The organism is Pseudoalteromonas piscicida (assembly GCF_002744175.1).
Lineage (GTDB): Bacteria > Pseudomonadota > Gammaproteobacteria > Enterobacterales > Alteromonadaceae > Pseudoalteromonas > Pseudoalteromonas piscicida_B.
Genome location: NZ_NKHF01000028.1, coordinates 1 through 57,671 on the forward strand (window position 1 = coordinate 1; position 57,671 = coordinate 57,671).

At 44.2% G+C, this 57,671-nt stretch carries 48 protein-coding genes, 3 tRNA genes and 2 pseudogenes (1 of these 53 running past the window's edge); 21 read left to right on the forward strand and 32 right to left on the reverse strand.

Annotation, left to right across the window (positions count from 1 at the left end):
• Positions 1–10: 10 nt before the first annotated feature.
• From CEX98_RS06405 to CEX98_RS06415, 3 genes are all read right to left on the reverse strand, one after another.
• Positions 11–86: transfer RNA gene (locus CEX98_RS06405), tRNA-His, on the reverse strand.
• Positions 87–110: 24 nt separating this feature from the next.
• Positions 111–187, reverse strand: a tRNA-Arg gene (locus CEX98_RS06410).
• A gap of 43 nt (positions 188–230) precedes the next feature.
• A tRNA-Pro gene (locus tag CEX98_RS06415) sits at positions 231–307 on the reverse strand.
• 422 nt (positions 308–729) lie between these two features.
• Here CEX98_RS06415 and folD point away from each other — a divergent pair.
• Positions 730–1,584: a bifunctional methylenetetrahydrofolate dehydrogenase/methenyltetrahydrofolate cyclohydrolase FolD gene (folD, locus tag CEX98_RS06420; protein ID WP_099641282.1), complete on the forward strand. Its 855-nt coding sequence runs from the start codon at positions 730–732 to the stop codon at positions 1,582–1,584.
• Positions 1,585–1,675: 91 nt separating this feature from the next.
• On the opposite strand, the gene CEX98_RS06425 is transcribed toward folD, so the two are convergent.
• The 3 genes from CEX98_RS06425 to prmB are packed head-to-tail and all read right to left on the reverse strand — an operon-like array spanning position 1,676 to position 4,242.
• Entirely contained in the window at positions 1,676–2,107 is a 432-nt protein-coding gene (locus tag CEX98_RS06425) for a hypothetical protein (RefSeq protein WP_099641283.1), read from the reverse strand.
• A gap of 54 nt (positions 2,108–2,161) precedes the next feature.
• The gene (gene aroC, locus CEX98_RS06430) at positions 2,162–3,259 is read right to left on the reverse strand and encodes a chorismate synthase (RefSeq protein WP_099641284.1); all 1,098 of its coding nucleotides are present in this window, start codon (positions 3,257–3,259) and stop codon (positions 2,162–2,164) included.
• A gap of 47 nt (positions 3,260–3,306) precedes the next feature.
• Positions 3,307–4,242: a 50S ribosomal protein L3 N(5)-glutamine methyltransferase gene (prmB, locus tag CEX98_RS06435; RefSeq protein WP_143484328.1), complete on the reverse strand. Its 936-nt coding sequence runs from the start codon at positions 4,240–4,242 to the stop codon at positions 3,307–3,309.
• Between the two features lie 95 nt (positions 4,243–4,337).
• Between prmB and smrB the strand changes: the two genes are divergently transcribed.
• Together smrB and CEX98_RS06445 are read left to right on the forward strand one after the other, a co-directional pair.
• Complete coding sequence (smrB, locus tag CEX98_RS06440) at positions 4,338–4,889, forward strand: endonuclease SmrB (RefSeq protein WP_099641286.1); 552 nt, start codon at positions 4,338–4,340, stop codon at positions 4,887–4,889.
• 236 nt (positions 4,890–5,125) lie between these two features.
• Positions 5,126–5,368 (forward strand): hypothetical protein, encoded by a 243-nt coding sequence (locus CEX98_RS06445; protein WP_099641287.1) that lies wholly within the window; start codon positions 5,126–5,128, stop codon positions 5,366–5,368.
• Positions 5,369–5,627: 259 nt separating this feature from the next.
• Here CEX98_RS06445 and CEX98_RS06450 read toward each other — a convergent pair whose 3' ends face one another.
• The 5 genes from CEX98_RS06450 to CEX98_RS06470 form a co-directional block, all read right to left on the reverse strand.
• Positions 5,628–6,233 (reverse strand): peroxiredoxin C, encoded by a 606-nt coding sequence (locus CEX98_RS06450; protein WP_099641288.1) that lies wholly within the window; start codon positions 6,231–6,233, stop codon positions 5,628–5,630.
• Positions 6,234–6,544: 311 nt separating this feature from the next.
• Complete coding sequence (gene fadR / locus CEX98_RS06455; RefSeq protein ID WP_099641289.1) at positions 6,545–7,258, reverse strand: fatty acid metabolism transcriptional regulator FadR; 714 nt, start codon at positions 7,256–7,258, stop codon at positions 6,545–6,547.
• 123 nt (positions 7,259–7,381) lie between these two features.
• Positions 7,382–8,134 (reverse strand): hypothetical protein, encoded by a 753-nt coding sequence (locus tag CEX98_RS06460; protein ID WP_242441647.1) that lies wholly within the window; start codon positions 8,132–8,134, stop codon positions 7,382–7,384.
• 166 nt (positions 8,135–8,300) lie between these two features.
• Positions 8,301–9,242, reverse strand: a complete 942-nt coding sequence (locus tag CEX98_RS06465; RefSeq protein WP_236596509.1) for a restriction endonuclease — start codon at positions 9,240–9,242, stop codon at positions 8,301–8,303.
• Positions 9,243–9,475: 233 nt separating this feature from the next.
• The gene (locus CEX98_RS06470; RefSeq protein WP_277948916.1) at positions 9,476–11,179 is read right to left on the reverse strand and encodes a tetratricopeptide repeat protein; all 1,704 of its coding nucleotides are present in this window, start codon (positions 11,177–11,179) and stop codon (positions 9,476–9,478) included.
• A gap of 198 nt (positions 11,180–11,377) precedes the next feature.
• Between CEX98_RS06470 and CEX98_RS06475 the strand changes: the two genes are divergently transcribed.
• From CEX98_RS06475 to CEX98_RS06485, 3 genes are all read left to right on the forward strand, one after another.
• Positions 11,378–12,871 carry an amidohydrolase family protein gene (locus CEX98_RS06475; RefSeq protein ID WP_099641291.1) on the forward strand — a complete coding sequence of 498 codons (1,494 nt, stop codon included), beginning with the start codon at positions 11,378–11,380 and terminating at the stop codon, positions 12,869–12,871.
• A 183-nt stretch (positions 12,872–13,054) separates the two neighbouring features.
• Positions 13,055–13,564 (forward strand): disulfide bond formation protein DsbB, encoded by a 510-nt coding sequence (dsbB, locus tag CEX98_RS06480; RefSeq protein WP_099641292.1) that lies wholly within the window; start codon positions 13,055–13,057, stop codon positions 13,562–13,564.
• A 12-nt stretch (positions 13,565–13,576) separates the two neighbouring features.
• Positions 13,577–13,885, forward strand: coding sequence for a hypothetical protein (locus CEX98_RS06485; RefSeq protein ID WP_099641293.1), 309 nt, complete (start codon positions 13,577–13,579; stop codon positions 13,883–13,885).
• 49 nt (positions 13,886–13,934) lie between these two features.
• Here CEX98_RS06485 and CEX98_RS06490 read toward each other — a convergent pair whose 3' ends face one another.
• On the reverse strand, positions 13,935–14,237 hold the full coding sequence (locus CEX98_RS06490) for a ComEA family DNA-binding protein (RefSeq protein ID WP_099641294.1): 303 nt from the start codon (positions 14,235–14,237) through the stop codon (positions 13,935–13,937).
• Between the two features lie 273 nt (positions 14,238–14,510).
• Here CEX98_RS06490 and CEX98_RS06495 point away from each other — a divergent pair, with 273 nt between their 5' ends.
• Positions 14,511–14,819, forward strand: coding sequence for a YebG family protein (locus tag CEX98_RS06495; RefSeq protein ID WP_099641295.1), 309 nt, complete (start codon positions 14,511–14,513; stop codon positions 14,817–14,819).
• Between the two features lie 173 nt (positions 14,820–14,992).
• Here the strand turns inward: CEX98_RS06495 and CEX98_RS06500 are convergent, their stop codons facing one another.
• From CEX98_RS06500 to CEX98_RS06515, 4 genes are all read right to left on the reverse strand, one after another.
• The gene (locus tag CEX98_RS06500) at positions 14,993–16,183 is read right to left on the reverse strand and encodes an amino acid aminotransferase (protein ID WP_099641296.1); all 1,191 of its coding nucleotides are present in this window, start codon (positions 16,181–16,183) and stop codon (positions 14,993–14,995) included.
• Between the two features lie 310 nt (positions 16,184–16,493).
• Positions 16,494–17,159: a GAF domain-containing protein gene (locus CEX98_RS06505; RefSeq protein WP_099641297.1), complete on the reverse strand. Its 666-nt coding sequence runs from the start codon at positions 17,157–17,159 to the stop codon at positions 16,494–16,496.
• 261 nt (positions 17,160–17,420) lie between these two features.
• Positions 17,421–19,079, reverse strand: a complete 1,659-nt coding sequence (locus CEX98_RS06510) for a fused response regulator/phosphatase (protein ID WP_099641298.1) — start codon at positions 19,077–19,079, stop codon at positions 17,421–17,423.
• Between the two features lie 18 nt (positions 19,080–19,097).
• Positions 19,098–19,403, reverse strand: coding sequence for an STAS domain-containing protein (locus tag CEX98_RS06515; RefSeq protein WP_095727406.1), 306 nt, complete (start codon positions 19,401–19,403; stop codon positions 19,098–19,100).
• A gap of 143 nt (positions 19,404–19,546) precedes the next feature.
• Here CEX98_RS06515 and CEX98_RS06520 point away from each other — a divergent pair, with 143 nt between their 5' ends.
• Positions 19,547–19,876, forward strand: coding sequence for a stress response translation initiation inhibitor YciH (locus CEX98_RS06520; RefSeq protein ID WP_099641299.1), 330 nt, complete (start codon positions 19,547–19,549; stop codon positions 19,874–19,876).
• Positions 19,877–19,998: 122 nt separating this feature from the next.
• Here the strand turns inward: CEX98_RS06520 and CEX98_RS06525 are convergent, their stop codons facing one another.
• Complete coding sequence (locus tag CEX98_RS06525) at positions 19,999–22,962, reverse strand: bifunctional diguanylate cyclase/phosphodiesterase (protein ID WP_099641300.1); 2,964 nt, start codon at positions 22,960–22,962, stop codon at positions 19,999–20,001.
• 363 nt (positions 22,963–23,325) lie between these two features.
• On the opposite strand from CEX98_RS06525, the gene CEX98_RS06530 reads away from it, so the two are divergent.
• Positions 23,326–24,480 carry a chorismate mutase gene (locus CEX98_RS06530; protein ID WP_099641301.1) on the forward strand — a complete coding sequence of 385 codons (1,155 nt, stop codon included), beginning with the start codon at positions 23,326–23,328 and terminating at the stop codon, positions 24,478–24,480.
• 136 nt (positions 24,481–24,616) lie between these two features.
• Here the strand turns inward: CEX98_RS06530 and CEX98_RS06535 are convergent, their stop codons facing one another.
• Entirely contained in the window at positions 24,617–27,457 is a 2,841-nt protein-coding gene (locus tag CEX98_RS06535) for a discoidin domain-containing protein (RefSeq protein WP_099641302.1), read from the reverse strand.
• A gap of 142 nt (positions 27,458–27,599) precedes the next feature.
• Positions 27,600–30,583 (reverse strand): annotated as a pseudogene (locus CEX98_RS06540) (TonB-dependent receptor).
• Between the two features lie 384 nt (positions 30,584–30,967).
• Between CEX98_RS06540 and CEX98_RS06545 the strand changes: the two are divergent.
• Positions 30,968–31,717, forward strand: a complete 750-nt coding sequence (locus CEX98_RS06545) for a copper homeostasis protein CutC (protein WP_099641303.1) — start codon at positions 30,968–30,970, stop codon at positions 31,715–31,717.
• Entirely contained in the window at positions 31,714–32,586 is an 873-nt protein-coding gene (locus CEX98_RS06550; protein ID WP_099641304.1) for a BadF/BadG/BcrA/BcrD ATPase family protein, read from the forward strand. Before CEX98_RS06545 ends, CEX98_RS06550 begins: the two co-directional genes overlap by 4 nt.
• Here the strand turns inward: CEX98_RS06550 and CEX98_RS06555 are convergent.
• On the reverse strand, positions 32,554–33,288 hold the full coding sequence (locus tag CEX98_RS06555; RefSeq protein ID WP_099641305.1) for an AraC family transcriptional regulator: 735 nt from the start codon (positions 33,286–33,288) through the stop codon (positions 32,554–32,556). The two genes, CEX98_RS06550 and CEX98_RS06555, sit on opposite strands and share 33 nt — an antisense overlap.
• 158 nt (positions 33,289–33,446) lie before the next feature.
• Here CEX98_RS06555 and CEX98_RS06560 point away from each other — a divergent pair, with 158 nt between their 5' ends.
• The 7 genes from CEX98_RS06560 (at position 33,447) to CEX98_RS06590 (ending at position 41,012) form a co-directional block, all read left to right on the forward strand.
• The gene (locus tag CEX98_RS06560; protein WP_099641306.1) at positions 33,447–34,607 is read left to right on the forward strand and encodes a Gfo/Idh/MocA family protein; all 1,161 of its coding nucleotides are present in this window, start codon (positions 33,447–33,449) and stop codon (positions 34,605–34,607) included.
• A 6-nt stretch (positions 34,608–34,613) separates the two neighbouring features.
• The gene (locus CEX98_RS06565) at positions 34,614–35,669 is read left to right on the forward strand and encodes a sugar phosphate isomerase/epimerase family protein (RefSeq protein ID WP_099641307.1); all 1,056 of its coding nucleotides are present in this window, start codon (positions 34,614–34,616) and stop codon (positions 35,667–35,669) included.
• Between the two features lie 13 nt (positions 35,670–35,682).
• On the forward strand, positions 35,683–36,900 hold the full coding sequence (locus CEX98_RS06570; RefSeq protein ID WP_099641308.1) for an MFS transporter: 1,218 nt from the start codon (positions 35,683–35,685) through the stop codon (positions 36,898–36,900).
• Between the two features lie 53 nt (positions 36,901–36,953).
• The gene (locus CEX98_RS06575) at positions 36,954–37,649 is read left to right on the forward strand and encodes a 3-keto-disaccharide hydrolase (RefSeq protein WP_099641309.1); all 696 of its coding nucleotides are present in this window, start codon (positions 36,954–36,956) and stop codon (positions 37,647–37,649) included.
• A 2-nt stretch (positions 37,650–37,651) separates the two neighbouring features.
• A complete protein-coding gene (locus CEX98_RS06580; protein WP_099641310.1) occupies positions 37,652–39,331 on the forward strand; it encodes a GMC family oxidoreductase in 1,680 nt (559 codons plus the stop codon).
• Entirely contained in the window at positions 39,331–40,080 is a 750-nt protein-coding gene (locus CEX98_RS06585) for a gluconate 2-dehydrogenase subunit 3 family protein (protein ID WP_099641311.1), read from the forward strand. The genes CEX98_RS06580 and CEX98_RS06585 overlap by 1 nt, the downstream gene beginning before the upstream one ends.
• A 74-nt stretch (positions 40,081–40,154) precedes the next feature.
• Complete coding sequence (locus CEX98_RS06590) at positions 40,155–41,012, forward strand: sugar phosphate isomerase/epimerase family protein (protein WP_099641312.1); 858 nt, start codon at positions 40,155–40,157, stop codon at positions 41,010–41,012.
• 424 nt (positions 41,013–41,436) lie between these two features.
• On the opposite strand, the gene CEX98_RS06595 is transcribed toward CEX98_RS06590, so the two are convergent.
• The 7 genes and pseudogenes from CEX98_RS06595 to rpsP form a co-directional block, all read right to left on the reverse strand.
• On the reverse strand, positions 41,437–42,453 hold the full coding sequence (locus CEX98_RS06595) for a hypothetical protein (RefSeq protein WP_099641313.1): 1,017 nt from the start codon (positions 42,451–42,453) through the stop codon (positions 41,437–41,439).
• Positions 42,454–42,479: 26 nt separating this feature from the next.
• Positions 42,480–42,623, reverse strand: a pseudogene (locus CEX98_RS23245) (VOC family protein); the annotation flags it as partial.
• Positions 42,624–43,068: 445 nt separating this feature from the next.
• A complete protein-coding gene (gene tyrA / locus CEX98_RS06605) occupies positions 43,069–44,217 on the reverse strand; it encodes a bifunctional chorismate mutase/prephenate dehydrogenase (RefSeq protein WP_099641314.1) in 1,149 nt (382 codons plus the stop codon).
• A 211-nt stretch (positions 44,218–44,428) separates the two neighbouring features.
• Positions 44,429–44,788 carry a 50S ribosomal protein L19 gene (gene rplS, locus CEX98_RS06610; RefSeq protein WP_017216162.1) on the reverse strand — a complete coding sequence of 120 codons (360 nt, stop codon included), beginning with the start codon at positions 44,786–44,788 and terminating at the stop codon, positions 44,429–44,431.
• Between the two features lie 33 nt (positions 44,789–44,821).
• Positions 44,822–45,589 carry a tRNA (guanosine(37)-N1)-methyltransferase TrmD gene (gene trmD / locus CEX98_RS06615; RefSeq protein WP_099641315.1) on the reverse strand — a complete coding sequence of 256 codons (768 nt, stop codon included), beginning with the start codon at positions 45,587–45,589 and terminating at the stop codon, positions 44,822–44,824.
• Positions 45,589–46,122 (reverse strand): ribosome maturation factor RimM, encoded by a 534-nt coding sequence (gene rimM, locus CEX98_RS06620; RefSeq protein WP_099641316.1) that lies wholly within the window; start codon positions 46,120–46,122, stop codon positions 45,589–45,591. The genes trmD and rimM overlap by 1 nt, the downstream gene beginning before the upstream one ends.
• A 17-nt stretch (positions 46,123–46,139) precedes the next feature.
• On the reverse strand, positions 46,140–46,388 hold the full coding sequence (gene rpsP, locus CEX98_RS06625) for a 30S ribosomal protein S16 (protein ID WP_017216164.1): 249 nt from the start codon (positions 46,386–46,388) through the stop codon (positions 46,140–46,142).
• Positions 46,389–46,641: 253 nt separating this feature from the next.
• Between rpsP and CEX98_RS06635 the strand changes: the two genes are divergently transcribed.
• Positions 46,642–48,300, forward strand: a complete 1,659-nt coding sequence (locus CEX98_RS06635; RefSeq protein ID WP_099641318.1) for a tannase/feruloyl esterase family alpha/beta hydrolase — start codon at positions 46,642–46,644, stop codon at positions 48,298–48,300.
• A 52-nt stretch (positions 48,301–48,352) separates the two neighbouring features.
• Here CEX98_RS06635 and ffh read toward each other — a convergent pair whose 3' ends face one another.
• A complete protein-coding gene (gene ffh, locus CEX98_RS06640; protein WP_099641319.1) occupies positions 48,353–49,732 on the reverse strand; it encodes a signal recognition particle protein in 1,380 nt (459 codons plus the stop codon).
• A 208-nt stretch (positions 49,733–49,940) separates the two neighbouring features.
• On the opposite strand from ffh, the gene CEX98_RS06645 reads away from it, so the two are divergent.
• Both CEX98_RS06645 and CEX98_RS06650 read left to right on the forward strand, forming a co-directional pair.
• Positions 49,941–50,747 (forward strand): cytochrome C assembly family protein, encoded by an 807-nt coding sequence (locus CEX98_RS06645; RefSeq protein ID WP_099641320.1) that lies wholly within the window; start codon positions 49,941–49,943, stop codon positions 50,745–50,747.
• Positions 50,748–50,815: 68 nt separating this feature from the next.
• Positions 50,816–52,084, forward strand: coding sequence for an HlyC/CorC family transporter (locus CEX98_RS06650; protein WP_099641321.1), 1,269 nt, complete (start codon positions 50,816–50,818; stop codon positions 52,082–52,084).
• A 69-nt stretch (positions 52,085–52,153) separates the two neighbouring features.
• Here CEX98_RS06650 and CEX98_RS06655 read toward each other — a convergent pair whose 3' ends face one another.
• From CEX98_RS06655 to clpB, 4 genes are all read right to left on the reverse strand, one after another.
• A complete protein-coding gene (locus CEX98_RS06655; RefSeq protein ID WP_099641322.1) occupies positions 52,154–52,762 on the reverse strand; it encodes a transglycosylase SLT domain-containing protein in 609 nt (202 codons plus the stop codon).
• A gap of 116 nt (positions 52,763–52,878) precedes the next feature.
• The gene (gshA, locus tag CEX98_RS06660) at positions 52,879–54,456 is read right to left on the reverse strand and encodes a glutamate--cysteine ligase (RefSeq protein WP_099641323.1); all 1,578 of its coding nucleotides are present in this window, start codon (positions 54,454–54,456) and stop codon (positions 52,879–52,881) included.
• Positions 54,457–54,572: 116 nt separating this feature from the next.
• Positions 54,573–55,508 carry a zinc-binding dehydrogenase gene (locus tag CEX98_RS06665; protein ID WP_099641324.1) on the reverse strand — a complete coding sequence of 312 codons (936 nt, stop codon included), beginning with the start codon at positions 55,506–55,508 and terminating at the stop codon, positions 54,573–54,575.
• A 139-nt stretch (positions 55,509–55,647) separates the two neighbouring features.
• Positions 55,648–57,671 carry the 3' portion of an ATP-dependent chaperone ClpB gene (gene clpB, locus CEX98_RS06670; protein ID WP_099641325.1) on the reverse strand. It continues 550 nt past the right edge of the window, so 2,024 of the gene's 2,574 nt are visible here — the last part of the coding sequence; its start codon lies beyond the right edge, outside the window; the stop codon is at positions 55,648–55,650.

A 57,671-nucleotide genomic window follows, 5' to 3' on the forward strand; every position in this document is an offset into this window, starting at 1 on the left:
GGCATGTAGATGGGGCGACTGATGGGACTTGAACCCACGACAACCGGAATCACAATCCAGGGCTCTACCAACTGAGCTACAGCCGCCACTACATGTGGATTAAAATAAGATGGCGCACCCTGAAGGATTCGAACCTTCGACCGACGCCTTAGAAGGGCGTTGCTCTATCCAGCTGAGCTAAGGGCGCAAACTCGAGTAAACATCTTCATGCTACTTTCTTATTTTAAAAATGGTCGGCGATGCAGGATTTGAACCTGCGACCCCTTGGACCCAAACCAAGTGCGCTACCAAGCTGCGCTAATCGCCGACTGTGACCTTGGAGAACTTAGAACCTTTTTATCGGTGAGTCCTCGTTGGCAACGGGGTGCATAATAGTGATTTGCCCCGAGCAGGTCAAATATTTTTTTTAGTTTTTGTTTCAACTGCCTATTTTTGCCACAAATTGTTGATAAAACAGCTGACTTAATCAAATTTTATACGCATCTGCCGAGCTAATTCGTGAAAACCTCTGCTTTTACGCAATGCTTGCTTGGCGGGCTGCCTGTTTTTTGAGAAAATAGCGGGCAAATGTCCTCCCTAGTATAAAGTAGGAAGGCATAAAAAGTAGAGCAACCCCATTTTTTTCATCTTTACCAGCGCTTTTACACTTACTAAATGAAAATGCTTGTATAGAAGAATTCAAAGGCTCTATTATCGTTCAAGTTTTTTAACCCTTAATATAGGTCAATCATGACGGCAAACATCATTGATGGCAAAGCTATCGCGAAACAAGTTCGTTCTACTGTTGCACAACGAGTTCAAGACAGGCTGGCGCAAGGTCTAAGAACACCAGGTTTGGCAGTTGTACTAGTAGGTCAGGATCCTGCGAGCCAAGTTTATGTAGGTTCAAAGCGTAAAGCCTGTGAAGAAGTTGGATTCGTTTCAAAATCTTTCGACTTACCAGGAGACACCAGCGAAGAGCAGTTACTTACACTAGTTGATGAGCTCAATGCAGATCCTGAAGTTGATGGAATTTTAGTTCAGCTGCCGCTACCTGAAGGCCTAGACGCAGAGAAAATATTAGAGCGTATTGACCCGCATAAAGATGTAGACGGCTTCCACCCTTATAATGTTGGCCGATTAGCACAAAGAATGCCTGCGCTAAGACCTTGCACACCGAAAGGGATTATCACCCTACTCGATTCAACCGGCGTTCGCTATAAGGGCATGCACGCGGTTGTGGTTGGTGCATCAAATATTGTCGGCCGTCCGATGTCATTAGAGTTGCTACTTGCAGGGTGTACCACAACGGTTTGTCATAAATTTACTCAAGACCTAGAAGCACACGTACGCCGCGCTGACCTTTTAGTGGTCGCAGTAGGTAAACCTGAGTTTATTCCTGGTAGCTGGGTAAAAGAAGGCGCTATTGTTATTGATGTAGGTATTAACCGCTTAGAATCTGGCAAACTGGTAGGTGACGTGCAATATGATGTTGCAGAGCAAAACGCAAGTTTTATCACCCCAGTTCCTGGTGGGGTTGGCCCAATGACGGTGGCAAGCTTGATTGAAAACACCCTTGAAGCGTGTGAAAAGTATCATAGCTAAAATCAGATAGAAAAAGCCTCGAACGAGGCTTTTTTTTGGGCTCTGGTAAAAGATAACTAACTTGAGCTTCGGATAACTATTTGCTCACTTGCTAGCCGATGACTGTGTCCTGACTTGCTTTATTTTCTTCTTGAGTTATCGCTTCTTCCATTGCCTTTTCAAGTGCCGCCATTCGCGCCTCTAGCTCTTTCGGAGAGATTTTACCTTGCTCCGCTAGCTTTTCTAATTCTGCCATCTTTTCTTTCAGTTCATCTATCTGCTCTTTGTTTGCCCCCAAACGGCTAAACATTACCGCCTCTCTCATTTTTTCTAAAAAGGTTTGATTGCGCTCGACCACCTGATATTTGTATGGCTCATCAACTTTATTCTCGAGCACTGGCGTATCCGATTGCGCAATACTGGCAGCGGCGACGTAGTCTTGCTCGCTGGATGAGGTAGTTGTTTGATTAGCAGAGGTGCCACTATACTGCTCCGTAGCAGTAGAGGTTGGTTTTACAGCCGAGTGTGATTGATAAGTGATCATGATGCTCTCCTTGATTTAGTCAAAGAGAGCAAGTGTTATGCCAACGTACCTAGGCTAAATGTGACCAGGAATTGGTTGGTGTACCAGAGATACATCTTGGTTTTGACCGCGATGGCGTAACAAGTGATCCATAAGTGTAATGGCCAACATTGCTTCCGCAATTGGAATGGCACGAATGCCCACACATGGGTCATGACGACCTTTTGTCACAACTTCTTGCGGCTGGTTGTGAGTATCGATGCTCTGCCCTGGCACCGAGATACTTGAAGTCGGTTTGAGCGCAATGGAGGCGATAATATCTTGCCCTGTAGAAATCCCCGCTAAAACGCCGCCTGCATGATTGGATGTAAAGCCCTGTGGCGTTAGCTCGTCTCTATGCTCAGAGCCCTTTTGCTCAACCACGTCAAAGCCATCACCAATCTCTACGCCTTTTACGGCATTAATGCTCATCAAGGAGTGAGCTATCTCAGCATCTAGGCGATCAAATACAGGCTCACCTAACCCAACAGGTACATTTTTCGCCACGACTTTTACCTTCGCACCGACTGAATCACCTTCTTTTTTCAGCATTCGCATATATTCATCGAGCGCTTCTAGTTTAGACTCATCGGGAAAGAAAAACGGATTGGTTTCAACAGTTGACCAATCATAGCTCTCAGCCTTAATAGGGCCCAACTGAGATAGACAAGCGTTAATTTCAATGCCATGGACTTGTTTCAGGTATTTTTTTGCAATGGCGCCTGCTGCAACTCGAATGGCAGTTTCACGCGCAGAAGACCGACCACCACCACGATAATCACGATGACCATATTTATGCCAATAAGTGTAATCACCGTGGCCAGGGCGGAACAAGTCTTTGATATTTGAGTAATCTTTTGAACGTTGATCGGTATTTTCAATCAACAATCCAATACTCGTGCCTGTGGTCTTGCCTTCAAACACACCCGAGAGAATTTTTATCTCATCACCTTCACGGCGCTGCGTCGTATATCGACTTTGACCCGGTTTACGCCTGTCTAAATCGACTTGTAAATCTGCTTCACAGATCTCGAGCCCCGGTGGTACACCATCCACCACGCCACCAAGCGCAGCGCCATGGCTTTCCCCAAAGGTCGACACCTTAAATAATTGGCCAATGCTATTGCCTGCCATCGTTTTTCCTCATTCCAAAATAGACGATAGAGAGCATTGGCTCCCTATCAGTTTTTAAAGTATTCCAACAATTGCTGTTTGGATACCACAAAGACCCCTAAACCACCATGTTCAAACTCTAGCCAAGTGAAAGGTGCTTCAGGAAATTGCTGTTCCATATGTACCATAGAATTGCCAACTTCGACAAATAACAAACCGTCATCGGTGAGGTGATCAGCCGCCTCAGCTAGCAAGGTGCGTGTTACGTCAAGACCATCTTCACCTGATGCCAAACCAAGTTCAGGCTCATGATGAAACTCATCAGGCAAATCCGACATATCTTCGGCATCCACGTACGGCGGATTGGCAACGATTAAATCGTATTTTTGCCCCGGCACCCCGCTAAACACATCCGACTGGATTGCAAACACCCTGTCTTGCATCATGTGCTGATTGATATTGTGATCTGCCACCTCAAGTGCTTCAAAAGAGATGTCTACGGCATCAACTTGAGCGCGTTCAAAGGCCTTTGCTAGTGCAATAGCGATACACCCTGAACCCGTACACATGTCTAAGATACGTGCCACCTTGTTTGGTGATGCAACCCAAGGAGCAAAATGTTTTGCGATTAACTCAGCAAACGGAGAGCGAGGCACAAGCACACGTTCATCAACGTAAAAAGGCATACCGGCAAACCAAGCTTGATTTGTTAAATAGGCCACAGGAATGCGCTGTTCAATGCGAGCTCTAATATATTCCATCAAGTGAACTTTTTCACTTTGAGTCATCCGAGCATGCATAATTTCTTTAGGCGCATCAATTGGCATATGGAGCACTGGTAGTACTAAACTTACCGCTTCATCCCATGGGTTATCTGTACCGTGACCAAAAAAGACCTCGTTACTGACGAACTGACTAGCAGTCCATCGTACCCAGTCTTGAATGGTATGGAGATCTTGAAACGCTTCATTTGCCATTTCGTCAGTAATTAGTGGTTGCGACATTTCCGTCATGGAGATTCTCTAAGCTCAAACTATATAGCGACATTGTAGCGGTTTTTAAGCTAGGTTTTTATGCTTTTTTTATTTAAAATGAGGCTATGAACAGAGAATCTAACAGCAATGCTGACCTTAACGATGATTTTGCGATGTTTCGCGAGTCGCTTAATGGTGTAAAGCCCATCAAGCAAGATCAAGTGCAGCTTAAACAAATCAAAAAAACTCAGAGCGTTGAGCTGAAACAGCAAGTGAAGCAACAACAGTCAGAGTTTTACTTTTCAGACGAATATATTCCTGATATTGATACGTCTGGGACGATTAATTACGTTAAGCCAGGTGCAGACCGCTACTTAGCCAAACAACTTAGACGCGGTGATTATGCGCCAGAACTGATCCTGGATTTGCATGGCTTAAATAAAGAAACAGTAAAGCAAGAGCTTGCTGCCTTAATTCATGCTTGTAAAAAACAGCATATCGCCTGTGCTTGTATTGTGCATGGTATCGGTGAGCGAGTACTTAAACATAAGGTGCCGCAGTACCTAGTTCAACACCCAGATGTATTAGCAATGCATCAAGCTCCACTGGAGTATGGCGGAAAGGGGGCAGTATTAATCCTTGTCGATTTGCCCGATGACCCAAGCTTTGGCCGTTAATTCGGCCCAACCACCGCTTTTTATCCTTTCTTACTTCGCTTAACCCAGCCTTAATATATTTCACTAAATTTTAGCTTTATTACCTATCTAGCACTGGTCAAATTCACCACCCTATTAATTCCCAGATACCTATCAATAATTAAAGTATTTAAAAATCAACAAGATAAAAATTAAATTTATTTTGGCACAACCTTTGTAATAGTTATTACGACTAACACATTACAAGGAAACTCATTATGACTACTTTAGCGAAATTAACCATGACTACACTATTGTTAACAGCAAGCATGACAACAACTGCAGCAGAGATCGATGCCTCTATATTGCAAGACGTAAAGGCTAAAGTGACGCAAGCTATCTCCGAATCCATTAAAGCAAACTTAGAAGCATTAAAGATGGAAACCAAGCAATCTTTACAAGCTGCATTTCAAGACAATAACAACAACGAGGAAGAAAAAAAGGACAAGCCTAATGATTAATGAACTCACTTTTTTGAGTCTGCTCGCCACCCCAGTGATCAGCTTATTTGCAGCTTACCTAAGCATTCAACTTATTAAGTCACTGGGCCAGTTTATTAACTTTAACTAGCATGGCACTTGCTAAAGTAGGCAAGGTAGCCGCGTAGTCAAAGTATTACCCTGAGAAAGCTATTGAGGTATCAGTAGCCATTAAAAAACCCGCCAAACTGGCGGGTTTCTTTTTAATATCTAATAAGATATCAACAAAGTAGGCACTAAATTATAGTGCGCCTTCGTTTTCAGATAGGAACTTAGCAACACCTTCAGGGCTTGCGTCCATACCTGCTTTACCTTCAGTCCAACCAGCTGGACATACTTCACCGTGCTCTTCGTGGAATGCTAGTGCATCAACCATGCGAAGCATTTCGTCGATGTTACGGCCTAGTGGTAGGTCGTTCACTACTTGGTGACGTACATTACCTTCAGCATCGATTAGGAAAGAACCACGGAAAGCAACACCAGCTTCTGGGTGCTCAACGTCGTATGCTTGACAGATTTCGTGTTTAACGTCAGCAACTAGATCGTACTTAACTGGACCAATACCACCTTCGTTTACTGGAGTGTTACGCCATGCGTTGTGTGAGAACTGAGAATCGATAGAAACACCGATCACTTCAACACCACGCTTTTGGAACTCTTCGTAACGCTTGTCAAAAGCAATTAGCTCTGAAGGACAAACAAAAGTGAAGTCTAGTGGGTAAAAGAAAACAACCGCTTTTTTACCTTTAATACGCTCGTGCAGGTTGTAGCTATCTACGATCTCACCGTTACCTAGTACTGCTGCTGCTGTAAAGTCTGGTGCCTTGCGGCCTACTAATACACCCATTTTTATCTCCAATAGTTAGGTTTATTTCCAATCTTGTTTTGCGTCTTAACTGACCCAAAACATGTTGTACTTAATATTGTGGCGCGGTTATGAAAAAACAAGTCTCGCGAGACGGATAACGAAAACGAGCTAGTTTTGTCAGCCTGCCAAAAACTGTGACTAGTTTATTTGGCAAGTGCCATAATTAACAATCGAATTAACCGATAGCACTAATCTATAAATTCGATGAAGCCCTTATGGCGGTGTAATAATAGCACCAAGATCAAAAAAGGCTTCACTAGGAAGCCTTTTTCTAATGTCACTAACCTAAGTTAGTCCATGATATTTTCTGGCATGTCGCCACGGATCTGCTGCCAAATTTCACCCGACTGATGACCGTATTTACGCATTAGCGAAATTGCGCCATCATGTTCTTGGTTTTCAGCCAGCTTCGTAAGATCTGCATAGAATTGTCTTGCCAGTGCTCGTGTTCTTGAATCTGAGAAGTAATGACACCCTATTTTTGAATACAACCCTCTAAAGCCATTTAAGATCAGAACATAGATTTTGTTTTGTCCAGCTCCCGCCAGTTCATGGTGAACTTGGTAGTCATAATCGGCGAATGCTTCTGCGGTGTCGGCTAATTCTTCATGCTTAGAGAGAATATCAATCACTCGCTGTGGATTAAACTTTATTGCTGCACGAGTATAGATAGCACTGATATTGGTGCGCGCAGACAATAATTGATCGGTGAGCTCAGGCATTTTGTCTTCATCAAGGCGTGCCAGCGTCTCTAAGATATTAAGACCCGACGTTTCCCAGAAGTTATTTACTCTTGTAGGCTTACCATGTTGAATTGTTAACCAACCATCACGGGCCAGTCGCTGCAATACTTCTCGTAGCGTTGTTCTAGTTACACCAATAAGTTCAGAAAGCTCGCGCTCAGCAGGTAGGATTGATCCCGGAGGAAATTCGCCGTTCCAAATTGACTCAACAATATATTCTTCAGCAAATCCAGCTGGGCTCTTGGCTTTGAAAATTCGCATCTCACACCACTTTGTTATTACATCAATGCCTTTATTGGCAGGTTGTGCTTGTTAATCCACTGATTGTACCAGATGAAGCTCAACTAACAAGCTACAAATCACCCAAGCTGAAAATAGCCATGTTTAATGCGGATAATATTGTAATACGGTGTGAGATCTAGGGGTCACTAAAGGCGATATAGACTTAGCCATAACGGGCTCATCTTCGCTAAACACTGAGCTGTTAATGTAAATAAACAGCTCCTCATCTGACCATCCTGCCTCTGCCTTCATTTTGTATAACTCAAATGCTTCGTAGTACGGATCAGTATCGTATTCGTTTTCTACCATTGCCCATGCTATCCAATGCGAAACGGTATAATCGCAACCAGCCAATTGGTATAGCGGCTCACTTAAAAAAAGAAGTGCTTCGTAACCTTCTCCACCACAGTGTTTCTTGATAATTTCAGACAGTGCACCATCTAAATGTATGGTGGGTGGATCAGCATTTTTAAACACTTCACGCCTTAGCGTTTCACTGCCCCGATAAACACGACATTTCTTGGTGGAAGACTTTTCTCTATTTAACTCAATAAGTGCTTGATCGCCGAATGCTTGAAGCACAATCTCTATATTTTCATTGAGTTGATTTAGCTTGTTTAAGAGTGTTTCATCATCATTACCTGTAGGTTGCGGACACATTTTTCTGACTTCATTCACTCTTTTAAGTATTCGCTTGCCATTTGGAAATATTGAAAAGCAGGCTTCGAGCTTCTCATCATCCAGTTTCCATATGTCGAAATGAAGAGCATAATCCTCCCTGATATCAGGAATTGAGTCAGTCGACTCCCCTAATACTTCTCTCCACTTCCTTTGCCAATGTTGTTGATTGCTCATATTGTTTTATGTTTATATCTCAAAGTTTTACTTTCCCAAAAAAGCAGTTTCAACTTGGGGGTGCGCCGAATAATTCTGAGTGTCATTGCCAGCCATTGGGTTAAAAAAGCAACGAAGGAGAAAAACCACCCTATTTTGCCCTTGTGCAATAGTTTATTCGGCGAATTTATATAGTTTGTTCAAACAAAACTTCTGATAAACCGCTGGTAGGAGACCAAAGGCCTGATTTAGACTTAACGTATTGTGTACATAAAGTAACGATTTTTTTCTGATCACCAAACTTTAAATGTTTTCTGTCAATCTCAGTCAACATTTCAAACGCATTCTCACAATAACCGTACGAAGAAAGAAATAACCCTCCATTCACTTCTTCATTAATAATCACTTTCAGGAAGTCTCTAGCTGCTTGTCCACCTACTTTTTGTTGGGATCTCCAGTGCTTAAGCTCTATGTAATAGGTGTGGTCTTGACCAGAAACCCTACAGGTAAGCACTAAATCTTTACCGCCATCTTTACTTCCTGGGGTAAGTTCAGCGCTGAACCCTAACTCTTCAAACACCGTTTGAATAACATACTCAAGCTCTCTCCATTCAATATCCATCAAGTATCGAGGATTTTTAGCTATTAGCATCGCTAACCGCTCGCTAATATTGGAACGAATAATATTTACTAGCTCGAAGTTGTAGTCTTCAGTTTTTTCGGCCCTCTGAACCCATGCTCTCAGCGCATCTAAGTCAATTAGCTCAAGCTTGACTGGTAAAACTGAATTAGCAAGCTCAAGGGCTGATTTGGTAAAACGAGATTTGGTAACCAAAATCAAACGATCAAAGTTATGAGTAAATGTCGTTCCCAGTAACCGACGAACAACATCGACACCTACGGCAGATTTATAGTGCTTATATTCGATTCCTACTTGCTCTTGGTTATTGAAAAGTTGTTTCTCAGCAATAAAATCCACACCAACATCACCGCGAAAAGGAGCTAAGGCTATGTTATACCCATCTTTATTTAGCAATGGGACTAAAATTTCGTTGAATTGCTTCTCAGCATCTTGAGGAGATAAATTTCCATTTTCTAATAAGTTAATCCTACTATCTAATTCCATCATTTTCTCTATACATTACTCATTTGCATAACAACTTTATAGTAACCGTTCGGGTTATTTTAATACCCGTAATCACCTCATTCTTTGACTTTCATGTTAATACCAAATTAATCAATCTCCTACCAGCTTTGAACGTTAATCAAGCGAACGGGCGTGGCCGTAGGTGACAAGTGCCTCTACGGAAATTGAAGAAAGCAAAGAGCGTCGCGAATTTTATGTATGCGTAACCTAACGTTTTAGAGCTCGTTCTGTCTGCTTTCAAGCTTATTCAGCCATGCTTGTTTAAATTCGTGGTCTGATGTCAAAGCGAGATAAAGATCCGTAGCAAAAAAACTATCATTGTAGTCGGGTAACCAGCCAGTATTGAGCAGCTGCGTCAGCGCTTGTTGTGTTTCTGCTGTTTCATTGTTAAGTGCGAACCAGTAAGAAGATAAAGCTGCATCTAGCTGATTTCCTTGATTAAGGTATTGTGCCAACAACTGTGTTACTCGCTTAAGCTTGCTTTGTTGACCTGTACGTTTCAGTATCAGGGCATAAGTAAGGTATTGCCCTACATTGCCTGCCTCCGGTGATTTAAGTGCCGCGATATCAGAAAAATGCTGTTCAAAAAGTATTATCGCGGGTTGTACTTTCTGCCGTGCAAGCAAAGCAAGAATATAAGGCATCACATAATGATTACCCTTTGAGTCTAGCTCGTAACGCTGTTTTAAGAGGTCTTCAGCCTTTTCGACATCACCTTGTTGCCAAGCTAGCCCGGCTTCAACATACAATCTAAATGATGTAGAAATTGAACCTAAGTTTGCGGCTTGCTGAAATTTCTCCGCAGCTTCCTCGGTACGACCTAAGCTCAGTAACACTAAAATATGGCTCAACTGCTGCGCCGGATACAATTTATTGTGATCGATATGATTGGCTTTGTACCATCTTAAATATCGAGTCGCACGCTGCTGGTTAAGTGGATAAAAGTCCAGCGCATAGAGTGGATTGTTTTTAGTGTGAGGCGCTACGGCCACACTACGGTCAAAGTATTTTCGAGCTAGGTCTAGTTGCCTCGCGTTCAGATGAGCATAGGCCAGACCGCGAATAATAACTGCATCGTTTGGTGCTAACTGATACGCTTGTTTATGCGCAGCAACCGCATCAGGTATTTTATGTTGTCCGCGAAGAAAGCGACCATACCAATGCCATAGACGAGCATGTTTGGTTGAGATCTCAAATCCGCGCTTAAAATAATCCTGTGCTTGCTCAATTTCATTTTCCATCACCGCAAAGCGTGCAAGTGAGGTTATTACTTCAATGTTTGTATCATCTAAAATGCGTGCCTGCTCTAGCAGTGGGCGACACAATGCAAGCGATTCATACTCTGACACTCCACCATATATACTAAGCCCCATAAAAGCATTACATAAACCACTGAGTGCCTCTACATTGTCACTTTGTTTAGATAACACTTGTTGGTAAATCGTTTTCGCTCGCGCTAACTCTTCCACCGTTGTACTTTGAGACAGATGTGTAGCAAGAGTAATTTCATCGAAGTATGGGCTGTTTTGTGCATTGCGCTTTTGAGCAGTTTGAATATAAAAAGCACAAAGAGCGACCAGTGTTAGCAGCATAATGGCGACACCAAACAGCCCTATTCGCTTTTTACTTATGGGCATCACAATAGCTTTATGCTCACCGTGCACAATGTTTGGGTGAATGCGGTAGCCTTGAGCAGATATTCTTTCTATATACTCTTGGTGCTGAGGGTCTGTGTTTAAAATCTTCCTTAATTGTGCGACGGCTTGATAGACCGAGTTGTCAGACACCACTTTAGGCTTCCAGACCAGTTCTACGAGACTTTCTATACTCAGCGGATCACCGTTAGCCTCTGCCAATACTACTAATAATTTCATAACTTTGGGGGGAACTGTGTATTCACACCCGCTAGGGTGCCCCACAATTTGGTTCAGTTTAGGCTCAATTCGCCAATTCCCCAATAGAAAACCTTTCAACTCAGAACACCTTATCCTACTGATTATTATAGTTTTAATTAAATTAAGAAAAATTTCAGAGTTAATTTACATGAAAATTAAAACACAAAGTAACTCACCAATTATGCTCGAAGCTATCTAATCCGACACTAACAGGTTTCCATCATGAAAAAGCAAACATTAATAGCAACTTATTGCGCACTGTCATCCCATGCATTATTTGCAGCTGTCGATCTTCGTATCGACAATGCTACCATTTTAAACCCTATTGATAAGCACCAAGTTGAAGTTATCTCCAATCATTGGCTAGCAATAGACAATGGTAAAATCATCCAAATTTCCAATATAGGTGCAAAGCCTGAAGCATCTCAAGTTGTTGATGCTAGTGGACAATACCTCATTCCGGGATTAACTGACAGTCATGTTCACTTAAAAACCATGCCAGGGCTCTTAGCTTCCGACCCGAATGCAGAGAAAATGCAAACGGCATTTTTGCAAAGACAAGGCGCGAATTATCTTTATTATGGCGTCACCCAAGTTATTGACCCTTCAAACACTGCTGCTGGAATGAGCAAATTTGCAGCGAATGGGCCGGCACCCGACGCCTATTTTTGTGGTGCCATGCCTGTTTATCAGGGTTATAATGCACAAGGCCTTAGTTACGCTAAGCTCCATCAACATAAACCCTATTTTGCAGCACAACATAACGACCCTGTTAATGAACTCACACCATCTCAAGTACAGGCCCACCAAGACGCACAGCCATTAACGCGAATGAAGTCCGACGGTGCAACTTGTGCCAAGCTTTATTTTGAAGATGGGTTTGGTGAAAATAGCCAACTACCGCTTATACGCCAAGCAGATGCTAAACGGTTAGTCGATTCCGCAGCATCACTGCATTTACCTGTCATGGCCCATGCAAATGCCGTTGATATGCAACAACTTGCAGTGGAGGCTAATATCAACATTATGGCGCACGGGCTATGGAATTGGTTGACCCCAAATACAAACAAAGTAGCAAACGCGCTACCACCAAAGGTAAAAGCTGTACTTGATAGCATCGTCGAGCAAGATATCGCGTATCAAGCAACGTTAAATGTGATGCATTCACTAGCAAAAGTAACCGACAATACGTTTGAGTTTTCACCTGAATATCATAACGTATTACCGCTATCACAGATTGATTGGTATAAGAGTGAAGCAGGCCGTTGGTTTTCTAGAGAAATGAACCAAGGCTGGGGAACGCTGAGTAACCAACAAAAAGTCGCTAGATTAGAGCATGTGTTTCATCAGGGGCAACAAGCGCTAAGGTACTTACATAAACATGGTGCAACTCTTCTGCTCGGTTCAGATACGCCGCCGGCACCAACTTACGCGTCACAACCCGGTTTATCAACTTACCTAGAATTAACGATGATGCATCAAGCAGGCGTTGATCTTGTTAGCTTGTTATCGGCTGCAACGATTAACAATGCCAACGCGTTTGCATTAGAACACCGGTATGGAAGTGTAGCTGAAGGGAAAGTGGCAAACTTACTTCTTTTAAACAGTAACCCATTAGAGTCAGTAAGTGCTTACAACAATATTGATAGCATTATCTTAACAGGCTCGCATATTGAACGAAGTGCACTTCATATTAATGCCCTAAACCACAAATAGAAAGCGTCACTATAGAAGCAAAACAGGCAAAGCTCGGTCTGGTACTCAACAAACTCGCAATTTTCGAACTTCTTCAATAAGCAAGTGTCGAAAATTGCTCGCAAAGGTAGTGTACACTATTGATGTAAGGTTGCTCTAACCGGACCAGATCAAGCATAATAAAACAAAAAGGGTTTCTCGATAATGACGATTTCATCTTTTCATCTTTCTAGGCAGTCTTGGGGGCTGCTTGCGCTTTCAGCTGCTATTTTCGAAGCTGTGGCACTTTACTTTCAGTACGGTATGGGCCTAGAGCCTTGTATCATGTGTATTTATCAGCGCTTTGCGATGCTCGGGTTATTAGCCGCAGGCTTAATTGGTATGTTAGCGCCACGCTCTTTTGTGATCCGCAGCCTAGCCTTTGCCTCCTGGGGTGTTGGTAGTATTTGGGGTTACCTGATTGCACGTGAACATATTGAAATGCAAACGACCACCGATCCTTTCGCCTTTACCTGTGATTTTGTCCCGAACTTTCCCGCGTTCGTGCCGCTCCACGAGTGGATCCCAAGCTTTTTCGCTGCAACAGGTGACTGCGGCAACATAGATTGGTCTTTCGCAGGACTTTCTATGCCAGGCTGGATGGAAATTATTTTCGCATTTTATAGCGTTGTGTTTGTCCTCTTTGTGTTTTTTCATTTTACTAAAAGAAGCTGAGATCCTACGTTTATGCATTTTAGGTTAAGCCAGATAGAGCAACTTCATGGATTTAAACTCCGTGATAAGCAGATGATTTTACGTATTGCACTCAGCCGCCTTGACGCAAAAACCAGAGTGCTGTTACGCATCGCAAAGCTGTTGTTACTTACTCCTTTTTTTGCTTCATTGGCAGTCTTTGAAGGCTGGCTATTATTACCCATTCTCTTGGTGGCTGGGTTAGTTTATCCCCTGTTCACCACACCGCTAGAAATATACTTTGGCAAGCCCGAACTAGCTAAGGCCATCTCTGAGTTTGAGACAACTAATAAGTCCAGCTGATCAGTAGGCTCAATGTGCGGGCTTCGCTAGCCCGCATATTACTTGCTCATCACACTTTTATTTTTCCCTCCAGTTTTGCCAAAATCCCTTTGCCTATCCCTTTCACCTCCAACAATTCTTGAGTACTTTTAAAACGGCCCAGCTTTTTGCGGTACTCAATAATGGCTTCTGCTTTACGAATACCAATCCCTGGTAAACTTGAAAGTGCAGTTGCATCAGCTGAGTTAATGTTTAATACACTCTGTTGTTGTGATTGCGTGGTAACAGGACGCTCTAATGGCTTAGCAAATACCACAGAACTGCTTAAGCCAAGAATCAATAAAATGGAAAGTATGGTAGTTTTGATCAACATAAATAACACTCCTTGTGTATGACAATATCCAAACCTTTGCGACTTCAACACGCTTGTTGATGACCAGCAAAGCCTCTTAACTAAAGCCTGTGTTTTTTACTTTGTCAAAAAACGTTCATTCTTTACCAAACAAAAACAATGGATAACCACATGTTTTAATTGACTTTATTTATAACGTCTTGGTTTTCTTCGACTTGAAAATTTTTCAAAATAACTTGCGTAATGACGCGTTTCGGATTACTGTATAAAAAAACAGTGACAAGGGGAATAACCATGGCCGTTATCATCAAATATGTTGTTGAAAGAAATGGAGTCGAGCGTATGACTTTTACGTCTAAAAAAGAAGCCGATGCTTACGATAAAATGCTAGACGTTGCAGAAGCATTAGAAGACATGCTTACCAAGGTAGACGTGCCGCTCAGTGAACAACAAGTTGAATCCCTTGCGCTTGAAATTGCAAAACAAAAAGACGATTTTGTGTCTGTGTTAAAAGGTGGAAAAGTAACACCAAAGGCCAGCGCCAAAAACAAAACCGAAGATGAAAAAGCTTCAGATAAAGTAACTAAAATTAAGCAAGCCTAAATAATCTGAGCTTGAGATAATTAATGCTTGTCTAACAACCAGTTTTAGCGCTAACTACGTTGAATTTATCTCCAATAGCCAGATAAGAAATCATTTCAGGTATTAATGCTGATTGGTATAACTCGTAAAAAACCGCAATATGTTGCGGTTTTTTTATTGCTAGCGTATTCGTATTATTTAATCACGCTTGCCACTGCGTCAGCAAAGTAATCAATATTGTCTTTGCTTACGCCAGCCACATTTACGCGGCTAGAGCCGACAATGTAGATTGCATACTCATCACGTAGCTTATCGATTTGCTCTTTATTAATACCTAAGAATGAGAACATACCGTGCTGACGGTCGATAAACGAGAAATCTTGTGCAACCCCTTTTGCTGCCAAGCTTTCTTTGATCAAAGTACGTAGACCATTAATGCGGCCACGCATTTCATCTAACTCGTCGTGCCACATTTGCGTTAGTTCTGTGCTGCTTAATATCGTGTTGACGATATCTGCACCATGCGCTGGCGGCATTGAGTAAATACTACGTACTACGCTTAACATAACAGAGTTAGAAACGTCGGCAGTAGCACTGTCTTTTGCAATGATAGAACAGGCACCAATACGCTCGCGGTACAGACCAAAGTTTTTAGAGCACGAAGAACAAATAATCATTTCGTCCACGGTATCTGCAATCGTTCTAAGACCTTGTGCATCCGCTTCTAAGCTTGTACCAAAACCTTGGTAAGCAATATCAATAAGTGGTGTGAAGCCTTGTTCTTTCGCAAGTTCAGCAACAATTTGCCACTGCTCTTGGTTTAGATCCATACCACTTGGGTTATGACAACATGCGTGAAGTAATACAATATCACCTTTAGGTACTTGCTTAAGTGTATTGATCATTTCATCAAACAGCAGACCTTTATTTTCGTAGTCATAGTATGGATACTCTTTAACTGTTAGGCCTGCAGCTTCAAACAAACTAATATGGTTTGCCCAAGTTGGAGTAGTAACCCACACAGTCGCGTTGGTATTACAACGCTTAATAAACTCAGCGGCTACACGCAGTGCCCCTGTACCGCCTGGTGCTTGTGCCGTACGTACACGGTTAGCTAGTAGCGCACTATGCTCTCCAAGTAATAGACTTTCCATCTTGTGACAGAAGTCTAGATTACCAGCCAAACCAATATAAGATTTTGTTGTCTCGTTTTCTAAACGAAACGCTTCCGCTTTCTTTACCGCCCTAAGTACGGGTGTATTTCCTTGCTCGTCTTTATAAACACCTACACCTAGGTCGATTTTATTTGGGTTAGTGTCCTGCTTATAAGCGGCCATCAGGCCTAAAATAGGATCTGTTGGAAGTGGTTTTAGCTCTGAGAACATGGCTTATCTCTTTTATTTTAATTAATGCAAATTCGAACGACAGACGTCCGATTCCAATAGACTCGATGGTAACATAGAGACTTGCTTGTCGGTTACCATATTTATCTAGAATTTTATTCATTATTGTAAACTTGTCAGCACCGCAAAAGGTCTAGGTTTACACTTCACCCCAAGCTTAACGAGTTAACCTAAACTCAGCTAACAACTTGTTCTTTAGCAGCTGTTATCCCTTACTACTGGCTAGATAAGGAAATAATTTAATGTGATTTTAAAAGCAATGAGTTAGCTCGTTTCTTATCCAAACCTCAGGTTAGTTAGGCAAATAGTCTGGAATTCTAATGCATGCGGCCGCCAATAAAGCGAGCACATTGTCGTCAAAGAATGACTCTTGAAATGCCTCCGCATCAATGATCCCGATACACTGCTCTGCCTCGTTAAACAATGGCAAACAGGTTTCTGCTTTAACCTTTGGATCACAGGTATAATACTCACCGCCCTCTGCAACATACTTAGGGATATCATTAATAACCCGAGCCTTGGCATTCAGTACCGTTTGGATATTGTTTGAAGTAGCAGCAAAAGCTTGAGTTATTGGAAATAAAGGTCGACTTGGAGCGCCTGCGTAGGCAAGTTTTAATAACTGCTCACCGTTTTCTATTGTTCTAGTTTGATAGATACCAAACCAGTCAACGCCAGTGCACTCAACAACAAAAGCAACAATAGTTTGCAATTTACCCAAAGCTTGCTGGTTGCTTTCGCTTTGCTCAAGGTAGTCGGTCAATAAAAATGGCGCTTCCTGTAAGTGACCAAATAGGCTACACGCTCCGCCCTCACCCAGTTCTGGGATCTGATATGACCATACCGCTGATTCTGAATGTTGCTCAAGATAAGCATCTATTTTCGCTAACTGTTGCTGTACAAGTTCGTTAGAAACAGATAATCCGCTTAAAGAAATATATTTTGACATTTTAGCCATCTAAACATCTAAAGTTGAAGCAAGATTAACATGGCTATCTCACCTTGCCAATACAAAAAATGAGGTACAGTTGCAACATGCGTTTCTAGGTCGCTCGTTGAAGATTATTTCTGATTGCCACGTCGCCTAATGACGCCCTTAGCTAATGAACTTGAACTCGGGATAATTAAGGAGGTAGGAGCAATGTACGAGAAAAGCGTGTGCAGCTGAGGATGTTTTATGTAGCGAACTTTGTTCCCATGCTTTTTATTTACGCTCAGGCTACACTGACTTAGAGGTGAGCGAGTAGATCATTTCTAATTCATTACCAGCCTTGTTGTAGCTCACACTTTGCGCGATTTCGCTCAGCAAGCTTACACCACGGCCATGGCTATAATCTTTTTGCGACTCGTTGCGCTCATCTGCTTGAAAACCATTTCCTGAATCGCAAATATTAAAATAGAGTTTAAGTTCTTCTGGGCTATACCGCACTGAAATGATAATTAACGCCTCTTTTAACTCTTTAAGTACCCGCTCTCTGAGACTGTAATATTCAAAAAAACCATCTTCTTTGTTCTTGATTTCAGAATCCAGACCCAACACACCATGATCTAGTGAATTGTTATACGCCTCAGAAAGCAGCAAAAAGATATTTGAACGGTGAGCAGAAATACCATCCACCTTACTGAGTAAGTCCACTAGCTCAAGTACTGGATCGGTTGTTTTCATTTGCTTTGCGTCTAACGATAAAGAAATATTAAACGGAAGGCTGGAATAATGATTTGGTGCCGACATCGCCAATTCGCTAGCAACACAGTTCACAATGGCAATACTCAAATCATCTTGCTGCTCACTACTGCCGGAAAAGCTCCGTACCTCTGCAATAATTTGGTCTGTTGAAATGCGCCCTCGACTCGATAATAACCGTTTCAGGCGGCGCTCACCGTACATTTCTCCCCGCTCAGACTCAGACTCAATAATACCGTCGGTTGCCATCACTAAGCGTTGGTCTGGGCTCACCTCAAAATGCAGTAAGTTACGCTCAAACTCGTCAGTTTCCAATATCCCCAATGCCATATGTTGGCTTTCGATGGTTTTAATAAGCTGGCCGTCTTGGTCAATGAGATAAAGGTCTGGTAACCCGCCCAACCAAGCTGAAACACTTTTTCCTGAACTGCTTATCTCTACGATTGCGGCCGCGCAAAACATGTGCCCAGGTAGCAGCTCATTTAGTGCCGTATTGAGTTCAACCGCGATGTCACTAACCGCCATCCCTTTTTGTACCATAGTATAAAAGATTCGAGATGCGGGGAGTGCTCCAACAGCGGCCGCGAGCCCGTGTCCGGTAAAATCACCAAGCAAGCAATAAAACCCGCCCATTGGACTTTTGGCCATTAAAAACATATCACCATTAAACATAGAGGCGGGTGATAAATGGTAGTCACAGATCTCTGGATATTCAGACTGTTGCGCCAGTGCATTACTAAAAATGTGCTCTACAATCTCGTGCTCACGTTCAATTTGGTTGTAGTGATACTCTAACTGCCGCCGCTGCTCATTGCTTTGCTGGCTTAACCTTCGGGTTCGAGCGTGTGCCTTGATTTTGGCAGATAAGATCACTTTATCAAAAGGCTTGTGAATAAAGTCATCCCCACCCACAGCAAGACACTTTTCAAAGCTGCTTTGATCTTCTAATGCGGTGATAAAAATAATAGGAAGATAAACGTCACCGGCGTGCTGCTTTATTTTTGGCGCTGTTTCAAAGCCATCCATTACAGGCATCAGCACATCTAGGAGCACGATATCTATATCATGAAGCTCAAGAAGCTTAAGAGCTTCACGACCATCATTGGCGCAAAACACGGTATAAAACTGCTGCTCAAGCATGGCTTTCAGCAAGCGACAGTTTAATATCTGGTCGTCAACCACCAAAATATTCATGAGGGGGTCTGCTGGCGATTAGTCAATATCGAACTTTTTATCAAAACGAGAAATCTGGAGGATTTTTTTTAGCTGTGGACGGCAGTTGCTAATTTGTATACTCGACACTGAGCTACCCAGTGTTTTTTTCATGTTTAACAGCATACCCAAGGCGGAGCTGTCCATATAATCCGTTTCACGTAGGTCAACGACAACTTTTTCCGTTTGCTCGTTTACTTCAGCATAGGCCTGTCGAAAGGATTGCACCAAATTGAAGTCAAATTTGCCTCTAATTTGGATTGTTAAAGTCTTACCGTCAGCTGAAGCATTTTTACTTAAGCTCATCTTTAAGCTCCTAAATTATTTTGATTTGTTTCCCCTCACCACTTTAAATATAACGCTTAAAAAGTATTTAGCAAAAAATAAAAAACATCTAATCCTGTTTTTGTTATGATCGCTCTAAATAACCCGCTATAGGACCAGATTTAATGTCAGAATCCAGACTCGTGTACTCGACTGATATAGGTCGTATTGACACTAAAGAGACAAAACCTGCCGCGCAAGGTAAAGTTTTTAAAGACGGCGCTATTCGTATCGAAAGACAAACCAAAGGCCGTAAAGGCAAAGGTGTAATGTTGGTTGTTGGCATTGACGGCGAACAGCATGACTTGAAAAAGCTAGCGAAAACACTGAAGTCAAAAATGGGCCAAGGTGGCGCTGTAAAAGAGGGCGTTATCGAAATTCAAGGTGATGACAGAGAAAAGCTAAAACAGCTCTTAGAGGGCCAAGGCTTTAAGGTCAAAATCGCTGGCGGTTAATACTCACCTAGTCAAAGACTTGCTCAATATATAAGGAGCAAGTCTCACTCTTATCCCATTTTTTCTTAACTAGTTGCTCAATTTGATGCGCGCATTGTGTTAATAGTTTCTATAACAAACAACTAGACCGCAGGCGCGAATCTAAATATCCCCGACTCGTTGAGCGGAGCACTGTAGTAATACCCTTGCACAATAAAGCAGTTATTCTTTGCTAAGAATGTCATTTGTGCTTCGGTTTCCACCCCTTCGGCAATCACCTGTAAATTAAGTTTCTGTGCCATCGCGATAATCGCTGCTGTTATTTCCATATCGTTTGGATCTTCAGGAATATCTTTAACAAAAGAGCGATCGATTTTAAGTACATCGACGGGGAAACGCTTAATGTAGCTCAGTGATGAGTACCCCGTCCCAAAATCATCAATAGACAAAGACACGCCTAGCGCTTTAATGTCTTTAAGCTGCGCTATAGCTGCCTCTACATCACCCATTAGCATACTTTCAGTCAGCTCAAGGTGCAGATGTGTTGGCTCAATTTTGGTTCGTGCAATAATATCCGACAACGTCTTTATCAATTGGGCATCTTTAAACTGTCGTGCCGACAAGTTAATAGACACATTGGGGGTTTTGCCCGCAACTTTTAAGCGATGAGAGAATCCGCACGCTTCTTCTAAAACCCAAGCACCTAACTCTACAATTAAGCCTGTGGCTTCTGCAATTGGAATAAATTTACTTGGTGGGATAGCCCCTTCAGTCGGGTGAAACCAGCGGATCAGTGCTTCATAGCCCACCACCTCGCCACTTTGACTATTTACTTGAGGCTGATAGTGAAGCGTAAACTGTTGTGCTTTTATTGCCGTGCGCAACTCATTTTCAATATACAAACGTTCGTTTGCTGCCGCGTCTAAGTCTTGGCTGTAGAAGTGGTATGTATTGCGGCCCTTCGCTTTTGCCTGATACATTGCCAAGTCAGCATGTTTGAGTAGTTGTTCTTCTTCTTTACTATCAAACGGTGCCATTGTGATACCAATACTGGCACTAACGATGACTTCGTTATTACCCAGTTTTATCGGTTCTGACAACGTTTTCTGAATAATATTCGCCACTTCCATGGCATTTTCTCTCTCATTGATACCACTGAGTAGCACCGCAAATTCATCACCACCTAACCTGGCAATGGTATCCTCAGCACGAAGGCGTTTTTTCAGACGCGTAGCCACTTCAAGGAGTAAACGGTCACCCGCATCGTGGCCGAGCGTATCGTTGATACGTTTAAACTCATCCAAATCAAAGTAGAATAAAGCAAATGCGTAATGACCACGCTCAGCCAAGGCCATTGATTTTCGCAGCTGCATTCTAAAGAAAGTACGATTAGCAAGACCTGTTAAGGTATCAAAATAGGCAAGCTCTTCCATCTTGCGCTGACTTTCTTTAACAAAAGAAATATCTTGAGCTGAGGCAACATAACTAGAAATTGCCCCTCCCTCTTCGCGAATCGGTGACACACTTAAGCTCACCCAAATTGGTGCGTCTCTTTCCCCTGCCAACATAGTATCGCCACGCCAGTAATTACGGCTACGCAGGTCAATGTCGATATCATCTATCAAAATTGCCATGTCTTTGGAGATAATACTGAGTAGCGGCGAACCAATAAAATGCTGTTCGTCATATCCAGTCATTTCTTGCATTTTTGGGTTAACGTACTCAATTTGAAAGTGTTCATTAGTAAGCACCACACCAGTGCCAGAAAACGCAACTGCCTTAGAGAGCCGATTGGCTGCTTTTTCGGCAATTTCTTTTTCGGTAATACGCTGGTTTAAGCCATCAACGAGCTGCTTAATTTCTAAGCTCATATCATTAAAAGAGGCGTTGAGTTGGCCTATTTCGTCATCGGTATGTGGGAGTGTAGGCATATCCCACTGACCACGACCAAACCCTTTCACGGCCTTAACCAAAGTATTGATACGCTTAAGTACCAGCTGATAGAGTACCTGATGCAATAATATCGCGACGAAAATAGCATAGAGGATAAACAACCCAAAAAACTTTACCTTGAGCTCTTCAATTGCAGAAATCGCCGACGCCCGCTTTTTATAAATACCGATATACCAGTCTAAATTAGCGATATGAGTCACATGCATAATGTGCCACTGATCTTTATACTTAAACTCATCTTGTATATTAGGCAGCTTAGTACGGAGCGCCCCTTGTACTATTTTGCTTAGGTCTTCTGGCAGTTTGGTGTAATCAACTAACTTGCTAGTAGCCGCTGTTGTTTTGAATAAACCGGGAGCGGCCAGCAGCCTGCCCTGCTTATCAAAAACAATAAAGCCTTGTTGTTGATCTGCCCTTGGGAGTTTTTCCAGCAAGGTTGCTAACTCAATGTCACTACCAGTTAAGCCAATATAATCATCATGAAAATAGAGCGGCACTAAAATGCTGATCACCCACTTATTCCATACCCGATCAAAATATACTCCCGACCATACGGCTTCGCGAGTTGGATTTTGTTCCGCCTGTAATATGGGGAGATTGTGTAGCTGGTTGTTTACTAACCTTGGATCTTTTGCCAGCAGCGCATTGGGCGGAGCCACTCGAACAAAACCATCTTGAGTGGACAAATAAAAGTTAAAAAAGTCTTGGAGTAAAGGGGGAGCCAATATATTCCACAGCAGCTCAGATTCAGAAAACAGTTTTTGCATAGACTGCAAGTTGGCATCGCCAGTATACATGGCAGCAGAGAGCCCATTTTTCGCTGTGCTCGCGAGGCTATCGCCACGTTTATCAACGTTTGCATGTGCCCCAGAAAGGTCATGAACACCATGGAGTAGGTGTTTAGATACCACCGAGTTTGCCTGCTCGGCCAAGCTCGACTTTAGGTCCAGATAACTTGAAAACTGGTTATTCACCTGCGCGCTAAAGCGCTTGAGCTCATCATACTCTTCGTAGATTAATTGTTTTTCTTCAGATTTTAGCATCAATGCCGCAGCAACGACGCCTGATATCAAACAAACAGCCGATATCAACATTGACAATTTTACGCTTAAAGAGCTTGCACCATATCTTGATGGCGGGCGACGATTACCCACAAGTCAGCCTATTCTATTATTTACTGTGGTGTGTTGCTTGAATATACCAGAATATATTTCGACGTGCCAATAAGTTACGTTTGATTAACGTATAACCCCGACGTTTGTCCTGTACCATCTTTAAAACACCAAGAGATTTTTCTCTATTCGCCCAAAGTAGTACTTGTTTTATCGATAAGTTCTATGCTAATAATGTAATCACTTTCAAAGTAAGGTTTGAATCAATGAATTTAATCACACGCAACATGTATTTCTTTTTTGGCTTCTTTAGGTGAAGAGGCTTGACTGTTCGCGAGTGAAAAAGAATAGCTAAGCCTCCCAACATCGGGAGGCTTTTTTTTGGCTAAATGGGAGTGAGGACCTATGACACAAGACACATTAAATGCCCTTCGGCATGACATTAACGAAATAGACTCAGAATTATTGATTCTATTAGCAAAGCGACGACGGATCAGCCACAGTGTGCTGGAATATAAAATTGCCAACAATAAGCCTATCCGTGATGAAGCTCGAGAAGAAGCATTACTAGAAAAGCTGATCCGCTATGGCAAGTCACTCGGACTAGATGCCTTCTACATTAACAGCGTGTTCCAAACTATTTTGGAAGACTCAGTGTTAAATCAACAAGCGATGCTGCAAAAGAGTCTAAACCCAGACACTGTGGGCGATACTCACAGAGTGGCTTATTTGGGCGGACAAGGCTCGTATAGCCAGCTGGCGTGCCACAAATATTTTAGTCGTCGACCGGGTAAATTGGTTGAAATGGGCTGTCAAAGCTTTGATCAAATCACCGAGCACGTAGAAAAAGGTCAGGCAGACTTTGGTATTCTGCCGATAGAAAACACCAGCTCCGGTAGTATCAACGAAGTATTTGACTTGTTGCAGCATGCTCAAGTGTCCATCGTTGGTGAAGTCACTCATACTGTTGAACATTGCTTGTTGGCCTTGCCTGATACCGAGCTACATGCCATTGATAAAATTTATGCTCACCCGCAACCTTTTGCTCAATGTAGCCGCTTTATTCAAGGCCTTGGTGATATTCAGCACGAAACCTGTGACTCTACCTCCAGTGCACTAAAACATGCTGCCGAGCACCCTAATAGTGCCGCTATAGGATCAGCACAAGCGGGTAAAAACATGGGATTAGAAGTCGTAAAATCTGGATTGGCCAACCAAACTGAAAACCACAGTCGCTTTATTGTTGTGGCTCGTAAATCATTACAGGTATCCACTCAGATCCCAACAAAAACCAGCTTAATCATGGCGACTAAACAGCAAGTAGGCTCGCTTGCGGACGCCCTAATGGTCTTTAAACAGCATAATATCAATATGGTTAAACTAGAATCGCGTCCAGTTCCGGGTAACCCTTGGGAAGAAGTATTCTACGTGGACTTACTTGCAAATATCGCTGACTCGCGAGTACAGGTTGCTCTTGAAGAGTTAAAAGATCATACCCAGTTTGTACGCGTGTTAGGTTGCTATCAAAGTGAGTCGTTACAAGCGGTAGAAGTATTGTAATACCAATTAAATCACTCTCATAGAGAACAAAAAGCCAGAACGCACACTCGCATTCTGGCTTTTTTGGTTGAGTTGGATACTAATCCGTTTACTTAATACATTTGGTATTAAATCAACATAAAGTCACCTAGCAGTGCTACTGCGCACTTAGACCAAGGAGCTCAATTTCTGAGATCTGTACTAAACCATCATTATTAGCATTCTTACTAATACTTAGACGATAGCTGGAGTAAGCGAACGCATTGGAAAAAGCAAAGGTTTTTCGAGATAACCTATCATCCCAGCTTTCCCCTACCCAACTGGCCACTTCAGTCCATGTTTCACCACCATCATTTGAACCCAGTAATTGGAAGTTTTCAGGATCGCGTTCAGGTGCATCATTCGCACTGGTGATTGCCAAACCACTCACAATCTGTGGTGCAGTAAAATCAGCTTGGATCCAAGATGGTGATTCCTCTGTTGGCGGGCCTTGCCACTCATTGTGATCTAGCCATTTTGTCTCGATATCGTTATCAAACGCTTTTTGTTCACTTTCTGCATCTCCAATACGATTCCGGGCGGTAAAGCTAGTTCCAGCCAAATCAGACAAATCTTCAAGAGCGTACTGCGGTCCAGCCAACTCAATTTCCGCGATTTGCACTAGGCCATCGTTATTGGCGTTTTTACTGATAGCTAAGCGATAATATGAATAAGCAAGACCGTTAGAAAATGTAAAGGCTCGACGCTCAAAGCGAGACTCAAACGACTCTCCCACCCAAGTGTTTAACACTTGCCAGGTTTCACCATCATGAGAGGCCAACAATTGGAAGTTTTCAGGATCACGTTCAGGTGCATCATTAGCGCTAGTGATATACAAAGTATTCACTGCCTGCGCCTGTGGTAAGTTGACTTGGATCCATGCTGGGTTTTCAGGCGTTGGAGGCCCTTGCCAGTCATTATGATCTAACCATTTAGTGTCGAGGTTTTTATCGAATGCTTGAGCCGCGCCCTCAGCGTCGCTAATACTAAAGCGTGCTGAATAACTTGCACCTTGAACTTGAGCATGATCTAAGCCCGACACCTCAGGTCCAATTAGCTCTACTTCAGCGAGCTGCATCAAACCATCATTGTTTTTATTTTTGGTAACTTCAAGACGGTAGCTTTGGTATGGCAGTTGGTTTGCAACCATAAAGCTTTGTCGCTCACCTCGCGCTTCGAAGGACTCACCAACCCATTGACCCAACGATAGCCAAGTTAAGCCATCGTCGTTAGAGCCATATAGAGCAAAGTTCTCAGGGTCACGCTCAGGCGCATCATTGGCACTGGTAATAGCCAGCTGATTAACGGCTACAGCTTCATTAAAGTTAACCTGTAGCCAAGACGGTGCTTCTACCGTTGGTGGCCCCTGCCAATCATTGTGATCAAGCCATTTGGTTGTAGGGTCGTTATCAAATGCTTTATCTTGATTTTCCGCTTCGCCAATACTATTACTTGCCGTCACCGCAAACGTTACTGTATCGGTGTGATCAACACTTGGATAAACAGGCCCCACAAACTGGATTTCACCAATTTGCAATAACCCATCATTGTTTTTATTTTTAGTAACTTCAAGACGATAGCTGGTGTACTTCTGAGCGTTGCTAAATACAAAGCCTTGGCGCTCAAAACGCGCTTCAAAGGAAGCACCGACCACATCCCCTAATTTCACCCAAGTCGCCCCCGCATCATTCGATGCTAACAATGCAAAGTTTTCGGGATCACGTTCAGGCGCATCATTGGCACTGGTAATATACACACCACTTATCGCTTTAGCCGTTGCAAAGTCCACTTGGATCCAAGAGGGGGATGCTTCGGTCGGTGGACCTTGCCAGTCATTATGGTCTAGCCATTTCGTTTGCGGGTCGCCATCAAATGCTTTATCTGCACTTTCAGCATCACTAATTGCATTTCTTGCTGTCGCCGTTGCCCCCGCCGTCATGACTTGTTGCATCGGCCCACTAGAAATAGGTTCATCGAATAAAGGTAAGGATAAATCCATGATGCTGTCCGCGCTGAGATCTAGCTGTGCGGTCACAGGGTGTGCCTCAAGTGCACTATAAATAGGCAGGCGAAGTGCTTCTAATGCAGCTTCATCGTCGCCAAGTGCAGCGTTAAGGTTATTCATCGCAGTTGTCAAAACAGTCTGAAGCGAACCTTGTTCATCAAACTGTGCAAATGCGGCATTGAGTAAAGACAACTTTTGAATACTAGGTGACACATAAGTCATTTCACAGCTTTGCTCACCAGCCTCGGACGTAGTGCATTGCTCACCCAGTTCAAAATTTGATAGCTGCTCGGCACTAACAACAGGCAGTTCAAACACATTGGTATTGCTCGTTTGCCAGCCCAGCGCGCGCAGCAATAATGCAGACATCTCTGCTTTTGCCAAAGCCATAAGCTCTGCTGTCGCAACGTTGCGACCAGCTGAAATTTGTTGCTCCACCAGCATAGTTGCAAGCGTCGTCAAAGCGTTTATTTGCAAAGTGGTGTCGGCATGGCCATCGGCACTGGTACCATAAGGCACTGCCACTTGGCTTAACGTTGTTAACGTCACCCCAGATAAATAATCACCACTGACCATTTCGCCAAGCCCCGCCGCGCCACACTGAATGGCATCACAACGCATCTGCGACTGCTCACTTGTTGTAGCTGACACTTTAATCGTGGAGTTAATACCAAACCCAGCTTCACCGGTAAGTTCAATAAACAGTTCACCGGCTTGATCTGAACTCGTATTGCCACCCATGGTCATGGTTGTACCATTCAGTGCGGTTACTGCTATATCCGCTTGGCTCAGGACACCTTTTACCACAGAGCCAGATACTTCGGCGGTAGTCACGGCAGGTGTCACAGGAATGTCTTCGACTTTAGGGTCGTCGCTCCCCCCGCCACATGCAGCTAGCACGCTGGTAGCTACAATCAGCGGCACTGCATTTCTAATTTTATTATACATTTTCATCTCGTTACCTTTTTAGATATCAAGCCACGCTGGTATGCGACTTGCTCTAACAGCCACAAGCAAGTGTTGACGCTTATCGTTTTACTATTGTTGTTTCAGCGTAACGCTTACTTGCCTCTTTTTTGATTGTGTTCACCCAACATCAAAAGCGATAGGTGATCCCTGCGTAATAACGCTGTCCGGTATAACTACTGCTCCTTAACCTCGCCTTTGAATCTTTGCCATAAAAAGTGCGTGGTTCTTCTTTGGTAAGATTGATCACAGATGCCGTCAACACTAGATTTTCCATCAAGTTGTAGGAAGCATTAACGTCTATCTGTTGGTAAGGTTCCTGATACACCGTAAGTCCATCAGCTAGCCCTAATGCGGTTTCACCTCGACGGTTATAGGATGCGCGAACACTAAAGGTGTCATTTTCGTAATACCCGGAGAAATTGAATTGGTTATCGGCACTGCCCACCAAAGCAGATTCCCCAACCTTTTCACCATCAACGCTAATATCTGCCTGATTGGTGTCATTCAGGGTATAGTTGACGTTAATCCCAAAGCCATTATCAAAAGCGTGCTGAGCAAACAGCTCAATGCCTCGTGACGTGCATTGGTGCCATTGGCTGTGGTGGTAAATGGCGTAACGGTAATGTCTCCAGGTGGCACAATTTCTGCGCCCGTAAATGGATTGGTAAATCCTTCAAATGGTCTGACTGATGTAATAATCAAAGGCACAATAAAGTTATCAACTTCTTTGTTAAATAGCGCAACCCCAACTGCCGAGCCTTCGCCATAGTAATACTCCGCGGATAAGTCCATTTGCACTGACTCAAACGGCTTCAGGGCCTTATTGCCACCTGAACCGCGCCACCCGGGTTCAACTGGGTTGCCTCTAAATTCAAGTCGGTCATCTGCCCATTCTTGTGAGATAAAGGTCAATTGCTCTGGCGCCCCCATGTCGTTGAATGGCGCGCGAGACATGGTTTTTGCAATTGCACCACGCACCACTAAGTTGTCGCTGGCATCCCAGACAATATTAAAACTAGGTAAAAACTGAGAATCCGTGACGGTTCGAGCCGTAGTGGTTTCTACATCAATAAGACGCTCGTCACCCAAGATATCCTCCTCGGTAACATCATCAATATCATCGAGGAAGTAATTGATTTTATCTGAGGACATGATCTGCGTTTCAGTCTCCACATAACGCACACCAATGTTGCCTCTAAAGTCACCAAAGGAAAAGTCTGCCTGAAGATAAGCGGCCATGATCTCTTCTTCAATATCAAACACAAAATCGGGTTCTCTACGAGTGTGCTTAACATATTCACTGGTGACGATTTCGCGATACCGGTCCCAATTAATGGTTGGCATGGTATTGACTTCAAAGCCTCCAGGGATATTTTGTTCTGATGTCGCGTTCAAAATATCTTCCAGTTTTGGCATGCCGCCAATCCACTGATAAGACACTTCATCAATGGCCCCTTGGCTGAACGGATCTAGCTCACCACTGGCTATCTTATCGGCCCCTGCTTGAGTGATGAAGAAGGTATTATTGGTCTCTCTGTGTAGGGTAGCCTTTCGGTATTTAGCCCCCACTCGCAGTGTATCTACAATGCCATACCCCACCCGATAATCTAAATCGAGTTGCGCATAATCTTCTTCTAAGTCACTCACCACAAAGCTGGAGCCGGTAGAACCTGGGTCTGGATCACCTGCAACTCCTGCTTGCAGATTGGAAAGTAACGCGGGGTCTGCATACAAGGATACTCTATCGCCTAATCGCCACCCTGCAAACGAGGCTGCATTTTCAACCATCCCAGAATCACTGCGACTTGCAGGTTGTCCGCTCTTGTACGCCGCACTCCAAGATTCAGAAGGACCGCCGCTGGCACGAGTGTGACCAAACTTGCCGCGCAGATCATACAAGTCTCCGGCATATTCAAACGCAAAATCATAGGTGTCTGAGGTGTCTTTTTCTTTTGTGTAGCTACCAATTATCCATGGGAATTCAAGGTTTCCTTCCGTACCTCCAGCACCGGTGGTGAAATCCATGCCGGTAACAACCATGCCCGAGTCATCCACAGTGATACCGGTGAGAAAGTCGGGATTATATTTCCACTCAGGGATCCACATTTGCGACGTGGTGCGGTTTTGCCCGAGCTCAAAATGGAAATGATTGAAAGTCAATGATAAGTCATCATTTGGACGCCACTGAAGCGTCGCCTGTAACCCTTGGCGCTCACGCTTTTCTTTAGTTACTCCAACGCCCGCAACCTGTGGAGCCCAAACCCCATCGTATACATTGCCATAAGCATCTTCTAACGCCGCAAAACGTCTTGAGCTGTCGGCAATCACATTACCATTAACATCAGTGGCAGGCAGTTCAGAACTCGTTGCCCAGCGCCAACCGCCGCCACCTGACATATCACCGCCTAACGAGCGGTTAGTTCTGTCTTGTTTGGTGTAGCCAACCAGAAGACCAAAGGTTTCATCGTCGTTTTTCCACGAATACACACCGCTAAAATTAGGCTCATATTCTTCTGTCACATCGGCGTAAGTATACTCAAGATTGAACGCTCCAGAATTGGCATCCATATCGAGTGGTTTGCGGCTGTGTAAAATAACTGTACCGCCCACCCCACCTTCATCTAATCTCGCTTCGGATGATTTAAATACTTCAACCGATTGCACCATAGTTGCAGGTAACAACGAATAACTAAACGAGCGTGACGGCGAGCCTGGTGAAGACGCAATAAAGTTGCCATTGAGCTGAGTAAAGGTAAGGTCCGATGACAGACCGCGAATGCTAACATTCTCCCCTTCCCCGCCACTTCGAGAAATGACAACACCGGGAACCCGTTGCAGTGAATCAGCAACGTTTTTATCAGGAAACTTTCCGATATCTTCAGCGGTAATCGCATCAACAATGGCGTTTGATAGTCGCTTTATTGCCAAGTTTTCTGCCATGGACGCACGGATCCCGCGCACCTCAATGGTCTCAATCTCCTGCGCTTCCTCTTTATTGGTTTCTTCAGCCATTGCCCAGTTAGTAGCTGATAACATAGCGAGGACCAGTGCAGACTTACTAAATTGCCGCGACCTTCCTGTCGCATAGCGTCTGTTATTATTATTGGCCATTCCTATCTCCAAGATTTTTATAATTTATAAAGTAATGACGTCCCTTGCTGCTCCATGACGCATTACTTTGTGACGACCCTTTTTTGTTTCCCTATCGGGGTAAATGGTTTGTGAAGCACTCGTTCAGAATAGGAGTGCTCTACAAAAAGTGATAATAGAATTTCGGTTTGCACTAAGACAAAATCGGCGTTTAGGTCAAAAAAAGATCCAATTTAAATTCCCTTGGTTTATAGTCTAGTTAACATAAAAACTCATTATTAGTTTCTATTTTCGGCAATTTAAAAGCGTTCAAAACATGTGTAACCAAATGTTTTTATTGAACTAATTAAATATTCAAAACCGGAGATTTTAAACTTTAAAAATATTCAACTTCAAGAGAAAAATATGAATTTGGCGAACAATTCAGGTAAAAACTTGGAAATATGCCTCAACAGCCTCCCTTCAGATTTGTTGCAACAAAATGTACAAACTGCTTTTGCATCTGGCGCAACAAGGGTAGAACTTTGCAGTAACTTGCGCTGCGGCGGGCTAACTCCAGCAACCCATGCAATCACCGCAGTTTCGCAACTGCTACCTTGTACTGGAGAATGTATTGTTATGCTGCGAAACGAAGCACATTTTTTTATCGATGCGACCATACTCAAACAATTACAGCGAGCGCTCGAATTAATCGCAGCAGCTGGCGCCACCGGTGTTGCCCTAGGTTTTATTGATCACCGCAAGGAGATTGCCAAAGCGTATTGCCAGTCGCTGATTGCGAGCGCCAAATCACTCGGGCTAAGCGTGACTTTTCATCGTGCTTTTGACGCTGCACAGCATTGGCAACATGCAGCCGATACGCTACTAGAGCTCGGCGTTGACCGGGTGCTTAGCGCTGGCAGTCCATGGCTCAGCCAGCAAAGTGCAATACAAAATATAACACGCCTTGAGAACTTGCTTTATGCCTTAAAGGGTCAAATTGAGCTGGTTATTGGCGGTGGAGTAGACAGTAAAAGTGCCGCCACATTGTGGACCCTTAGCGAGCTTGGGCCCTTGTCTCTGCATGCTCATTCAGATGCGCATAACACCAACGGTGAAGTCTGTTCGCAACGTGTTAAAGCGCTCATTACGGCAAAGCAACGGGAAGCACAATGACAGCAACTAAACTTTTTCTTGGCATTGATGGCGGTGGTACTAAGTGCAAAGTACGCCTAGAAGATGATAATAAACAGCTGCTTGCAGAGGCGACCAGCGGGCCTGCTAATATCGCCACCTCGGCTTCTCAAGCACAAGAAGCAATATTGAGTGCCACAATGACAGCGCTGACAAAGGCAAAGTTGCCCGCAAGTGCAGTCAACCACATTCACGCTTTTGCGGGTCTAGCCGGTGCAAATGTGAGTCATGCCTGTATGGCAATGCGAGAATGGCAGGCTCCATTTGCTCATTTTGACTTCACCACCGATGCCCATATTGCCTGTCTTGGTGCGCATCAATACCATGATGGCGGCATTATTATTTTAGGCACTGGGTTTTGCGCAGGACTCGTCAAGCAGGGCTCGTTTAGTGAAATAGGTGGCCATGGACTATGGTTAAGTGATGGTGCCAGCGGCGCTTGGATTGGACTAAGCCTAGTCAAATACGCACTGGAAGTACTCGATACGATTTCTCCTAGTAGCTTGCTTATCGAAACGCTCCTAGCACAACTCAACTGTCACTGTACTGAGGACTTAGTGGCGTTGACATTACATGCTTCTCCGCACTACTTTGCCCAGTTCGCTCCTTTGGTGTTTAGCAACTCACAAGACCCATATGCGCTGCGCATATTACAATCAGCTGCGCACTTTATTGAACGCTACTTGTACCACTTACAGCACAAGGGTGCAGATAAAGTGGCGTTGGTTGGCGGTATTGCACAGCCTATTCGCCCTTGGCTACATGATGAATTTGCTGCGCTGTTGGTGCCACCTGCATTGCCGCCAGAGCATGCCGCTTTATCGCTCGCTCGACGCCAGTTCCTTACGTAGCTGGGAAGGAATTTCACCGAATAGTCTTCGAAACTGCTTACTAAAATAGCTCGGTTCCGCAAACCCGCATTGATAAGCCACTTGTGAAACGGGTAAACGCGTCTCTACGAGGAGCTTTCGGGCATTTTCGAGCCTCACTTCGTTAATAAATTGATTTGGGGTTTTGGCAAGGTGCTTCTTGAATCGGCGCTCCAATGCACTGACGGACAGGTGAGCAAGTTCAGCCAACTCTTCGATACAAATATGACGATGATAATGCGCTCGAATAAACTCAACCGGTGCCTCAATGGCTCTCACATGAGAGAGCGCCTTTGAGGTTTTTGCTAAATGCCGAGTGACTCCGTAGGTGCCCATAATGGCATTATCCTCATCCAATAAAATTTTCTTTGAGGTGGAAAACCACGCCAACTCTCCTCCTGTGGTTTGGTTTAATTCTAGCCTGTCGGTTACCACAAACCCTTCCATTACCCGTTTGTCATCATTGACGTATTGAAAGGCCAAATGTTGAGGTGAGAAGTCAAAATCTGTTTTTAACAGGATTTGATCCAGTGTTTTGTACCCTTGATGCTCAACAAATTGCTGGTTTGCATGCACAATTCTACTTTTTGTATCTTTTACCCAAAAGAGAATATCTGGGATCAAATCAAACGCCGCAATGAGTTGATTTACGCCTGCTTTATTTAAAAGGGTTTGCTCTTCCATTACGCCCATCCTGCGCTAAAACGTGAATTTCATATTTTATTTTAAACGCCGATTTTGTTGCATTGTCAACCGAATTTTTATTATCACCTTGATGCATCTGTTACCTATTATCAATAACATCAGATTAACTTACCTCGATAACTCGATGGAGCTAAACGATGGATAATTACAAAATCCGCATGGCCATGGTAGGCGGTGGCGAAGGCGCGTTTATAGGCGCAGTACACCGTATGGCTGCGCGCCTAGATGGTCAGATTGAGCTGGTTGCGGGTGCATTTAGCGCCGATCCGCACAAAAGTACGGCAATGGGCAAGCAGTTAGGATTAGCGCCACACCGTTGCTATGACAATTACGAGACGTTACTCCGTCAAGAAGCCGCGCTTCCAGAATCGGAGCGTATTCACTTTGTTGCCATCGTGACCCCAAACCATTTGCACTTTCCTATTGCTGTTGCCGCAATTAAGCATGGCTTTCACGTATTAAGCGATAAACCAGCAACGCTGAATTTGTCTGAAGCGTTACAACTACAATCCTTGCTACAAGGCACACACAGCTTATACGGCTTAACCCATACGTATACGGGCTATCCTATGGTGAAAGAAGCACGTCACCGTATTGCCACAGGCGAACTTGGCACTATCCGTAAAGTGGTGGTTGAGTATAGCCAAGGGTGGTTGGCAAGCGCTGATGATGAAAATAGTAAGCAAGCAAGTTGGCGTTTGGATGCCAGTAAATCTGGGATTAGCTGCTGTATGGGAGACATAGGTGTACACGCGGCCAATTTAGCGGAATACGTCAGTGGCTTGGAGATTGAGTCTCTTTGTGCTGACTTGAATACAGTCGTGCCTGGGCGACAACTTGATGACGATGGTACGGTTTTATTGCGCTTCGACAATGGTGCAAAAGGCCTGCTCATGGCAAGTCAAATAGCACTTGGGGAAGAAAACAATCTGACTCTCAAAATAGTTGGCGACAAAGCTAGCATAGAGTGGTCACAAATGGAGCCCAATAGTTTATGGCTGAAGTTTGCCAATGCTCCTGCACAGTTGATCCGTACCGGAGTTGGCATGCTAAGCCAAGCGGCCAGTAATGCCACCCGTATTCCAGCAGGACATCCCGAAGGTTACTTAGAAGCGTTTGCAAATATCTATCTTAACTTCGCCAATTTGATCCGTGCCCATCAACAGCAGCCAACGGTGCAACCTGATGAGTTTGACGTGCCTAGCATCAAAGCCGCAATTCGCGGCATGGCTTTTATCGAAAACGCGGTAGCCGCAAGTGCAAAAGACACTAAATGGCACCCCTTTACCATTGGATAAAAAATAATGAAGCAAATTAAAGGACCCGCTATTTTTCTCGCACAGTTTGTCTCTGATCAAGCACCATTTAATGACTTTAATTCAATTTGTCAGTGGGCTGCTGGTCTTGGCTATAAAGGTATTCAGCTGCCGAGTTGGGAGTCGCGATTGTTCGACTTACAAAAAGCCGCTGAAAGCCAAGATTATTGCGATGAGATCACTGGTATTGCAGCCGAACATGGGCTTACTATTTCAGAGCTGTCGACGCACCTTCAGGGCCAACTTGTCGCTGTGCATCCAGCATATGACCAAATGTTTGATGGCTTTGCACCTAGATCGGTGCATGGATCGCCACAGGCTAAAATGGAATGGGCCAAAGCTCAACTGATGCTGGCCGCCAGCGCCAGTGCCAAACTTGGCTTAACCAGCCATGCTAGTTTTTCTGGCGCCTTGTTATGGCACACGTTTTATCCTTGGCCGCAACGCCCTAGTGGTTTAGTTGAACAAGGTTTTGAGGAACTAGCAAAACGTTGGTTACCAATTTTAAATCGCTTTGACGAAGTTGGCGTGGATCTCTGCTACGAGCTCCACCCGGGCGAAGATCTTCACGATGGGGTGACTTTTGAACGCTTTTTAGCGGTCACTAATAATCATCCTCGTGCCAATATCCTCTACGACCCCAGTCACTTTGTATTGCAACAATTGGACTACTTAGCGTTTATCGACATCTACCATGAACGTATTAAAGCGTTTCATGTGAAAGATGCGGAATTTATCCCCAATGGCCGCTGCGGTGTGTACGGCGGATACCAAGGATGGCAACAACGGCCAGGACGATTTCGTTCATTAGGCGATGGGCAGGTCGACTTTAAGAAAATATTCAGTAAGTTAACACAGTATGGCTTTGACGGTTGGGCAGTGTTGGAATGGGAGTGCTGTATTAAGCATCCAGAAGATGGGGCCAAAGAAGGCGCTGAATTTATCAACCAACATCTGATCAGACCAACTGAAAAAGCCTTTGATGATTTTGCTGGAAGTTGCACAGACACCGAACGCAATAATCAGATACTCGGCATAAAATAACAGGACAACGACCATGAATAATAATAATCATAATCGCACCGTCTTTCAGCTCTGCTGCCTTGCACTGGTCGTCACGTCAATGACGTTTGCGATCCGCGCAGGGATCTTAGGGCAATTAGGCGAGCAGTTTGGTCTTACCGATACCGAACTTGGCTGGGTCAATGCTATGGCATTTCTCGGCTTTCCCGTCGCCACTATGCTAGGTGGCGCAATTTATAATGCCATCGGGGCGAAAAAACTAGTCGCCCTCGCCTTTATCTGTCACTTCGCGGGGCTGGTTTTAACCATTACCGCAGACGGCTTTTGGCTGTTGTTGATCTCAACATTTTTAATCGGTTTTGCTAACGGCTCTGTAGAAGCTGGCTGTAACCCATTAATTGCAGAAATGTATCCGAAAAACACAACGACCATGCTTAACCGCTTCCACGTTTGGTTTCCGGGCGGCATCGTGATTGGTGCGCTGGCTTCCAACGCGATGACCGCATCGGGCTTTAACTGGCAATGGCAGGTCGCGTTAATTTTAATTCCAACCATAGTGTATGGTGCCATGATGGTTAAGTCGCAATTCCCTGAATTTGACCGTACTGAGCACTCTACCACCAGCAATCTTAAGCACTTATTTTCACCCTTATACCTATTTTTGATTTGCTGTATGACGCTAACCGCAACGACCGAACTTGGCACACAGCAGTGGATTGAACGCATATTGGGGGCTTCGGGCGCCTCACCTATGATGATCCTTGCGCTGATCACCGGTTTAATGGCGCTAGGTCGCTTCTTTGCCGGGCCTATTGTGCACCGTTTTAATCCAACGGGGGTGCTGTTGGGGTCAGCGGTGTTAGCAACAGCAGGGATTTTCATGATGAGTCAAGCGCAAGGGTCAGCGATCTATTTGGCGGCCGTGCTATTTGCCTTGGGTGTCACTTATTTTTGGCCAACCATGCTGGGGTGTGTTGCAGAGTACACACCAAAAACAGGGGCGCTTGGTATGTCATTAATGGGCGGCGCTGGCATGTTTGCTGTCAGTATGTGGAACCCTGTGATTGGCAGCTGGATAGATTCAGCAAGACTCGAGGCGCAAGCAGCTAACTTAGGTTCTCAGCAAGCCGACCTGGTTGCAGGTCAAGCTGTGCTTGAAAACATCCTACTGTTTCCAGCAATTTTAATTGCCGCCTTTATCGGCCTTTACCTCTATATCAATAAAAATAAACGCGTTGAGAAATACGCGTAATACCCTTTGTATTAAGTAGCAACAAGTAAAAAGTGAACAGACGAGGTTCCATTATGCTCAACTCTATAAAAATGCTAACGCTGGCGTTGGCGGTTAGTTGTACGGCCTGCGCCAGTACCACTGACAACCAATTAAGCCCGCAAGAACAACAAGCCGGATGGCAACTGCTATTCGACGGCAAGGATATGTCGCAATGGCGCAACTTCAAAAGCGATACACTCAGTAGCAAATGGCAAGCAATTGATGGTGCCATGACGCTCACACAAGGGGGCGGCGGCGATATTCTTACCAAAAAAATGTATCAAAACTTTGAGCTTCAGCTAGAGTGGAAAATTGCCCGAAAAGGTAACAGTGGGATCTTTGTACTGGCTGATGAAAAAGGCGGTGCTATTTACTCTCACGCACCAGAAGTTCAAATTTTAGATAACAAAGAGCACCCAGACAACAAAATAGACTCTCACTTGGCAGGTTCCATTTATGACTTGTTCGCAGCGCCAAGTGCCGCTCATAAGCCCGCAGAAACTTGGAATCAGGTTCGCATTAAGATGCAAGATAACCACTTACAGGTTTGGCAAAATGGTATCAGCACAACCAGCATAGTTATAGGCAGCACAACTTGGAACACCTTAGTTAACAACAGTAAGTTTGCTACTTGGTCTGGCTTTGCTGAGGGTAAACAAGGCCATATTGGCCTGCAAGACCATGGTGACCAAGTGTGGTTTAAAAACATCAAAATCCGGGAGCTGTAATCATGGCAACATTTGATCATAAAGTATTGGTGGTTGGCTCTGGTGCAGGCGGTGCGATGGCAGCCTATACCCTCACTCAACTTGGCCACAAGGTTTTATTGCTTGAAGCAGGAAGAGACTACGACCCGAAAACAGAAAGCCCGATGTTCCGCCGTAACAGTGAGGCGCCGCTCATGGGGGCGGGCAACAAAGATAAGAACTTTGGTTTTTATGACGCCACAGTAGATGGCGGCTGGCAAGTACCAGATGAGCCTTACACACGCGCTGAAAATACGGACTTTTATTGGTGGCGTGCACGTATGCTCGGAGGCCGAACAAACCACTGGGGACGCTATTCGCTGCGCTTTAGTGAACACGACTTTAAGGGCAAAAGCCGCGATGGTCATGGCGCCGATTGGCCATTTGAGTACCAAGATATTGCCCCATGGTATGATAAAACGGAAGACATTGTAGGGATCTGTGGCACCAATACCGGCCTAGACGACATGCCGCCTTCAGCCCCTGGTGTGTTGCAACCACCGCCAACACCGCGCGTGCCTGAGTTATTGGTGGCAGCAGCTGCGAAAAAAATGGGGATCCCGGCCGTGCCAATGCACCGAGCGGTACTGACCCAAAATAAAGATGACCGCTTGGCATGTTTTTACGCCACGCCTTGTGGCCATGGCTGCTCGATTGGCGCAGCATTTCAAACTACAACCTCGCTAATTCCAATGGCAAAAGCCACCGGAAACCTTAAAGTGATCACCGACGCTATGGTGAAATCGGTCGCCGTAAATGAGGATGGCAAAGTCACGGGGGTGACTTACGTTGATAAAAAGTCTGCGCAAGAACATGCTCTCAACGCAGATGTAGTGATCTTAGCGGCTAGCGCCTGTGAATCTGCTCGTATTTTGCTTAACTCAAAGCACGCAAAACATCCCAAGGGATTAGCTAACTCAAGTGGTCAAGTTGGCCGCAATTTAATGGACTCTACAGGCGCATGGCTTGGCGCACAAATACCAGCGTTGAAAGGCAGGCCTCGTTATAACGAAGACGGTCATACTGGCAATCACCTCTTTATTCCATGGTGGGGACACAAAGCCCATGAAAAAGGTGAGCTAAACTTCCCACGTGGCTATCACTTTGAAATTAGCAGCGGGTTTAATCAGCCAGGCTCTGGCGTATCGGGTAACAAACAAGGTTATGGCCCTGAGTTAAAACAACAAATACGAGATGCTTACGGCTCTTATGTGGGCTTTGCACTGCGCGGAGAAATGTTACCGAATAAAGACTCCTACATGGAAATTGATGAGCAGGTTAAAGACAAATGGGGGATCCTAGTTGCTAAGTTCCACTTCAAGTGGTCAGACAGAGAGCTCAAGCAAATTGAACATGGTCTTAAAACCGCGAAGCAGATCCTAGAAAACATGGGCGCTAAAGTCGGTGAATTACCGCCTGCCGAGAAAGCCATTTCTAAAGGTGGTGAGATCATTCATGAAGTAGGCACAACCAGAATGGGCAACTCACCAAAAGACTCTGTAACCAACCAGTGGGGACAAACGTGGGACTGTGACAACCTATTTGTGATGGACGCTGGTGTCTTTGCTTCTAACCCTCATAAAAACTGTACGTTAACTATTATGACGTTAGCAATGCGCAACTCGACTTGGTTGGCTGAACAGATTGATAAAGGAGTACTATAATGAATACACCTGATCGCGTTGATTCTTATAAATATATCTCCGGTATGACGCGCCGCGAGTCGCTAAAATGGTTAGGCTTACTGGCGGCAGGCTCTGCGGTTAGCTTAACCGCAGGTTGCAGTAAAGTCATAGAGGGGAAAAACCCGTCTTCAGGCCACTGGCCAGATCTTGAAATCAAGCCCGTTACAGCAACAGGTTATGGTACAGATCCAAATATGATTATGCCACCAGAGTCCCCATGGCCACTTACCCTCAGCGAAGCCCAACTCACGTTAGTTGCCGTGCTTGCAGACTTTATTGTGCCAAAAGAAGGAAATCATCCATCGGCTTCAGAAGTACAAGTACCAAGTGTGATCGACGAATGGGTCAGCGCACCGTATCATGGTCAGCAAAAAGACAGAGTGACAATACTCCACGCGCTCGCTTGGATTGACGATGAGTCGACACTGCGCTTCAACAAGCCATTTTTGCAACTCAGTACTCCAAAACAGCGCGAGATAATGGATGATATTGCCTATTTTAATGCGCAAACACCTGAGCAATTTCAGCGTATTGGTAAAGCATTCTCACGTTTTAAGGACCTAGTATTAGGCGCATACTTTTGCACCCCTGAAGGGTGTAAAGACATTGGCTATTTGGGCAATGTGCCCATTGCTGGTGAGTACCCAGGCCCAACTCAAGAGGCTAAAGCACACCTTGATGGCGTGCTGGCTGAGCTTGGTTTGAGCGAGTATGCATACCGTGACTAACCCTTGAGTCATTTTATGATGGCTAATCCCAAGCGAAGCAGAGTTAGACTCTGCTTTTTTAGTTTTAGGAAGAAATGATGTTTAGAAAAATCATATTGTTTAAACAAATAATGCTGTTACTTGCTTTTATTATGGCGCTGCCGCTGTACGCGCAAGCATCGTATCAGTCGTTACCTATAAGCGTGCAGCTATGGTCGGTAAAAGATGAACTCGCTGCGGATTTCGACGGCACACTTCAAGCGCTTGCGAAAATGGGATTTGATGGTGTGGAATTTGCTGGTAACTTTGGCAACTATGCCGATAACCCAAGTAAACTAAAACAAAGGTTAGCCGAACTCGGCCTAATTGCGAGCAGCGCCCACATCGGCTTTGACGCATTAGCCGAAGACAAACTAGCAAACACCCTCCTCTTTTACAAAACCTTAGGTGTGTCGACGCTCTTTATTCCTTGGGATGAAAGAGCATGGGACAAAAACCAAGTACAAGCATTTGTAAAGCAGCTCAACCACGTGCACCAAATTGCCAAACGTTACGATATGAAGATCGGATTTCATAATCATGAAAAAGAATTTAACGCGTACGCCAAGAGCACATTTTGGGATTATATCGCCACCAACACCCCTAACGATTTTCCGCTACAGCTCGATGTCGGCTGGGTGAATTACGCCGGTAAATCACCCAGCGATTATGTTAAGCGATATGCTGGCAGAACCGTGTCGACACATATTAAAATACGCACTCATCAAGGAGATGACAAAAGCCCAATCATTGGCGAAAACCACTACCCGTGGAAAGCGCTCATCCAAACCATGCAGCAACACGGTGGCACGCAGTGGCTGGTCATCGAACAAGAAGAATACCCAAGCGGCCTAACACCGCTAGAAAGCGTCGCCCGCTCAAAAGCGAATTTAGATAAGATACTGAGTGAGTAATGCCCAACTAAGGGGTAAATAATTAGCTTGGCTAGAACATGAAACGCAGTGACAAAAGCCAAGCTTACTTTGTCCTGCTTTAGTTACTTGTAAGTTGAAAGCAGCCGACTGAAAATTTTCCCGCTTGATTGGCTGGTTAAGGCGAATCTACATAATCCCCTTGCAATTGACTGCTAAACTGATTTTTTACTTCTGATAAAGCCACAAAGATGGAAATAGCGAGGGCGTCAATATTTTACCATTTAATAGCGCTACCAGGCCAGCCGGTGGTCGAACGCGCTAAACGCCCGACTACAAGCGTAGAGGATGTCTCGCACTACTTATAAGCGCAGCGCGAGGGGTTAATATTCAGAGGTTTATCCTTACGTCTGTCCAGCTGCGATTCAAACTTGCTGGCCAACTGGTGTCGCCAGTACGGTGAGAATTATTTTATAGGTAAATCATAAGAACATCGCCGCGATGAACCAGCGAACACAGCTGAAATAAAGTGCTCGGCATTATCTACCCCGACGAATATATTTTTAACATTCCCCACAGGTTCAATCAGTTCAATTTCAACATTTGGAAAGCCTGAGTAGTTATAGCGCTTGATAGACTTAGCACGCTTTACAAACTCCATGTTCTTCTGAATTTTTGCTATGTTGCTTAACGGTATAACCAATGGCTGATAAAGGCCATAGCGAATAAACAAATGATTTCCCACCAAAGAAATAGGCCGTTTTGCAACAGCGCGGTACTCCGCAAAGAAAAACACTAAACTAAATGCCGTCAGCAGAGTGGTGATATTTGCTGCGAATGGAGACCAGATAAAATGCAAAAGTAGATGCATAATTGGCATTTCAAACGCTATTAATAAAATAAAGCCAAGCAGATTGCTTTGTGCACCATCTTTATTATGGTAAGTAAAGTGCTGCTCGCCACTAAAACTTTCTTGCTGCACTCGCTTAGAGAAAAGCGCATAGGTCCACATACGCGTTTCAAAACTCAGTAGCTTTGCAACAGGGCCATCACCCACATATTCTTTAATTGGCTTCTCAATGGCATGGTCGGGATCTTCACTCTTGCCAATGGCGGCTTTGATCGCAAGATACACGGTTGAAATTGCGACCAGTTCAAAAGATAGAATAACAACCAAGACCACATAACGTCCGCTCTCAAGATAATGCCAAACCAGTTTGCTTTGCTCGGGAATAATGTAACTACCAATGAGCACCGCAAGGCACACTAAAACAATCGACTTCAACAAGGCTTCTTTTCTATCTTCAACACAGAAAAAGCAGACTATTGGCAAGACTATTAACGCATCTAACAGAAACAGCCATTCAAAATTTGCACTGCCGTAATCATTAAGCTTACCGTTTGATTGGTAATAGAACCCCCACCATAACGAAATACAAACAAGAAATGTTAGGGGAAGTTTTGACTTAATGGAACGATTCACTGATACCTCCTTATCTTATAAGCGTGTTACTTAGCGACTCTATTTAACTGCAGTAAATCCCACTTGTTACCATAGAGGTCTTGAAACACCACCACTGTACCATATTCTTCAGCTCGTGGTTCTTCGTTAAATACAACTCCCTTTGCCCTCATTGATTCGTAGTCACGCCATAAAGATCGCGGCGTAAAGCCGCTCCTACACTCAAGCCTAAGCCGAGAGCTAATCGCTGACACCCAACTCAAATTTGGCACTGCATTACTAGCATTATGCGGACAATAACAGGAAGTCTCGATAGCTGTTCGATACTACGCTTCGTTAGGCTAGCGCTTGAAGTAAAATGCGCTCGTACCTGTAACTAAAGCCTATTTTTCGCCATAAAGATCGCGGCGTAAAGCCGCTCCCACTCAAGCCCAAGCCCAAGCCCAAGCCCAAGCCGCGCCAGATTGACATTTACAAAACCAAAAGCCAGAAAAACAGATACTTGGGGCTAATTTATATCTGGCTTCAAAATGTAAATTACGTTCCCAAATATTGGCCGAAAAACTTAACTTCTCGGCGGGCAAACCATTTCCCACAGCACTATTTACCCTGTGGTTTAGAAGGCATATCTAGGCGCTAAATACTTTCCTCATAATCCAACACTTTCGCGTCATTGGCTTTGTTAAGCAGGCCTCGGCTTTGTGATAGGAAGTGCTTCGCGCTTTCTGAGAAATAATGTTTGGCTTGTGAGAAAGATTGCATTAGACCTTCTTTATCGCCTTGTTGTAGCTTGGTCAATGTCTGCTCAAAGGTATCTTGATAGCTTGCCAATAACCCTTCTACATCATTAAATTGCGCGAGCATAATGTCTGAGTAAAGCTCTGGCGATTGTGCAAATAGCCGCCCAACCATCATTAACTCTAATTGGTAGATAGGCGATGAGCAGCTTCTTAGCTCTTTTAATGAATGGCATTGCTTAGATAAAAACTGGCCGTATACAAAGGTGGTTAAGTGGCGCATTACTTGAATGATCTGCATGGATTGGTCGTGTTTTTTGGCATCCATTGGCACCAATTGGCTGCCCCAAATCTTAAGTTGTTTAATTAACCCCTCACACTGTTTTGGCATCCGCCCTTCACATACCACTATGGTCTGCTTTACCCAGTGCGAAATATCAGGGCCAAACATAGGGTGCAAGCCAATCACAGGACCTTGATGCTTGTTCATCAGCACTTTAAGGGGAGCTTGTTTCACCGAGGTGATATCTGCAAGAATACAGTCATCAGGTAGCGCAGGTAGCTCATTGACGACTTGCTCTAGTGCGTTAATTGGCACGCTTACCAGCACGAGTTTTGCGTCAACCATTAGCTCTGCAGCTTCTGCTTGATTGTCTTTGTCTAGTATTCGTACCTCATATCCAGAGCGCCGGAATTGTTTAGCGAATAGCTTCCCCATTGCACCTTGGCCTCCAACGATAACGATAGGTGACATTTTGGGTGCTGCACAAGCCAGTTCGCTTTGCTGGTTTTCGTAGGCTTCTCGCATCATTCTGCGCAGAATATCTTCAACAAGATCCGGATTCACCCCATTTGCTTCGGCTTCCACACGGCGCGCTTTAATAAGCTCGGCTTCACGCTTAGGCACATGCAGTGGTGCTCCCTTCTGTTGTTTTATTTTACCGACTTGCTCAGTCAGTGCCTTTCGCTTTGCAAGCAATGCGACAAGCTCGCTATCGCAGTCATCTATTGCAACGCGTATCGCTGCTAAATCGTTGGCCCCATTCATGATGTAAACTTATATATACAGTAGTAAATTAAATAGTACACCGAGTCTAACAAGAAGTACGCCGCATTAAAAGTAAGCAACCATGAAAATATCATGACAAAAGGCTTGATATGAAAGTGAGTATTCACAGAATGTGAAATAATGAGGGGATAAAACCAAAACAGGCCGCATAAAGCGGCCTGTTTTATCTGCATTTGATAAATGCGACGTATTAGTTAAGTTTCTCTTTAATACGTGCAGATTTACCAGAACGCTCACGTAGGTAGTAAAGCTTAGCGCGACGAACCGCACCACGACGCTTAACTGCTACGCTGCTGATAAGAGGGCTGTGCGTTTGGAATACACGCTCAACACCTTCACCGCTTGAAATCTTACGAACAGTGAAAGATGAGTGTAGACCACGGTTACGCTTAGCGATTACAACACCTTCAAAGGCCTGTAGACGCTCTTTGTTACCTTCTTTTACGCGTACCTGTACAACAACTGTGTCACCAGCGCCGAACGCAGGTACGTCTTGCTTAAGCTGTTCAGCTTCAAGCTCTTTAATAATATTTTGGTTTACTTTTGCCATTTTATTTCTCACATTCCTAGGTGTAACTGTCTTCTAGCCACAAGCTTGGTCATTCTCTTGCTGAAACTCAGCAAGTAATGCCGCCTGCTCCTCAGTCAGAGCTAGGTTACGCAACAAGTCAGGACGACGCTGCCAAGTTCTACCCAAAGACTGCTTTAAGCGCCATTTGGCTATCTCTTGGTGGTTTCCGCTGAGTAATACAGCAGGCACCTGTTTATCATCCAATGTTTCCGGCCGAGTATAATGAGGACAATCCAACAAGCCATCCGAAAATGAATCTTGTTCAGCTGATTGATTGTGACCTAACACACCAGGCACTAATCGCGCGACTGCATCGATTAATGTCATGGCAGGTAACTCACCACCACTCAGTATAAAATCGCCAATGGACCATTCTTCGTCTACATAAGACTCGATGATCCGCTCATCAATACCTTCATAACGACCCGCAACTAATATCAACTTTTCAGAGTGCGCCAATTCCGCCGCACCTTGTTGATCTAGTTTTCGCCCTTGAGGGGACATATAAATTACTTTAGCACCATCACCTGCTGCCGCTTTGGCATCAAGAATGGCTTTTTTGAGAGGCTCAACCATCATCAGCATTCCGGGACCTCCGCCGTAAGGACGGTCATCCACGGTTCTATGCTTATCGGTTGCATAGTCTCTCGGGTTCCAGCAATTAAACTCAATCAAGCCGTTTTTCACAGCTCGACCCGTTACGCCTTGCTGAGTTATCGCATCAAACATCTCAGGAAAGAGCGAAACCACTCCTACCCATAGCTTTTGCTGATCACTCATTAAAACGCTGGATCCCAATCTACCGTAACTTTTCTCTCTTCATGGTTAACGTCCAAAATAACAGAATCTGTTAAAAATGGGATTAACCTTTCAGATTGTCCAAATGCATCTTTTTTGTTTGCTTTCACAACCAAAACATCATTTGAACCTGTCTCCATCAAGTCATCGACTACGCCTAAGTCATAACCTTTATCAGTTACAACCGACATGCCGATAAGATCTCGCCAATAAAACTCCCCTTCAGGTAATTCAGGAAGCTGCTCAGCATAAACAGCGATTTCTGCATTGGTATACGCCATTGCTTCGTCTCTGTCGTTTACTTGCGCAAATTTAGCGATATATCCCTTGTTGTGACGACGCCAGTCGCTCACTTCAAGGTTTTGCCATTTACCTTGTTGCCCTATCAACCATGGGCTGAAATCGAAGATCCCTTGGGGATCGTCAGTAAATGAATGCACCTTAAGCCAACCCTTGATGCCATAAGGAGCACCAAGCTTACCAACAACGATTGTCGAGGTTTTACTTTGACTCATGGTTACACTTACGCCTATTAAGCCGCTTTACGAGCGTCTTTAACTAGCTTCGCAACGCGATCTGAAAGAGATGCGCCTTGACCTACCCAGTGATCAACACGAGATAAATCTAAACGTACTTTTTCTTCCTGACCTGCTGCGATCGGGTTAAAGAAACCTACTTTCTCGATGAAACGACCGTCACGCGAGAAACGGCTATCCGCAACCACGATTTGATAGAATGGACGCTTTTTAGCGCCGCCACGTTGCAAACGAATAGTTACCATACCGTCCTCTACATAGATTGACTGTTTTCATTAATAAGTTTGTACTTCCCACTACGGGAAGCTCGGGCATTTTACGCATTTTCACGCGCAATGCAAGTAAATTCCAAAGTCAGCAGTTTATTTGCTCTTACTGCAAAACCAAAAGTAAAGTTTTCCCCCGCCAAAACGTCCCAATAAAGGTACAAATGAACGTTTTTTAGTTGTACGTAAAAATCAAAAATGTTTGTTCTTTCATTTAATAAGGAAAGCCCCAATGGCCAAACGGCTCGCAACAACACAATTCATTAAGCCTTTACTTCTTGGTATACCGTTGCTTGGTATTAGCTTATTTACAACCTCAACATTTGCAGCAAGCGATGAAGAAATAACGGCTTGTAAATTATTGCGCTTTGGTGATTACTCGCAGCTTGAACAAGGCAATGCCGCAACAAGTATAACCAATGCCGAGTACGTACCGAGTCAAACGCTAGATGCAGACACCGAACTTTGGACATATAAGTATAGTCGCTTATTAGGTGCACCTATACCCAAAGGCACAAACACCCTACCTGCACATTGTTTAGTAGAAGGTTACGCTGCCCCAACAATTCGTTTTCAGCTTAGACTGCCGTTAGATAAAAATTGGAATCAACGCTTTTTACTCAATGCCTGTATGGGGTTTTGTGGTGAAGTGTCTAATTATCCGACCATGGCAGGGATCGTCCGCAATTATGCCACGCTGTCTCATGATGGTGGCCATACTGCTGCTGGGTTTGACGGACTATGGGCAAAAAACAATATACCATTGAGAGAGGATTTTGCCTACAGAGCCAATCATGTTGTCGCTGTGGCGGCAAAAGCCATCATTGAGCGTTTCTATCGCAAACAGCCAGCCTATTCGTTTATTTCTGGCTGCTCCAAAGGAGGTCATGCTGGAATTATGGCAGCCAAACGTTATCCAAATGATTTTGATGGCGTCATCGCCAGAGGACCGACGATTAACTACACCAAAGTTAATCTGGTCAACTGTATGGACAACGCTAAAGCCATTATGGATGAAAATAACAATGCATTACTAGATTCAAGCTACACTCACTTTATTGCGCAAGCTGTGATGTCAGCATGCGATCATAAGGATGGGCTTGTTGATGGATTAATTAGCGATCCAAGACGTTGTGATTTTGACCCTAACTCACTGGTCTGTGACGCAAATACCACAGACAAATGTTTAACACCGCGCCAAGCTGAAGCCATTCAGAAAATATATGCGCCCTCATATGATCAACAAGGTAATATTCTGTCTGGTGGTTTACCTTATGGTTCAGAACCTGAGTGGACGGGCTGGTTATTCCCTGAAGCACCCTTTATTAAGCCATACCACTACTATGCAGCGACTGAGTACTTGAAGTACCTTGCTTTTCCTCAGGAAAGATACAACCAAGGAAATTGGAGAGACTTTTCTTACGCCAACGAAATAGGTGAACTATCGACGGTTTCTAGCTTTATGGATGCTGACCACCCAGACCTGACCGCATTCAGAAATAGCGGGGGTAAAATGATAGTACTGCACGGCTGGTCGGATGCTGCAGTTCCAGCCTATTCAACAATTGATTGGTATGAGTCCGTTATCAACTATATGGGGAAAAACAATACTTATGACTTTGCCCGTCTATTTTTACCTCCTGGGCTTGTACACTGCGGAATTGAAGGGCCTGGTGCAGAAACGTTTGACGCCATCGCTGCATTGGAACAGTGGCTAGACAAAGGAGTCGCGCCTGATGCACTAATGACGCAAAAAGAAGATAAGCAAGGTAATGTTGTGTTTACCCGCCCAGTGTATCCATACCCGCAGGAAGCGCGGTATATTGGTAGTGGCGACCCTAAAAAAGCAGAAAACTTTGGGCCAATAGTCCCCAATTTCGAAAGCAATTAAGTTAACAAAAAGGCAAGCTGTATAGCTTGCCTTTTTGCAATATAAAGCGGTGTTAGAACTTAGGTCCGCCACCACCAAACATACCTGGAGGCATCATCCCTTTCATGTTCTTCATCATTTTCATCATGCCGCCTTTGCCTTTCATCTTTTTCATCATTTTTTGCATTTGGGTAAATTGCTTCAGCAATTTATTGATATCTTGTACTTGCGTACCAGAACCCGCAGCAATTCGCTTCTTACGCGAACCTTTGATGATATCAGGACGAGCTCGCTCTTTTGGCGTCATCGAGCTGATAATGGCTTCCATTTGGTTAAAGGTTTTGTCGTTTACCTGACCTTTAACGGCATCAGGTAGGTTTGACATACCTGGCAGTTTTTCCATCATCGACATCATGCCGCCCATGTTTTTCATTTGGCGGAGCTGCTCGGCAAAGTCCTCAAGGGTGAAACCATCGCCTTTAAAGACTTTTTCAGCCACCTTTTGGGCTTTGTCTTTATCGACTTTCATTTCAACTTCTTCGATAAGCGACAATACGTCACCCATTCCCAGAATTCGAGATGCCACACGGTCTGGGTGGAAAGGCTCTAAAGCGTCCGTTCGTTCACCCACACCGATAAACTTAATCGGTTTACCGGTAATATGTCGAATAGAAAGTGCAGCACCACCGCGCGCGTCACCGTCTGTTTTCGTTAAGATAACACCACTTAGCGGCAGCGCTTCATCAAACGCTTTTGCGGTGTTTGCAGCATCTTGACCTGTCATTGAATCAACGACAAACAGAGTCTCAATAGGATTAATCGCTGCGTGTAAATCTTTGATTTCGTCCATCATGTCTGCATCTACGTGCAAACGACCTGCGGTATCAACCAGAACGACATCAATGAACTTTTTCTTCGCGTGAGAAATCGCGCCTGTTGCGATATCTACCGGCTTTTGTGAAATATCACTTGGGAAAAACTCGACATCCACTTCTGTAGCTAATGTTTCTAGCTGTTTGATCGCGGCTGGACGATAAACGTCGGCACTCACCACCAATACCGACTTCTTTTTGCGTTCTTTTAGGAATTTCGCCAGCTTACCCACACTGGTGGTTTTACCCGCACCTTGAAGACCCGCCATCATAACTACCGCTGGAGGCTGAGCATTTAGGTTTAGCTCTTCGTTGGCTTCACCCATAGACTTTTCAAGTTCTTCACGAACAATCTTGATGAAAACCTGGCCTGGACTCAGACTCTTTGTGACTTCTACACCAACCGCGCGTTCTTTTACTTGTTTTACAAAGTCGCGTACAACAGGTAAGGCAACATCAGCCTCGAGCAGCGCCATACGGACTTCACGGAGTGTTTCTTTAATATTGTCTTCAGTTAGTCGGCCACGGCCACTAATGTTTTTAAGCGTTTTTCCTAAACGCTCTTGGAGGTTTTCAAACATGTATCGGTTCCAAAATCTCGAAATTATCCGGCATTATACTGATATGCGAGCCACTAATACAGTATTCAAGCCGATTGTTCTGCTTTTTACGCTTTCATTGAGCAAAAATAAGAATAAGTTAATGGATTGAGATAAAACCCTATGCAAGTGAAGAGGCTTTAAATACAATAGCAACAAAGGAAAACAAAAAAATTGAGCATGTATCTTTATGTTGATTGTTAGCTTGTCATTAATCGCTTGTCTATTTTATACCATGGCCACGAGCCATGTGTTGTCGCGCTTATTTGACAAACAAGGACCAAATCAAAAGAAAACCTTAATATTGAGCACCGTCGCTATTTTGACCCACATGCTGGTGTTAGTGAATTCGGTGTTTACTCATGAAGGACAAGACCTTAGCACGGTCAACGTCGCGCTACTTACCTGTTGGGTTATCGTTGTTTCTGTGACTACGGTTTCTTTGCGTTTTCCGGCCACTTTATTGCTCCCCGTCGTTTATGGATTTGCCGCAATTTTGCTGTTAGCGAGCCTGTTTATCCCACATCATATTGTGATGCATACGATAAACGTTGATGTTGGCTTGGTATTACATATTTCACTGTCGTTACTGGCCTATTGCGTGCTTATTATCGCCACACTCTATGCTATCCAGTTTATGTTTATTGATAAGCGTCTTAAACAAAGAGACTTGGCTATTATGACCAGCCATCTCCCTCCTTTAATGCAAGTGGAAAGACAATTATATCAACTGCTCTTTGTCGGCACGGGTTTATTAACGCTGGCACTTGCCTCTGGCTTTTACTTTTTAGATGGCATGTTTGCAAAAGAAACGATCCATAAAACCATTTTATCTATCATTGCATGGCTTATTTATGTAGTCATCGCTTTTGGTCACAAACAGTTCGGTTGGCGTGGTAAACCTGTGGTTATTTCAATTATCGCGGCCTCTGGTATTGTAACTCTAGGCTACTTTGGTAGTCGTTTTATACAAGAAGTGATTTTAGGCAGGTTTTAAACTTTAACTTGACTATCGTAACTCACTAACGCTTAATACTCTTTCGTAAGTAAAAAAGGGATCCACTGTTGGAAGACATATCGACCAGCGCCTTGTTTATCATACTAGGCGTGCTCATTTTGATGTCGGCTTATTTTTCTAGTTCAGAAACCGGTATCATGTCAATCAACCGTATTCGTCTACGACATCTTGAAAAAGAGAATCACCGTGGCGCGAAACGTGTAAGTAACCTCCTCAACCGTCCTGACAGGCTGATTGGTCTGATCCTGATCGGTAATAACCTGGTCAATATTGCCGCCGCACAGGTTGCAACTATCATTGGATTACGTCTTTACGGCGACATGGGTATTGCAGTCGCTACCTTTGGTCTTACCCTAGTGGTACTCATTTTTGCTGAAGTTACACCAAAAACACTAGCAGCACTTTATCCAGAAAAAGTGGCATTTCCAAGCTCTGTGATCTTAAAAGTACTATTAAAAGTCTTGTTTCCTTTGGTTGTTGCAACCAACTGGATCACCAATGGCATGTTGCGCTTAGTTGGGATTACACCACAGGAAATCGAAGAGCACAGTTTGAGCAAAGAAGAATTAAAAACGGTGGTCAACGAATCCAGCGCTATGCTGCCTTCTAATCACCAAAATATGCTGACTTCTATTCTCGATTTAGATCATGTCACCGTTGAAGACATCATGATCCCACGAAACGAAATCAACGCCATTGACATCAATGATGAGTGGAAAGATATTGCCCGTCAGTTGACCAATGCTCAACACACTCGCGTGCTGCTTTACCGTGACCAAATAGATGATGCTGTTGGTTTTATTCATGCCCGTGACGCATTGCGCTTACTAACTAAAGAACAATTTGATAAGCCATCGCTGCTGCGTGCAGTAAGAGAAATTTACTATGTGCCAGAAAACACATCTTTAAATACTCAGCTTATTAAATTCCAAGAAGCAAAAGAGCGTATTGGTCTGGTAGTTGATGAGTATGGTGACATTCAAGGCTTAGTCACGCTTGAAGACATCCTTGAAGAAGTGGTAGGTGACTTTACGACGACGCAAACCCGTGCTCCGAGTGAAGACGTCAACATGCAACGTGATGGCTCGGTGATGGTCGACGGTAGCGTCAACGTTCGTGACCTCAATAAAGAAATGAATTGGGAGCTACCCACAGAAGGCCCTAAAACGCTTAGCGGTCTGATTGTTGAGTACTTGGAAGATATTCCCGAAGCACCACTTGGGTTGATCATTTCCGGTTACCAAATGGAAGTCGTCGAGATTAAAGAAAATATGATTAAGATGGTAAAAATTTCGGCGTCGGCTGACAACAGCTAGCGCTGAAACATACCAAATGCTTAATTAACTTAAAAGTGGTATTGCGGTGCACAAAGCACCGCAAGCTTCTTATGAAAATAGCCTTTCGAACCAATTCTTATCTAAATCATCTTCGCAGCGTTTCAGCTGGACAGCATATCTAGCCGCTCGGTGCTTGACCTTATTAGCGACCTGCATCAACCACTTTTTCCTTTTGTAAGTGCCTCTGCGATACCCGCCCCAACCTTCATGGTAATTTAAATATTGGGCGTAAGCGTCCCATTTCGACACCCCATTGACTTTATGCGTTTTATAAACAAACCAAGCCATAAAATCGATGGCGTCATCAAAATCGTCACGATCCGCGCCCGAGTTTCCAGTTTCACGAATATAATCAGACCAAGTTGGTGTTTTGGCTTGGGAGTACCCGTAAGCTGAACTGGCTCGACCTACAGGAATAAACCAGAGGAAATATTCCATCGGCGGAGCAGCATCATGACGAAAAGAACTTTCTTGGTACATCATGCTCATTAGCACATGTTTTGGTGATCCCCATTTTTCTTGTGCATCGCGGGCATCATAGTACCAATCTTCTTTTTCCTCAAAAATCTTACAAATATCATGAGGTTGCTTTGGTGGTGCTGTCGCGCATCCAGATAAAGCGGCGACCAGACTCAGTAAAATTAATTTTTTTTGCATTTTTTTCGAAACCTAATGAACTTTTAGAATTTGCATTGGTCTGAACTTATGAATGCAGCAGTTTAGCATTGTTTCATCCCTGAAATTTATTTGCGCAGCCTTATGGCTGCGCTTTTTTATGCTCGAGAAAAATAATCGTCAAGGAAGCTTGTGAAGTCGACCGTATCACTAGCCCTTACCGCAGCTTCATCCTCAAATGACTGACGCGCAAATGTTGCAAGTGTCGTTTCATCATAATAGCGATAGTTGATATTTTGATGAAGTTGCTTATATGTATTTGCCAGCTCAAGACCCATTGAACCCTGTTCTAAGGTACGGCTTTTTAGCTGCGACAACAACTGCCCAGAAAAAGTTAACGCTGGATTCTCTATTGCTTGTGCTAGCTTTTCAATCGTTTCTACATAAACAGATTTACCGCAGCTTGCATCAAGCATCTTTGCAACACCACGTAAATCCGCAAAGATCTCCGTGCCCCACTGTTTCACCGTAACCGCAGCTTCGCCTTTGATAAGCTCCAGCGCAGTGCAACGACCTTGATTAACCACTTTGTGTAGATTCTCACCTGCCAGTTTTTGCGCTGCAAAAGTCAGCTCAGGACTAGGCTTTAGCAAACAATATGCTAAGAACACATCTAGGAAATAAATCTGCTCAAGGCTAATACCCGTATGTTCAAATGGGTTAACATCCAACGCTCGGATCTCGATATATTCAATACCACCGCGCTCAAGTGCCTGAGTTGGCGTTTCCCCTGAGTTGGCATTACGCTTTGGTCGAATGGGTGAGTAAAATTCATTTTCAATCTGTAATATATTGCGGTTTAACTGCTTTGGCTCAGCCGCGCGATAATCCGGGATTTCATGATATAGATCCGAACGACAACGAATAGCCTGTCTCAGTCCAGCAATGTATTCATCTAAATCGTTATACATGACTTTTAGCGAGCTTTGCGCACTGTTAGTGTAGCCAAGATCACCAAGTCGTAATGCAGTTCCGTACTCAAGATAGATAGAACCATTTTCTAACTTGCTAAACGGCAAGTCACTTTTCTTACCTTGTAAGAACGAGGGACAGAGTGCTGGCGATGCGCCGAACAAGTAGCTGATCAGCCACATTTCTCGTTTAAAGTTACGAATAAGGCCTAAATACTGCTGAGAAATAAACGTCTGCTGCGGTTGCTCATCTTCTACCATTGCTTGCAGGCTTTGCCATACTTGCTCAGGAAAAGAGATATTAAAGTGCACTCCAGCTATCGCCTGCATCATACTGCCATAGCGATTTTTGAGTCCTTCTCGATACAAGGTTTTCATTTTACCAATGTTAGAAGTACCAAACTGTGCCAGCACGATGTCTTCTTCATCCTCAATGAAGCATGGCATAGACAAAGGCCATAATAATTCATCGCCCATATTGGCTAGCGTAAACTTCTGTAGATCAGAAAGTTGCGCCAACGTCTCTTCAGGGTCCTCACTAACTGGTGTAATAAACTCTAATAAAGACTCAGAAAAATCCGTTGTAATATGGCCATTGGTCAGTGCGTGGCCCGTTTTTTCTGGATGTGGAGTTTTAGCAATTTTTCCCGACCCTTGGATCCGTAATGCCTCTCGTTCGATACCTCTTTTGATACCTTTGAAAACGCCGCGATATGCGTCGTCAGACAACAAGTCTAACTTAGTGTTTAAGTCTAATTGTTTCAAAAATTCTTCCTCGAACCTACAGGCCAATTTCAAGTTTATGGGGTCGAAACCAAATTATACCAAGTGTATTTATAAAATGAGTGACTTTAACCATAAAACCACGTCAGATAACCTACTTAGGCCTTAATAATAACCTTGCCAACATGCTCAGCATTTTCCATACAGCTATGAGCCAGTGCGATATCAGCCATGGCAAAATAATGACTTACATTGATGCTGATTTTGCCAGCTTGATACGCCTGATACAAATATTTAAGATCGTCCAAATTGGCAGCAACTAACATCCCCTCAGCCGTTACTCCCCCCGCCATCGCTTGCTCACAGACCTTTTCCTTGGTTACCGTGGGGATCGTAACTAGGTGAGAACCGGGGCTGAGCGCCGTTAAACACTGTAGTGCAATATCGCCACCAATTAAGTCTAGTAGGTCACATTGTTGCTGGCGCTGATAAAAATCATCATAACTGATGGCTGTCACCTTGAGTTCGGCTAACAACGAATGCTCTGGGCGTGTAGACACCGCAACAACCTTTCGGCCTTGAAGCTGAGCAAGTTGAATAGCCAAATGCCCAACCCCACCCGTTGGCGCGAGTATATACAGAGGACGTTCTGTGTCTGTAAACTTATCAAGCGCCTGTTTGGCGGTCAGGCCCGCTAAACATAGACCCGAGACGGCGTCATTTTCTTGCACTGAAACTGCCAATAATTCGGCTTCATTTGCGGTGATATAATCACTATAGGTGCCAGGGTTACTTGCGAACCCAACCATACCGATAACATGTTGTCCCACTTGAAATTGCGAGTGTGAAGCAAACACTTCCACCACCTCGCCATACAAGTCGTATCCTAGCGGGAGAAAGGCATCAGCATCTTTTTGTGCCGCAACATAACCTAACCCTTGTCTTGTTTTGATTTCAATAGGATTGACGCTCGTGCTCAATACTTTTACCCGTACTTGAGCGGCGCTGAGAGGTGGGCAAGCCCGTGTGACACAACAAAGCTGGGTATTATCACCGAATTCGTAAACGCCGTAAGTGGTTGCTTCATTTATCATCAGTTTTTCTAAAAGGCAAAGTGATTATCTTGTTAGAATACGCGAAAAGGTAAACACTTTGAAGCGTTTACGATAATGAAAAGGCGCGCTTGCCAAAGCTCTGCAAGCGCGCCTTATTTAGCCTATGCTCAGGCATCTATCAATGATTGAAAACGATTTGGTCGTCAACAACATCGACTTTGATGGTATCTCCCGTGACAAATTTACCTTGTAGTAAGTCTTGTGCCAGTGGATTTTCAATATACTGTTGCACCGCACGTTTCAAAGGACGCGCGCCATACACTGGGTCAAACCCACTTGCAGCTATTTTATCAAGCGCAGCATCTGTGAGCTCAAGTGCGAAACCTTTTTCTGTTAGGCGTTTACTCAAGCGCTCTAACTGAATACTCGCGATCTCTTTAATATGCTCATTGATCAGCGGGTGGAACACCACAGTTTCATCGATCCGGTTAATAAACTCAGGCCTAAACTGGTTTGCCAATACCGCCATAACTCGCTCTTTAAGCGTCGCGTAATCATTACTCCCTGCCTGCTCTTGGATCACATCCGATCCTAAGTTTGAGGTCATGATGACCACCGCATTTTTAAAGTCAACGGTACGCCCTTGTCCGTCGGTCAAGCGGCCATCGTCCAACACCTGAAGTAAAATATTAAACACATCTGGATGTGCTTTTTCGACTTCATCCAGCAAGATCACAGAATAAGGGCGGCGGCGAACCGCTTCTGTTAAATAGCCCCCTTCTTCATAACCGACATAGCCTGGAGGTGCACCAACCAAACGTGCAACAGAGTGCTTTTCCATAAATTCTGACATATCAATCCGCACCATGGCGTCTTCCGTGTCAAACATAAAGTTGGCTAACGCTTTGGTCAGCTCCGTTTTACCTACACCGGTTGGACCTAAGAATAAAAACGACCCAATTGGACGGTTAGGATCCGCAAGCCCAGCTCGAGAGCGGCGAATAGCATTGGCAACCGCATTCACGGCTTCATCTTGGCCAATGACCTTTTTATGGAGCTCATCTTCCATTTGCAGTAATTTTTCACGCTCACCTTGAAGCATTTTAGCCACAGGGATCCCAGTCCAGCGCGATAGTATTTCTGCAATTTCATCTTCCCCCACTTGATTCTTAAGCAAGCTCATTTCTTGCATTTCCGCTTGCGATGCAAGGTCAAGTTTGCGTTCAAGCTCTGGGATCCGACCGTATTGTAGCTCTGACATCCGTTGCAGATCGCTTGCACGACGTGCCACTTCTAAGTCTAAACGTGCCTGCTCTAACTCCGCTTTAATTACCTGCGTGCCTTGAAGTGAGGCTTTTTCAGCATTCCACACTTCATCGAGCTCTCGATACTCAACTTCTAATTCGTTGATCAGCGTCTGCATTTCTGTGCGGCGTTTTTGGCTCGCTTCGTCTTTCTCTTTCGCCAACGCATTATCTTCTAACTTCAGTTGAATAATACGGCGCTCTAGTCTGTCTAATTGCTCTGGTTTTGAGTCAATTTGTAGTCGAATTGAGGAGCCGGCTTCATCAATTAAGTCGATGGCTTTGTCGGGAAGTTGCCTGTCTGAAATATAACGATGCGACAAATTAGCCGCGGCAACGATAGCGGGGTCGGTTATATCAACCGAGTGATGGAGCTCGTAGCGTTCTTTTAACCCCCGCAGTATCGCAATGGTGTCTTCTACTGTTGGCTCAGCCACAAATACTTTTTGGAAACGACGCTCAAGTGCGGCATCTTTTTCAATGTATTGACGATACTCATCGAGCGTTGTAGCCCCGACACAGTGAAGCTCACCACGGGCAAGTGCAGGTTTTAGCATGTTACCCGCATCCATTGCCCCGTCTGTTTTGCCAGCACCCACCATAGTGTGAATTTCGTCGATAAAGAGAATAACTTGCCCTTCTTCTTTGGCAAGCTCATTTAATACTGACTTTAAACGTTCTTCAAATTCACCACGGTATTTAGCACCTGCAACTAAAGCGCCCATATCTAGCGATAGTACGCGCTTACTCTTCAACCCTTCTGGGACCTCGCCGTTAATGATCCGCTGTGCTAATCCCTCTACAATCGCTGTTTTACCAACACCTGGTTCACCGATAAGCACAGGGTTGTTTTTAGTGCGTCGTTGTAGCACTTGAATCGTACGACGGATCTCATCAT

Bases quoted from the DNA above. Each gene is read 5' to 3' on its own strand.
- folD (WP_099641282.1), top strand. From the start codon at position 730: ATGACGGCAAACATCATTGATGGCAAAGCTATCGCGAAACAAGTTCGT.
- CEX98_RS06425 (WP_099641283.1), bottom strand. From the start codon at position 2,107: ATGATCACTTATCAATCACACTCGGCTGTAAAACCAACCTCTACTGCT.
- aroC (WP_099641284.1), bottom strand. From the start codon at position 3,259: ATGGCAGGCAATAGCATTGGCCAATTATTTAAGGTGTCGACCTTTGGG.
- prmB (WP_143484328.1), bottom strand. From the start codon at position 4,242: ATGTCGCAACCACTAATTACTGACGAAATGGCAAATGAAGCGTTTCAA.
- smrB (WP_099641286.1), top strand. From the start codon at position 4,338: ATGAACAGAGAATCTAACAGCAATGCTGACCTTAACGATGATTTTGCG.
- CEX98_RS06445 (WP_099641287.1), top strand. From the start codon at position 5,126: ATGACTACTTTAGCGAAATTAACCATGACTACACTATTGTTAACAGCA.
- CEX98_RS06450 (WP_099641288.1), bottom strand. From the start codon at position 6,233: ATGGGTGTATTAGTAGGCCGCAAGGCACCAGACTTTACAGCAGCAGCA.
- fadR (WP_099641289.1), bottom strand. From the start codon at position 7,258: ATGCGAATTTTCAAAGCCAAGAGCCCAGCTGGATTTGCTGAAGAATAT.
- CEX98_RS06460 (WP_242441647.1), bottom strand. From the start codon at position 8,134: ATGAGCAATCAACAACATTGGCAAAGGAAGTGGAGAGAAGTATTAGGG.
- CEX98_RS06465 (WP_236596509.1), bottom strand. From the start codon at position 9,242: ATGATGGAATTAGATAGTAGGATTAACTTATTAGAAAATGGAAATTTA.
- CEX98_RS06475 (WP_099641291.1), top strand. From the start codon at position 11,378: ATGAAAAAGCAAACATTAATAGCAACTTATTGCGCACTGTCATCCCAT.
- dsbB (WP_099641292.1), top strand. From the start codon at position 13,055: ATGACGATTTCATCTTTTCATCTTTCTAGGCAGTCTTGGGGGCTGCTT.
- CEX98_RS06485 (WP_099641293.1), top strand. From the start codon at position 13,577: ATGCATTTTAGGTTAAGCCAGATAGAGCAACTTCATGGATTTAAACTC.
- CEX98_RS06490 (WP_099641294.1), bottom strand. From the start codon at position 14,237: ATGTTGATCAAAACTACCATACTTTCCATTTTATTGATTCTTGGCTTA.
- CEX98_RS06495 (WP_099641295.1), top strand. From the start codon at position 14,511: ATGGCCGTTATCATCAAATATGTTGTTGAAAGAAATGGAGTCGAGCGT.
- CEX98_RS06500 (WP_099641296.1), bottom strand. From the start codon at position 16,183: ATGTTCTCAGAGCTAAAACCACTTCCAACAGATCCTATTTTAGGCCTG.
- CEX98_RS06505 (WP_099641297.1), bottom strand. From the start codon at position 17,159: ATGGCTAAAATGTCAAAATATATTTCTTTAAGCGGATTATCTGTTTCT.
- CEX98_RS06510 (WP_099641298.1), bottom strand. From the start codon at position 19,079: ATGAATATTTTGGTGGTTGACGACCAGATATTAAACTGTCGCTTGCTG.
- CEX98_RS06515 (WP_095727406.1), bottom strand. From the start codon at position 19,403: ATGAGCTTAAGTAAAAATGCTTCAGCTGACGGTAAGACTTTAACAATC.
- CEX98_RS06520 (WP_099641299.1), top strand. From the start codon at position 19,547: ATGTCAGAATCCAGACTCGTGTACTCGACTGATATAGGTCGTATTGAC.
- CEX98_RS06530 (WP_099641301.1), top strand. From the start codon at position 23,326: ATGACACAAGACACATTAAATGCCCTTCGGCATGACATTAACGAAATA.
- CEX98_RS06535 (WP_099641302.1), bottom strand. From the start codon at position 27,457: ATGAAAATGTATAATAAAATTAGAAATGCAGTGCCGCTGATTGTAGCT.
- CEX98_RS06545 (WP_099641303.1), top strand. From the start codon at position 30,968: ATGAATTTGGCGAACAATTCAGGTAAAAACTTGGAAATATGCCTCAAC.
- CEX98_RS06550 (WP_099641304.1), top strand. From the start codon at position 31,714: ATGACAGCAACTAAACTTTTTCTTGGCATTGATGGCGGTGGTACTAAG.
- CEX98_RS06555 (WP_099641305.1), bottom strand. From the start codon at position 33,288: ATGGAAGAGCAAACCCTTTTAAATAAAGCAGGCGTAAATCAACTCATT.
- CEX98_RS06560 (WP_099641306.1), top strand. From the start codon at position 33,447: ATGGATAATTACAAAATCCGCATGGCCATGGTAGGCGGTGGCGAAGGC.
- CEX98_RS06565 (WP_099641307.1), top strand. From the start codon at position 34,614: ATGAAGCAAATTAAAGGACCCGCTATTTTTCTCGCACAGTTTGTCTCT.
- CEX98_RS06570 (WP_099641308.1), top strand. From the start codon at position 35,683: ATGAATAATAATAATCATAATCGCACCGTCTTTCAGCTCTGCTGCCTT.
- CEX98_RS06575 (WP_099641309.1), top strand. From the start codon at position 36,954: ATGCTCAACTCTATAAAAATGCTAACGCTGGCGTTGGCGGTTAGTTGT.
- CEX98_RS06580 (WP_099641310.1), top strand. From the start codon at position 37,652: ATGGCAACATTTGATCATAAAGTATTGGTGGTTGGCTCTGGTGCAGGC.
- CEX98_RS06585 (WP_099641311.1), top strand. From the start codon at position 39,331: ATGAATACACCTGATCGCGTTGATTCTTATAAATATATCTCCGGTATG.
- CEX98_RS06590 (WP_099641312.1), top strand. From the start codon at position 40,155: ATGATGTTTAGAAAAATCATATTGTTTAAACAAATAATGCTGTTACTT.
- tyrA (WP_099641314.1), bottom strand. From the start codon at position 44,217: ATGAATGGGGCCAACGATTTAGCAGCGATACGCGTTGCAATAGATGAC.
- rplS (WP_017216162.1), bottom strand. From the start codon at position 44,788: ATGGCAAAAGTAAACCAAAATATTATTAAAGAGCTTGAAGCTGAACAG.
- trmD (WP_099641315.1), bottom strand. From the start codon at position 45,589: ATGAGTGATCAGCAAAAGCTATGGGTAGGAGTGGTTTCGCTCTTTCCT.
- rimM (WP_099641316.1), bottom strand. From the start codon at position 46,122: ATGAGTCAAAGTAAAACCTCGACAATCGTTGTTGGTAAGCTTGGTGCT.
- rpsP (WP_017216164.1), bottom strand. From the start codon at position 46,388: ATGGTAACTATTCGTTTGCAACGTGGCGGCGCTAAAAAGCGTCCATTC.
- CEX98_RS06635 (WP_099641318.1), top strand. From the start codon at position 46,642: ATGGCCAAACGGCTCGCAACAACACAATTCATTAAGCCTTTACTTCTT.
- ffh (WP_099641319.1), bottom strand. From the start codon at position 49,732: ATGTTTGAAAACCTCCAAGAGCGTTTAGGAAAAACGCTTAAAAACATT.
- CEX98_RS06645 (WP_099641320.1), top strand. From the start codon at position 49,941: ATGTTGATTGTTAGCTTGTCATTAATCGCTTGTCTATTTTATACCATG.
- CEX98_RS06655 (WP_099641322.1), bottom strand. From the start codon at position 52,762: ATGCAAAAAAAATTAATTTTACTGAGTCTGGTCGCCGCTTTATCTGGA.
- CEX98_RS06665 (WP_099641324.1), bottom strand. From the start codon at position 55,508: ATGATAAATGAAGCAACCACTTACGGCGTTTACGAATTCGGTGATAAT.